The sequence below is a fragment of the Nonomuraea sp. LP-02 genome, from assembly GCF_036289125.1.
GTDB lineage: Bacteria > Actinomycetota > Actinomycetes > Streptosporangiales > Streptosporangiaceae > Nonomuraea > Nonomuraea bangladeshensis.
This window is the reverse complement of the sequence record NZ_JAXCLK010000001.1, coordinates 1,130,308-1,185,761: the sequence shown is the minus strand read 5'-3', so window position 1 is coordinate 1,185,761 and position 55,454 is coordinate 1,130,308. Positions and strand designations below refer to the sequence as shown.

The window sequence follows — 55,454 nt, the reverse complement described above, 5'->3', positions numbered from 1 at the left end:
TGGCTCTCCCGCGAGCACCCGCGCCTGGTGCCGCGCTACCTGGAGCTCTACGGGCGCGGCGCCTACGCGCCCAAGGCCTACCAGGCGCGGATCACGGCCCAGGTGCGCGAGCTGGCCGAGCGCTTCGGCGTGGGCCGCGCCGTCCCGGCAATGGCCCGCCGCCGCCCGCCCCGCCCGGCCGCAGGGCAGAATCCGGGGCACGGCCCGGGGCAGGGCCAGGGCTCGCCGCCCGAGCAACTTCGCCTGTTGTAAGGCGCATATAGGCGGCATGTCGGGTTTCGTGCACAAATGGGTAGCAATGAGCTTGGTGCACGAATCATCGCGTGCGCTCTGTCCGTACAGGGGGGATTCCAATGGCAGACACGAAGAAGAAACCTGCCACGAAGTCGGGCAAGTCGAAGAAGCAGGCCATCAAGACGAGCAGGCAGGCCAAGGAGACGAAGAAAGAAACCAGGAAGGGCTCCGACGAGAGCTGATCTATGGTGACATGATCGGACAGCCGGGAGCCCGGCTCCCGGCTGTCGCATCGACCGTGGAGCTGCCGCGATGTCCGCCTACCTGCGTTTCCCCTCCGTGTTCCAGGACGTCGTGGTGTTCGCCGCCGAGGACGACCTGTGGATGGTCTCCGCCCAGGGCGGCCGGGCCTTCCGCCTCACCGCCGGGCTCGCCGAGGCCGGCTATCCGCGCATCTCCCCCCGTGGCGACCAGCTCGCCTTCGTCGGCCGCGAGGAGGGCCCCGAGGAGGTCTACGTCATGCCGGCGTCCGGCGGCGCGGCCCGCCGGGTGACCTTCCACGGCGCGCGCTGCACGGTGACCGGCTGGGACCCCGAGGGCCGCATCCTCTACGCCAGCGACCAGTCCCAGCCGTTCGAGGGGCGCAAGTGGCTGCACCGGGTGGCGCCGGGCGAGGTGCCGGAGCGGCTGCCGTACGGTCCCGCGAACTCCATCGCGTACGGCCCTGGCGGCATGATCGTGCTCGGCCGCAACACCGCCGACCCGGCCCGCTGGAAGCGCTACCGGGGCGGCACGGTGGGCGACCTGTGGATCGACCCCACCGGCGGGGGCGAGTTCCGGCGGTTGATCCGGCTGCCGGGCAACCTCGCCTCCCCCTGCTGGAGCGGCGGGCGGGTGTGCTTCATCAGCGACCACGAGGGCGTCGGCAACGTCTACTCGTGCCTGCCCGACGGCGGCGACCTGCGCAAGCTCACCCACCACGACGACTACTACGCCCGAAACCTGTCCGGCGACGGGCACCGGCTGGTCTACCACGCGGGCGCGGACCTCTACCTGCTGGAGCCCGGCGAGCGGCCGCGCCGGCTGGAGGTGGCGCTGGCCAGCTCGCGCACCCAGCGCAACCGGCGCTTCGTCGAGGCGGCCGACTATCTGGAGAGCGCCACGCTCAGCCCCGACGGCAGCGCGCTGGCGATCACCGCGCGCGGCAAGGCGTACACGATGGCCGACTGGGAGGGCCCCGTACGCCGGCAGGGCGCCGAGGACGGCGTCCGCTACCGCTTCCTGACCTGGCTCAACGACGGCGTACGGCTGATCGCGGCGGCCAGCGACGACGCCGACGAGGAGCGGCTGGTCGTCCTGGAGAGCCGCGAGGGCGGCCCCGGCACGGAGGTCGCCCGGCTGGGCCGGATCACCGCGCTGGTGCCCGACCCGGCGCACGACCGGGTGGCCGTGGTCAACCACCGCTACGAGCTGCACCTGCTCGACCTCGCCACGGGCCGCTGCGACCTGGTGGAGGCCAACCCGTACGGCTCGCCGGAGGACCCCGCCTGGTCGCCCGACGGCTCCTGGCTCGCCTACGCCGCCCCGCTCAACGCCCAGACCACCGCGATCAAGCTGCACCATCCGGAGAGCGGGCGGACCGTGCAGGCGACCGAGCCGGTGCTGATCGACTCGATGCCGGCCTTCGACCCCGAGGGCCGTTACCTCTACTTCATCGGCCAGCGGACCTTCTCCCCCGTCTACGACCAGCTCCAGTTCGACCTGGGCTTCCCGCTCGGCACCCGCCCGTACGTGGTGGCGCTGCGCGCCGACGTGCCGGACCCGTTCGTGCCGCGCCAGCGTCCCCTGGAGCGGAAGGACGACGACGAGGACGACGACGGGGACGAGGAGGAGGGCGGCGAGGAGCGGCCGGAGGCGTTGCGCGTGGACGTGGACGGCCTGGCCCGCCGGGTGACCGCCTTCCCGCTCCCCGAGGGCCGCTACGAGCGGGTGGCCGGGCTGAAGGGCAAGGCGCTCATCCTCACCAGCCCGGTGGAGGGCGACAACGTCCTGCACCTGTACGACTTCGCCAAGAACGACAACGAGACCTTCGCCGAGGGCGTCACGGACTTCGAGCTGGGCCGCGACCACAGGACGCTGCTGTACCGGACCGGCTCGCGGCTGCGCGTGGTCAAGGCGGGCGAGGTGCCGGGCCACGACGACGACCGGCCGGGGCGCGAGAGCGGCTGGATCGACCTGTCGCGGATCAAGGTGTCGGTGTGCCCGGAGGCCGAGTGGCGGCAGATGTTCCGCGAGGCGTGGCGGCTGCAGCGGGAGAACTTCTGGACCGAGGACATGGCGGGCGTCGACTGGCCGGCCGTGTACGACCGCTACCAGCCGCTGGTGGACCGGGTGACGACCCGGGGCGAGTTCTCCGACCTGCTGTGGGAGCTGCACGGCGAGCTGGCCACCAGCCACGCCTACGAGAGCGGCGGCGAGTACCGTCCCGGCCCCGACTACACGCAGGGCAAGCTGGGCGTGGACTGGGAGCGCCGCGACGGCGTCTACCACATCGCCTCCCTCGTCACCGGCGACCCGTGGGACCCGAAGGCGACCTCGCCGCTCAACCGCCTCGGCCTGGACGTACGCCCCGGCGACGCGGTGCTGGCCATCGACGGCGCGCCCATCGGCGACGGCGTCGCGACCCCGAACGAGCGCCTGGTCAACCAGGCCGGCGAGGAGGTGGAGCTGACCCTGCGGCGCGGCGAGAAGGTGTTCGCGGTCACCGTACGGACCCTGGCCGACGAGCAGCCGGCCCGCTACCGCGACTGGGTCAACCTCAACCGGGCCCGCTGCCACCAGCGCTCCGGTGGCCGCGTCGGCTACCTGCACGTGCCCGACATGGGGCCGGACGGGTTCGGCGAGTTCCACCGGGGGTTCCTCGCCGAGCACGACCGGCACGCGCTCGTCGTGGACGTGCGTTTCAACGGCGGCGGTCACGTCTCGGCGCTGCTGCTGGAGAAGCTGGCCCGGCGCCGGCTCGGCTACGACTACCCGCGGTGGGGGGCGGCGGAGCCGTACCCGCCGGAGTCGCCGCGCGGGCCGCTGGTCGCCATCACCAACGAGTGGGCGGGCTCCGACGGCGACATCTTCAGCCACACCTTCAAGCTGCTGAAGCTGGGGCCGCTGGTGGGCAAACGCACCTGGGGCGGCGTCATCGGCATCTGGCCGCGCCACCAGCTCGCCGACGGCACGGTGACGACGCAGCCGGAGTTCTCCTTCGCCTTCGACGACGTCGGCTGGCAGGTGGAGAACTACGGCACCGATCCCGACATCGAAGTGGACATCACCCCGCAGGACTACGCGCGCGGCGTGGACACCCAGCTCGAACGGGCCATCGACGTGGCGCTGGAGCTGCTGGCCGAGCATCCCCCGCACACGCCCGATCCGCGGCATCGGCCGCGTATGCAACCTTAGTCACCCTCGCGGCGTCTAATGATCATAGGTGAGGAAAGCACACCGGGGATGATCAGTGCTTCCCGCTCACGCTAGACCGCTCAGGTGAACGCCGGCCGGCGCGGGGGCAACCTCGCGCGCGGCCGTGAAGTGTTGTTGATCGCTTTCTCGTTCTCAAGGGGGACCCGTACGGTGCGCGCACTCGCACGCAAGGGCAAATCGGCCGCGCTGCGGCTCTATCGGGGGTACAACCGGCGCAAGGCGCGGAACGCGCCGCCCCCCTCGACCCAGCGGATCCGCATCCTGCTGCTGCACGCCCACGGCATGGGCGGCACGATCAGGACCGTGTTCAACCTGGCCGGCTACCTGGCCGAGGAGCACGACGTGGAGATCGTGAGCATCCTGAAGGAGGCCGAAGAGCCGTTCTTCCCCATCGACCCTCGGGTGCGCTTCCGCTTCCTGGACGACCGGCTGCGGCCGAGCCGCAACCCGCTGCGCGTGCTGCTGTCGAAGCGGCCGAGCCGGTTGATCCCCAAGGAGGAGTCGGCCTACCACCGCTTCAACCTCTGGACCGACCTGCGGCTCGCCCGCTACATCCGCTCACTCGACACGGGCGTGCTCATGGGCACCCGCCCGGGGCTCAACCTCGTGATGGCGCAGTTAGCCCTGCCGGGCGTGATCACGATCGGGCAGGAGCACGTGGCGCTGCGCACGCAGCCCGAGGCGGTGCAGAAGCTCATCAAGTGGCGCTACCGCCGCCTCGACGCCCTCGTCACCCTCACCAGGGCCGATCTGAACGACTACCGCGAGGCGCTGCCGAAGAAGCCGCGCAAGCTCACCCGCATCCCCAACGCCGTGCCGCCGATGTCCGGCGACCCGTCGAAGCTGGACGCCAAGGTCGCCGTCGCGGTCGGCCGCATGACCCGGATCAAGGGCTTCCACCGGCTCATCACCGCCTGGGAGACCGTCGCCGCCGCCCACCCCGACTGGAAGCTGCGCATCTTCGGCGCCGGGCCGCAGGAGGACAACCTGCGGACGCAGATCGCCGAGGCGGGGCTGCAGGACAAGGTCGAGCTGCCGGGTCCGACCACCGACGTCGGGGCCGAGCTGGAGAAGGCGTCGCTGTACGTGATGAGCTCGCGCCACGAGGGCTTCCCCATGACGGTCCTGGAGGCCATGGCCAAGGGGCTGGCGATCGTCAGCTTCAACAGCCCGCACGGCCCCAAGGAGATGATCAAGAACGAGGTGGACGGGCTGCTGATCAAGCCGCGTACGAACGCGAACCTGGCGGCCGGCATCATCCGGGTCATCGAGGACGAGCAGCTCCGCCGCGACCTGGGCACCCGGGCGCTGGAGACGGCGGCGACGTACAGCGTGGAGGAGGTCGGGCGCAAGTGGGACGCGCTGCTGGCCGAGCTGCTGGCCCGCCGCGACGGCACCTACGTCCCGCGTACGGCCCAGCCGCCCGACCAGTCGCCCGCCCAGCCATCCGCCCCGGAGCCCCCTGCTCAGGCCACCGCCGAGCCCGCCGTACGACTCGCGGCGGTGCCGGTCGCTCCCGAGGCCACATCCTGACCTCGTGAGCTGACGGACCCGGTCCGGCCGGCGGGCGATGATCCCGCCGGCCTGTCAACCGGGCTCGTGCGGCGCGTTCACCGCTCGACGGCCAGCCGTACTCCCAGACCGATGAAGATGCCTCCCGTGGCGATGTCGACCCGTCGGCGAGCCGCGCGCCGACGGCGCAGCCAGCCTCCGATCCTGCCCGCGAGCACGCCGACCGTGCCGTCCACCACGAACTCCAGCACGATCAGAACGGCGCCGAGGATCGCGAACTGCAACCAGACCTGGCCGAGCTGCGGGTTGATGAACTGGGGCAGGAAGGCGATGGTGAAGGTGACCATCTTCGGGTTCAGCAGGTTGGTCAGCAGGCCGCTGGTGAACGCCCGGCGTCCGGACATCCCTCCCCCGCCGTCCACGGGCATCTCGTGATCCACACCCTTGCGGTGACGGATCATCTGCACGCCGAGGTAGATCAAGTATCCGGCTCCGACGATCCGTACCACGGTGAAGGCCACCGGCACCATCTCGAAGAGGGCCGCGAGCCCCGCGGCGGCCACGGCGACGTGGACGGCCTCGCTCGTCGCCACCCCGGCCGTGGCGAGCAGGCCGGCGCGCGGGCCGCCGCGCATCCCGCAGCCCAGGACGAACAGCATGTCCGGCCCAGGAGTGATCATCGCGATGATGGTGGTCATGGTGAACAGCAAAAGCACATTCTGCTCGATGGGCATGGGGGAAGGATGTCAACTTCGTGCTGAGTTCACCACTGCTCCTGCCGTGGAGGACGCCTGCCCGGCCGTGAACCGCAAACAATCCTTCGCGAAGAAGTGTTTGCGGTTTAAGGTGGAGCCATGACCGACCCCTTGGAGAGCGGCGTCGTCGTCCTCGACGCCAAAGGGTTGCGGGCGCTCGCCCACCCCGTCCGCGTCCAGCTCGTGGAGCTGCTGCGCAAGCACGGCCCCTCGACCGCCACCCGCCTCGCCGAACGCCTCGGCGTCAACTCCGGCACCGCCAGCTACCACCTGCGCAAGCTGGGCGCGGCCGGGTTCGTGGAGGAGGACGCCGAACGCGGCAACGCGCGGGAGCGCTGGTGGCGTTCGGTCCACCGCGTCACCCGGCTCGACGACGAAGGGCTCACCGACGCCGAGCCGGAGGCCGTGCACGCCTACATGCACTCCATCGCGGCCCTGTACAACCTGCGCACCCAGCAGGCGCTCAACGAGTTGCAGACCATGCCGCGCGGCTGGCGGCGGGTGCTCGACCTCAGCTCCTTCGCGCTGCGCCTCACCGAGGAGGAGGGGTGGCGGCTGCGGGAGGAGCTGGGCGAGGTGATCGCCCGCTACCGGCGCGACGGCGAGGAGGCGCCCCCGGACGCCCGGCGGGTCGTGCTGATCACCGAGATCCTGCCCGAGCTCGACGACGGGACGGGCGACAGGACAGGCGGCAGGACGGGCGACGGGTCCGGGGAGGACTGATGGCCGCGACGGCGCTGCCCAGGCCGCTCGCGGGGGTGCTGGCGGCCGTGGCGGTGTCGCTCACCGGCACGCGGGTGTCGGCCATCGCGGTGCCCTGGTTCGTGCTGGTGACCACGGGGAGCCCGGTCTGGACGGGCGTCATCGCGTTCGCCGAGATGGCGCCGTACGTGGTGGTCAAGCTGATGGCCGGGCCGCTGCTCGACCGGATCGGGCCGCGGCGCGTGTCACTTGCCGGGGACGTGGTGAGCGCGGGCGCGGCCGGGGCGATCGCGCTGCTGCACGCGCTGTCGCTGCTGCCGCTCGGCGTGCTGGCCGGGCTGGTCGCGGTCATCGGGGCGGCACGCGGGCCCGGCGACCTGGCCAAGTCGATCATGGTGCCCGAGGCGGCCGACCGGGGGCGGGTGCCGCTGGAGCGGGCCACCGGGCTGATGGGCGCGGTGGAGCGGCTGGCCCAGCTCGTCGGGCCGGTCGCGGGCGGCGCGATGGTGGCCGCCCTGGGCGCGCCGGCCGGGCTCGCGGTCAGCGCCGGCTGCTTCGCGCTGGGATCGGTGGTGGTGGCCTGGGCGCTGCCGCACGGCATGGGCCGCCGCGCCGCCGCCCCGTCCGCCCAGGAGGACGGCCCGGACGGGTACTGGCGGCGGTTCGGGCAAGGGTGGGCGTTCCTGCGCGGGCAGCCGCTGCTGCTGGTCCTGATCGGCACGGTGGCGGTGACGAACCTGCTGGACGCGGCCTACGCCCAGGTGCTCGGGCCCGTGTGGGCCGAGGAGTCGGGCCACGGGCCCGCGGTCTGGGGTCTCAGCCGGGGGTTCATGGGGCTGACCGCCATCGGGGGCGGGCTGGTGGCGGCGGCGCTGGCGCACCGGCTGCGGCGGCGGCCGGTGTTCTTCGCCGCGTTCCTGGTGGCCGGGCCGCCGCAGTACCTGATCCTGGCCGTGGACGGCGTGCCGGTATGGGCGGTGATGGCGGTGTTCGGGGTGGGCGGGTTCTGCGGCGGGTTCCTCAACCCGATCCTGGGGGCGGTCGCGTACGAGCGGGTGCCCCGTGACCTGCTCGGCCGGGTGGGCGCGTTGCAGACGTCGCTGGCCTTCTCCGGGATCCCCGTCGCCGGGGTGCTGGCCGGGGCGGCGGTCGCGGCGGCCGGGCTGGCGCCGGTGCTGGTCGCCTGCGGCGTGGTCTACGCGCTGACCACCACGCTCGCGGGGCTGCATCCGGCCGCCCGCGACATGGACCGCCTCCGCGGCCAGGGCCCGCCCGCTCCCGACGCCGTGCCGGAGTCGGCCGGGGGCACATGAGGCCGCGGGCCCAGGCGCGGATTCAGGCGCGGTCGGCGGCCACTGGGGCTCGGAGCAGCATCGCGGCCACCTCGGGGCCCAGGATCGGATCGTCGCGGAAGGCCGCCACGATCGCCGAGCGCAACGCCTCCCTGCCGTCGCCGGCGCGGCCGTCCCCGGTCGCCCTCGCCACCCGTTCGATGAGCCCTCGGGAGTGGGCGTCGCCCCGGCCGAACACCCGCTGCAGCACCCGCGTGCCGAGGGCGACCGGGGTGCCGGCGGCCGACTCCCTGGTCCTGGCCAGCACGCTCACCCCGTAGGCGCCGATGGCGAGGGTGGCGAAGGGCATGACGTCGTCGGCGACATCTACCGGCAATTGCCTCGATTTCCGCATAAGACCCTCCCCTGAGGTCTGTAGGCGATGGTAGCCCGCCGACCGCCACGGGCGAGGGCATACCCTGTCGAATGTGCCTGCCCCGTACCTCACCCTCACCGCCCCCGTCGAGCACGAGACCGAGGTGCGGCGCTCGCGCTTCATCTGCGCGGTCGCGCCCGCGCGCAGCGTGGAGGAGGCGGCGGCGTTCATCGCCGGGCGGCGGCGCGAGCACGCCGGCGCCACCCACAACTGCACGGCCTACGTCATCGGGCAGCGCATTCAGAAGGGCGACGACGACGGCGAGCCGGGCGGCACCGCGGGCACGCCCATGGTGCAGGCGCTGGTCGGGCGCGGCTACAGCGACGTGGTGGCGGTGGTGACGCGCTACTTCGGCGGCGTGCTGCTCGGCGCGGGCGGGCTGGTGCGCGCCTACGGCTCGGCGGTGACCGAGACCCTGGACCGGGCCGAGCCGGTGCGGATGGTGCCGGCCAGGCGGGTGCGCGTGGCGGTGGCGCACGACCAGGCCGGCCGGGTGGAGAACGACCTGCGCGCCTCGCGGTACGCGGTCGAGGACGTCGCCTACGCCGCCCAGGTCACCTTCAGCGTGGCGGTGGGCGAGGACGAGGTGGCGGCGTTCGGCGACTGGGTGGCGACGCTGACGGCGGGCCGCGCCCGGGTGAGCGTCGGCGAGGACGTGCACGTCCCCGCCTGAGCGGCCTATCCCTCCAGGGCGTACTGCATGACGCGGAACTTGGCCTGCGCCTCGGCCAGCTCGGCGGCCGGGTCGGAGTCGCCCATGATGCCGCAGCCGGCGAACAGCCGGGCCCGCCGCCCGCGTACGAGCCCCGAGCGCAGCGCGATGCCCCACTCGCCGTCGCCGTTGGCGTCGATCCAGCCGACCGGCCCCGCGTAGCCGGCGCGGTCCATGCCCTCCAGCTCGCGGATGATCTTGGACGCCAGGTCGGTCGGGGTGCCGCCGACGGCCGCCGTCGGGTGCATGGCGGCGACCACGTCGAGCACCGACGCCCCGTCGGCGAGCCGCCCGGTGACGTGGCTGGCGAGGTGCTGGACGTTGGGCAGCACGAGCAGTTCGGGCTCGTCGGGCGTCTCCAGCGACGAGCAGAGCGGCCCCAGCGCGGTGCGGACGGAGGCGATCGCGCACTCGTGCTCGTGCCGGTCCTTGGCGGAGGCGAGCAGCGCGGTCCCGCGGGCGAGGTCGTCGGCCGGGCCGGTGCCGCGCGCGGTCGTGCCGGCCAGCACCAGCGACTCGATCTCCTGGCCGGTGCGCCGGATGAGCAGCTCGGGCGTGGCGCCGACCAGCCCCGCGACGGAGAACGTGTAGCACTCGGGGTAGCGGCGGGCCAGCCGCGACAGCAGCAGCCGCACGTCGATGGCCCGCTCGGCGGTGGCGACCAGGTCGCGGGCGAGCACGACCTTCTCCAGCTCGCCGTCGCGGATGCGGGCGGCGGCGCGGGCCACCACGTGCTCCCACTCGGGCGCGGTGAGGCTGCCGTCGCCGTAGCTGATGCGGCCGGGGTCGAGCACCGGCGTGACGGTCTCCAGCGGCGCGTCGCCGATCGTGGTCAGCCAGGCGCGGCCGTCGCGGCGGGCCAGCACGGCCTGCGGCACGACGAGCACCGAGCCGTGCGCGTCCTCGTCGAAGGTGAAGCTGCCGAAGGCGACCGGGCCGGTGCCGGGCCCTCCCGCGCCGGGGACCCCGGCTCCGCCGAGCACGTCGGCCAGCCACTCGCGGGCCCAGGCGAAGCGGCCCGAGCCCGGGGGCACGGCGACGCGGGCCGCCTCACCCCATCCGACGATCCCTTCGCCGTTCCTGATCCAGGCGTACGGCGACGACCTGGGCAGGGAGGCCAGCAGGTCGCCGGGATCGCCGACCGGTGTGGTGCGAACCGGCAGCGGGCGGGTTGTTCCGAGCGCGACACTCACTCAAGACATGCTATGCGTCACCTGAACATGTTCGACTCTGACCCCCGTGAATGCCACGTTAAGGCAAGCAAATCCGGAAAAAAGCGGAACCGTTAAGGGGCCGGCCCGGCCGTCCGGCCTGCGGGCTGTCAAGCCGCCATATGAAGTCGGTCCCGAAACGGAAGACCTGCCCGGACGCGATGGCCGGGGCCTGCCCGGCTCTCTACCTTGGGGTCCATGATCGGTCGCCTGGCCCCTGTTCTCGCCGCAGCTAGTGTCCTCACCGGTACGGTCACGGCTCCGGCCGCCGCCGCGACCCCTGCCTCCTTCGCGGAGCCGGTCCCCGAGGTCATGGCCGCTCTCGGCGACTCCATCTCCACCGGCTTCAACGCCTGCGGCTGGTACGTCTCCTGCACCTCGCGCTCGTGGTCGGCGGGCGACCACGCCTCCGTGTCCAGCCACTACCAGCGCCTGTCGAAGCTGTCTGGAACGCTCCAGGGCCACAACCTCAACTTCGCCGCCCCCGGCGCGACCAGCGCCGACCTGCTCGGCCAGGTGAACAAGGCGGTCGAGGCCAAGGCCGACTACGTGACCGTGCTCATCGGCGCCACCGACGCCTGCGTACGCACCGAGAAGGCCATGACCCCGGTCGCCACCTACCGGCAGCGCCTGGAGACCGCGCTGGACACGCTGCGCGCCGGGATGCCGCAGGCCCGGGTGCTGTTCGCGAGCATCCCCGACCTGCGGCGGCTGTGGCAGGTCGGCAAGGACGACCCCGTGGCCCGTACGTTCTGGACGCTCGGCCGGGTCTGCCCGACGATGCTGACCAACCCGTCGTCGACGAAGAAGGCCGACGCCGAGCGCCGGGCCCGCGTCCGCGCCCGGGTGATCGCCTACAACCGGGCCGCCGCCCAGGTGTGCGCCGCCTACGGCCCGCAGTGCGGCACCGACGGCGGGGCGGTCTTCTCCTTCCCGTTCACGCTGGAGCACGTCAGCAAGTGGGACTTCTTCCACCCCAGCACGGCGGGGCAGCGGGTGCTGGCCGCGCAGACCTTCGGCCACGGCTTCGACTGGATCGACCCGCGCTGATCATCGGCCCCCCTCATCGGCACTGGGCGAGCATCGCCCTCTTGTCCGCCGGGGTGACCGGGACGCCGTACTTCACGGCGACCTGGGCGAAACGGGTGACGTAAGCGCAGCGCACCCGCCGCTGCGGCGGCAGCCAGCCCGACGGCCCCGCGGCGTCCTTCTCCTCGTTCGCGGCGCCGTCCACGGGCAGCAGGTTGAGCGGGTCGTTGGCGAAGTCGAGCCGCTTCGACATCGGCCAGCGCGGCGCGCCCATGCGCCAGCCGTAGTTGAGCGGCACCACGTGGTCGACCTGCACCTCGCCCGCGCGGTCCTTGCGCCAGCGGATGCGCCGGCCGGTGTAGGGGTCGTCCAGCGTGAGCGACACGACCTCGCAGCGCGAGCCGGCGCGGTACTTCACGTTCCGGCCGTCGCGGGCCAGCAGGTCGTCGCGGGTGCGGCAGCCGTTTCCCGCGTACGGCACGCCGGGCGCGGTGTCGGCCCAGTTCTCGCCGTAGCGGGTGCGGTCGTAGCCGGCGTTGGGGCCGAGCCCACGGGTGCGCAGCCGCCGGATGAGGGCGCGTGCCTCGGCCTTGTCGGCGTCGGAGATGATGGGGGCCAGACCGGGTAAGGTGCCGCCGGTGTTGCCCAGCGGGCTGGCCGCCGTCGCCGGTGGCGTCCTGGCCGTGCCGACGAGGGAAACGACGATGATGGCTCCTGCGAGAAGGGCGAGGGCGTCCTTCGTGCTCAATCGGGCCTCCGAGCGCACTTCCAGATCTCTAGAGAAATTCCCGGCTTGAGTTGTTCCGACACGGGAGGATTGTGTGACCGAACGCCCGATCGATCCTGACGTCGATCTCCACGTCCCGGCGCAGCGCGCCGAGCTGCACTGGCCGGTCCTGGCCGCCATCGCGGCCGGCGGGGCCCTCGGGGCGCTGGCCCGCCACGGCCTGCAGTCCGCGCTGCCCGCTCCGCCGGGCGGGTTCCCGTGGGCGACGTTCTGGGTCAACGTGTCGGGTTGCCTGCTCATCGGGGTGCTCATGGTGGTGATCACCGAGGTGCGGCCGGCGCACCGGCTCGTGCGGCCGTTCCTCGGCGTGGGGGTGCTGGGCGGGTACACGACGTTCTCGACGTACGTGGCGGACGTGCGGCGGGTGGTCGAGGCGGGCGCGCCGGTCGTCGGGCTGGCCTACCTGGCCGCCACGATGGCCGTGGCGCTGGCCGCCGTCGCCGCCGGCATGTGGCTGACCCGGCGGGCCGCCGGGAGGCGGGCGGCGGCGCGATGACGCTGCTGCTCATCGTGGCCGGCGCGGCGGTCGGCGCGCCGCTGCGCTACCTCGCCGACCGGGCGGTGCAGGCCCGGCACGACACGGTCTTCCCCTGGGGGACGCTCTCCGTCAACGTGGCGGGGTCCGCGCTGCTGGGGTTCCTCGCCGCGCTGCCGGTGGACGGCGGGCTGATGGCGCTGGCCGGCACCGGGTTCTGCGGGGCGCTGACGACGTACTCGACGTTCGGCTATGAGACGGTGCGGCTGCTGGAGGAGGGCGCCCGCTTCCATGCCGTGGCCAACGCCGCCGCCAGCGTCGTCGCCGGGCTCGGCGCGGCGTACTGCGGCGCGGCCCTGGCCCAGGCGCTCCTCTGACGCGCTCACGGTTCGACCAGGACCTCGCGCAGCAGGTCGCGGGGCGGGCGGCGGCGCCACTCGCGCGGGTAGCCGAGCGAGACCTCCTCGAAGCGGACCCCGTCGTACCAGTTGACGCGCGGGATGTGCAGGTGCCCGTAGATCATCGCGGCCGTCGGGAAGCGCCGGTGCCAGTCGCGGGTGGCGGTGGTGCCGCACCACTGCGCGAACTCCGGGTACCACAGCACGTCCGTGGGCTCGCGGACGAGCGGGTAGTGGTTGACGAACACCAGCGGCACGCCGTCGCCGGCCGCCGCCAACCGCTCCTCGGTCGCCGCCACCCGCGCCCGGCACCACGCCTCCCTGCTCGGGTAGGGGTCCGGATGCAGGAGGAACTCGTCGGTGCACACCACGCCGGTGCCGTGGGCGTACTCCAGCGCCTCCTCCTTGGAGTCGATGCCCGGCGGCAGGAACGTGTAGTCGTAGAGCAGGAACAGCGGCACGATCCGCACCGGCCCGCCCGGCCCGTCCCACAGCGGGTAGGGGTCCTCCGGCGTCAGGACGCCCAGCTCCCTGCACATGGCGACCAGATGCTCGTAGCGGGCCACGCCCCGCAGCTCGGGCGGGTCGCCACGCGGCGTCCACAGCTCGTGGTTGCCCGGCGTCCACACCACCCGCTCGAAGCGGCCCGCGAGCAGCCGCAGCGCCCAGCGGATGTCCTCCACGTTCTCGGCGACGTCCCCGGCCACCAGGAGCCAGTCGCCGGGCGCGGACGGTTTCAGCTCCTGGACGATCGCGCGGTTCTCGGCGTAGGAGACGTGCAGGTCACTGACCGCGAGCAGGCGGCCATCAGGGCGGGCGGGCAACGGGGGGCCTCCTTCCGGCTGTCACGAGCATGCCACGCGGACGTGCCTCTCCCCCACCCCTGCCGGCGTGAAGATCCGGCCGGGACCCCCTAGGGCCCCGGCCGGGAGCGGCGTAATAACGGGCCGCTCCGCAGCAGCTCCCGGCCGTTCCTCCTGATGCGGAAGGTCACGCGCGCAGCCAGGTCCGCAGCGCGCCGGTGGCCAGGTCCATCGCGGCCCTGGCGGCGTTGGTGTCGCGCAGCGCGTCGAGCATGACGAAGTCGTGGATCATCCCGGCCAGCCGGACCGCCGTCACGTCCACGCCCGCCGCGCGCAGCCGGGCCGCGTACGCCTCGCCCTCGTCCCGCAGCACGTCGGCCTCGCCGTTGAGCACGATCGCGGGCGGCAGGCCGCGCAGTTCCTCGTCCGTGGCCCGCAGCGGCGAGGCGTGGCTCCCGGCCCGCTCCCCGGCGTCGGTCGTGTACTGGTCCCAGAACCACTTCATGCCGTCGCGGTTGAGGTAGTAGCCGGTCGCGAAGTCGTGGTAGGACTCGGTGTCGAAGTTCGCGTCGGTGACCGGGTAGAACAACACCTGGCCGCGCAGCCGCACGTCGCCGCGTTCCTTGGCCATGAGGGCCAGCACGGCGGACATGTTGCCGCCGACCGAGTCGCCGGCGACGGCCATCCGCCCGGCGTCGAGGCCCTTCTCGCCGCCGTGCTCCATCACCCATCGGGCGGCGGCGTAGTTCTGCTCGATCTGGGTGGGATACCGCGCCTCGGGGGCGCGGTCGTACTCGGGGAAGACCACGGCCGCCTCGCAGCGCACGGCCAGCTCGCGCACCAGGCGGTCGTGCGTGCGGGCCGAGCCGAACACCCAGCCCGCGCCGTGGATGTAGAAGATCACCGGCAGGGTGCCCGTGGCGCCCTTGGGCCTGACCAGGCGCACCGGCACCGTCCCGGTCGGGCCGCCCTCGACCTCGATCCACTCCTCGTCGACGTCCGGCTTGGGCACGCCGGTCCCGGACTGGAGCTTCTCCAGCACCTCGCGGCCCTGCTCGGGCGGCAACTCGTAGATGAAAGGCGGCTTGGAGGTCGCCTCGGCGAACTCCCGCGCCGCCCGCTCCAGCACGACTTTCCTGCTCACCGTCGTGGACACGGACGACCTCCAGGCTCTCGCGCTGCACCTTGCCCGGATGGTTGTGCCTCGCCCCGCCTCCAGGCACCCGCCAGGAACCGTCAATTCCCGCCCAAGAGCCTCACTCGCGCCGCAGCTCGTGCGCCAGCTCCTCCAGCTCCGCCCCGCCCGCCATGAGCGCCGTCAGCTCCTGCGGGGTGATGTCGGCCTTGGCGTACTCGCCCATGCCGGCGCCCCGGTTGAGCAGCAGGAACCGGTCGCCCACCGGGTGGGCGTGGTGCGGGTTGTGGGTGATGAAGACCACGGCGAGCCCCCGGTCGCGGGCGCGGGCGATGTAACGCAGCACCACCCCGGCCTGCTTGACGCCGAGCGCCGAGGTGGGCTCGTCGAGGATGAGCACGCGGGCGCCGAAGTGCACGGCCCGCGCGATCGCCACCGACTGCCGCTCCCCGCCGGACAGCGTGCCGACCGGCTGGTCCACGTCGCGGATGTCGATGCCCATGGCCCGCAGCTCCTCGCGGGCCACCCGGCGGGCCCGCGCCACGTCGAAGGCGAGGCCCTTGCGCGGCTCGGAGCCGAGGAAGAAGTTGCGCCACACCGACATCAGCGGGATCATCGCCAGATCCTGGTAGACGGTGGCGATGCCGCGGTCGAGCGCGTCGCGCGGGCTCGACAGCCGCACCTCCTCGCCGTCCACGAGCAGCGCCCCCGTGTCGTGCTGGTGCACGCCGGACAGGATCTTGATGAGCGTCGACTTGCCGGCGCCGTTGTCGCCGAGCACGCACAACACCTCCCCGGCCGCCACGCCCATCGACACCTCGCGCAGCGCCAGCACCGAGCCGAACCTCTTGCCGATGCCGCGAGTCTCCAGGATCAATGCCGCACCTCCTCGGCGTAGCGGCGCACCAGCCGGTTGGCCAGCGTGGCCAGCAGCAGCATCGCGCCCAGGAAGAACTTGAACCAGTCGGCGTCCCAGCCGAGGAAGACGATGCCCTTGTCGGCCATGCCGAAGATGACCGCGCCGATGGCGGCGCCGACGGCGGAGCCGTACCCGCCGGTCAGCAGGCAGCCGCCGATGACCGCCGCGATGATGTAGATGAACTCCTGGCCGATGCCGATGTTGGCCTGGACCGAGGTGTAGCGCAGCGCCAGGATCGAGCCGACCAGCCAGGCGGCGAACGCCGTCGTCATGAACAGCGCGATCTTCGTCCGCGCGGCCGGCACGCCGACCGCCCGCGCGGCCCGCTCGTCGCCGCCCACCGCGAAGATCCAGTTGCCCGCCCGGGAGCGCATGAGCACCCACGTCGCCACGGCCGTCACCAGCAGCCACCACAGGATCGCCACCCGGAAGGAGGTGCCGCCGAGGTCGATGGTGCCGGCCAGCAGGGCGCTGGCGCCGTCGTACCCGTCGGCCCTGCGCAGCCCGCCGACCTGGACGGTCCCGGTGATGGCCTTGGTCACGCCGAGGTTGACGCCCTGGAGCATGAGGAACGTGCCGAGCGTGACGATGAAGCTGGGCAGCCGGGTGCGGGTCACGATCAGCCCGTTGACGAACCCGACGGCCAGCGCCACCGCCAGCCCGGCCAGCATGGCGAGCCACACGTTGAGCCCGAACCGGGTGGCCAGCGTGACCAGGATGAGCCCGCTGGTGCCGGTCAGCACGCCCGCCGACAGGTCGAACTCGCCGCCGATCATGAGCAGCGCGACCGCGACCGCCATGATGCCGAGCGTGGCGGCCGGGTCGAGCCAGTTCGCGACGCCGGCCGGCGAGCGGAACACCGGCGACTGGGCGGCGAAGAACGCGAACACCAGCACCGCGCCGACCACCGCGCCCAGCTCGGGCCGGATGAGCAGGCGGCGGGCCAGGCCGACGCGGGCGATCCGCTCGTCGGCGGCCGGCACCGTCCCTGGCGCCGTCCCTGGCACCGTCCCCGGGCTCATCTGGTGCCCGCCTCCGCCAGCTTGGCGACCTGGTCGGCGTTGTCCTTGGTGACGAAGCCCGGCCCGGTGTTGACCGGCAGGCCGCCGCCCACGGTGTTGAGGTTGGTGGTGTAGAGGTGCAGGAACGTGATGGGCAGGTAGCCCTGGAGGTACTGCTGCTGGTCCACGGCGAACAGGACCTCGCCGGCCTTGATCGCGTCCACCACGTCGGCCGACAGGTCGAAGGTGGCCACCTTGGCGGTCGATGCCGAGTCCCTGACGGCGTCCCTGGCGGCCACGGCGATCGCCGGGTTGAGCGCCAGCACGCCGTTGACCTGCTTGTCCGACTGGAGCTTGGCGGTGACCTTGGACGTCACGTCGGCCAGGTTGCCGATGTCCACCTGGAGCCGTTCGACGGTGCCGCCGAGGGTCTCCTCGGCGCCCTTGCAGCGCTGGTCGAGGCCGACGTTGCCGGCCTCGTGGATGACGCACAGCAGCTTGGTGACGCCGGCCGCCTTGAGCTGCTCGCCCGCGCCGCGCCCGGCCACGTCCTCGGACTGCCCGACGTGGGTGAGCGCGCCGAACGCCTTGGAGGAGTCGGCCCCCGAGTTGATCGTCACCACCGGGATCTTCGCGGAGACGGCCTTGCCGATCGACTCCTTCAGCGCGTCGGGGTTGGCCATGGAGACCACGATGCCGTCCACCTTCTCGGCGACGGCCTGGTCGATGAGCTGGGACTGCTTGGCGGGGTCGCCGTCGCCCTGGTAGGTGACGGTGACGCCGTACTGCTCGCCGGCGGCCTCGGCGCCGTTCTTGACCACGTCCCAGAAGGCGTCGCCGGCGCCGCCGTGGGTGATGACGGCGTACTTGCCGCCGCTCGCGGCCGGGGATCCGGCCGCCGGAGCGCTGCTCTGCGCGCTCTGCCCGTCCGGGGACGAGCAGCCCGTGAGGGCGAGGGCTCCTAACAGTGCCAGCACGATCGGGGTACGTCTCACAGGACACCTCCAAGACCAACAGGCTTGGCCCGGTTCTACCTCAGTGTCAACGTGTTGTATAGACAATAGGACAGACGTACTTGCAGAACGGAAGACTACGTTCCCTATAATGCGAGCATGACCAGCGCACCCATGAGCGGCCGCAAGGCACAGGCCGCGCGGAACGACGAGCTGATCCTCCAGGCGGCGCGGGCGGTCTTCACCGCTGACCCCGGCGCCCCCATCGCGGCCGTCGCCGAGAAGGCGGGCGTCGGCATCAGCGCGCTCTACCGCCGCTATCCCAGCAAGGAGGCCCTGCTGCAGAAACTGTGCGGCGACGGGCTCAAACTCTACATCGAGGTCACCGAGCGGGCGCTGGCCGAGGAGGGCGACCCGTGGGAGGCGTTCGCCGGCTACCTGCGCGGCATCGTCGACGCCGACACCAACTCGCTGACGATCAGGCTGGCCGGGACGTTCCAGCCGACGGAGGAGCTGGGCCGCGACGCGATGCGGGCGGGGGCGCTGGCCACCGAGATCCACCGGCGCACGGTGGAGGCGGGCGTGCTGCGCCCCGACCTCACCACCGCCGACATCGCGCTGCTGCTGGAGCAGATCGCCTCCATCCGGGTGGGCGACGAGCGGCGGATCTCCGAGCTGCGCCACCGCTATCTCACCCTGATGATGGACGCGCTGCGCCTGCCGCCGGCCCGCCGCGAGCTGCCCGGCCCGGCGGCGACGGACGAGGAGCTGTCGTCCCGCTGGTGGACCGGCTCCTGACGTCAGACCTCGGCGGCGAGGTGGCGGGCCAGCGCGACCGTACGCCGGGCGCGGGCCAGCACCGGCGCGTCCACGAACCGGCCGTCCGGCAGCGCCACCGCGCCGAGCCCTTCCCGCCCGGCCCGCTCGGCCGCCTCGACGATCTCCTCGGCCCTCGCGACCTCCTCCTCCCCCGGCCGGAAGGCCCGCCGGATCACCGGGATCTGCCGGGGGTGGATCGCGGTCCGGCCGAACAATCCCATCGCGCGCCCGGCCCGGCAGGAGGCGGCGAGCCCGTCCTCGTCCCTGACGTCGGGATATACCGACATCGGCACCGGCGGCAGCCCGGCCGCCGCCGCGGCGAGCACCGCCTGGAGCCGCAGGTGGTTCATGGCGGCCTCGTCGGTGATCGACAGCTCGGCGGCGAGGTCCTGCTCGCCGAGCGCGATCCCGGCCACGGCCGGATGCGCGGCGACGGCCGCCGCGCGCAGGATCCCGGCCGCCGACTCCAGCAGCGGGTACGCCCGCCCGTCCCCAATCCCGTCGAGCACGGCGGGATCCTCGACCTTCGGCAGCCGTACGCCGTCGGCCAGGTCGCCGACCGCCTCCAGGTCCGCCCGGCCGCGCGCCGTGGTGAGGTCGTTGACCCGGACGTGCACGGCGGCGCCGGCCGCGGGCCGCTCGCGCAGGTAGGCGACGGCGTTGGCGCGGGCCTCGTCCTTGCGGGTGGGCACGACCGCGTCCTCCAGGTCGATGATGACCACGTCGGCCCCGGACGCGGCCGCCTTGGCGAACCGCTCGGGCCGGTCTCCAGGGACGTACAGCCAGGTCACCGGCGGGATCACGCGATCACCCCGGCCTCGCGCAGCTCGGCCAGGCGCTCGCGGGAGTAGTCGAGCTCGCCCAGCACCTCGTCGGTGTCCCTGCCGAGCGGACGCCCCGGCCAGCGGATCTCGCCGGGGGTGTCCGACAGGCGGAACATGACGTTCTGCATCGTGACGGTGCCCAGCTCCTCGTCGGGCAGTTCGACGAACGTGCCGAGCGCCTCGTACTGCGGGTCCCGCGCGATGTCGGTGACGTCGTAGATGGGCGCGACCGCGGCCTGCGCCTCCTCGAAGCGGGCGACGACCTCGGCGGCGTCGCGCTCGGCGATCCAGGAGGCGACGGCCTCGTCCAGCTCGTCCACGTGCTGGACGCGGCCCTGCCCGGTGGCGAACCACGGCTGCTCGACCAGGTCGGGCCGGCCGACGAGGGTGACCACCCGCTCGGCGATCGGCTGGGCGCTGGTGGAGATCGCCAGCCAGCGGCCGTCGCGGGTGCGGTAGGTGTTGCGGGGGGCGTTGCTGCTGGAGCGGTTGCCGGTGCGCCGCGGCACCACGCCGAGCGCCTTGTACGCGGTCATCTGCGGCCCCAGCAGGCCCATGATCGGCTCGATGATGGCCAGGTCGATCACCTGGCCGCGCCCGGTGCGCTCGCGGGCGTGCAGGGCCAGCATGATCGCGTACGACATGGCGAGGCCCGCGATGCCGTCGGCGAGGGCGAGGGGCGGCAGCGTGGGCGGGCCGTCGGGCTGGCCGGTCATGGCCGCGAAGCCGCTCATCGCCTCGGCCAGCGTGCCGAACCCGGGCTGCCGCGCCATCGGCCCCTGCTGCCCGAACCCGGTCATCCTGGCCACGATCAGCCGGGGGTTGAGCTTGAGCAGGTCCTCGGGGTCGAGGTCCCAGCGTTCGAGCGTGCCGGGGCGGAAGTTCTCGATCAGCACGTCGGAGCGCTCGCACAGGCGGCGCAGGATCTCCTGGCCCTCGGCGCGCGACAGGTCGACGGCGGCGGTGCGCTTGTTGCGCGCGAGCGTCTTCCACCACAGGCCGACGCCGCCGGCCGACGCGCCGTGGCCGCGCGACGGGTCGCCGCGCCGGGGGTGCTCGATCTTGATCACGTCGGCGCCGAAGTCGCCGAGCATCATCGCGGCGGAGGGACCGGCGAACAGCGTCGCCGCGTCGATGACCCGCAGGTCGCCGAGGGATGTCATGTTTGTAAGTTATAAGAAATATGTCATAGGTCAATCCGACGCGAACGTACGGGACACTGGACGACATGTCAGCGCTGGAGCCGCGGCCCCCTGTCAGCAAGGCCGAATACGTCTACAACACGCTGCTCGACGACATCCGCAACGCGCGCATCCCCGGCGGGACCGCGCTGCGGGCCGGCGAGGTGGCCAAACGGCTCGGCGTGTCCGTCACGCCGGTGCGCGAGGCGCTGCGCAGGCTGGAGAAGGACCGCCTCATCAGGTATGAGGCGCACCACGGGGCGACCGTGGTGGACCTCGGCGAGGAGGCGCTGGCGGAATACTACGGTCTGCGCGCGGTCGTCGAAGGGCTCGGCGCCCGGCTCGCCGCCGCCCGCGTCACGGCCGAGGAACTGGCCGAGCTGCGCGAGCTGCACGCCGCCATGGTCGAGGACGCCGCGCGCGGCCGGGGCGACCGCCTGGGCGAGCAGAGCCTCCGCTTCCACCTGCGGATCGTGGACATCGGCGGGCCGGCGTTCCTGGGCGCGCACGCGCGGGCGGTGCGCAACAGCGTCCCCGTGCCGGCGGAGGCGTCGCTGTGGCTGGCGCGGGACCAGGTCCAGGCCCAGCTCGACGCGCACGAGGCCATCCTGGCGGCCCTCGCGTCGGGCGACGGCGACGCGGCCGAGCGCGTCATGATCGAGCACGTCCGGCACGCGGGCGCCTTCCGCGCCCGGACCACCTGACCCGCCCGGGAGCGCGGGCCCCGGATCCCCGTCTCACGCGAGGTCGCGGCGGCGCAGGCCGTACCGGCCGAGGAGGAAGAGCAGGGCGGCGAGCACGGTCAGCACGGCCGTGGCGACCGGGGCGAACGCGCCCAAGGGGTGCCAGGGCAGATGGGACAGGACGGAAGTGCCGGTCAGCCAGGCGGGCACGCCCGCGTACGGGCCGAAGACCTGGACGAGAGCGCTGTAGAGGAACACGGCCCAGGCGGCGGCCATGGCGCGCGGGGCGAGCCCGAACAGCGCGGCCGGGACGGCGAGCAGGACCAGCACCTCGGGCAGGCGGAGCAGGCCGGCCCCGACGACCTCGGCCACCAGGCTCGGTTCCCCGGTGGAGACGGCGGCGCCGAGGCCGAGCCCCGCGCCGTACACCGTGAGCAGGGCGACCACGCCGATCCCCGTGACCAGGAGGGACGCGGCGAACCAGGCCGACCGGCCCACCGGCCCCGCCAGCACGGGCCCCACGAGGCCGCGAGCCTCCTCGGCGCGCAGCCGGGAGACCGACAGCAGCGCGAACACGGCGGTGCAGAGGGATCCGGTGAACACCATGAGGCTCAGCCAGCCGCGCACCACGTCCGCTCCGGCGGGGAAGATGTCCAGGTCGATGCCCACCATGCCGCCGGCCATACCCCCCATCGCCAGGCCGGCGGCGAGCAGCGCGGCCGCCCACCAGCCGATGGCCGGCTGTTGCAGCCGCCAGGCCAGGGTGAACGGGGAGCGCAGCCACGACGGGCCGGTGGCCCGGCCGGGACGGGCGGCGAACAGGGCGGCACCGAGGTCGCGGCGGCCGGCCAGGTGGTAGGCGCCGGCGACGAGCAGCGCGGCGAGCAGCACGGACAGGCCGAGCGGCCACCAGCGATCGCCGGCCAGCACCCGGGTCTGCTGCGACCAGCCGATCGGGGACAGCCAGAACAGCGGCCCGCCTTCCTGGTCCTGCAACGCTCCGGCGCCGCGCGTGATCCAGGAGGCGAACAGCGCCGCGCCGGCGATCCCCGCGGCGGTCCTGGGCTGCTCGGTGAGCTGCGCGGTGACGGCGGTGGCCGCGGCGAACGCCAGCCCGGCCGCGGCGAGGGAGGCGCCGAACAGCAGCGCGCCCGCCGCGGGGAACCCGACGCCGATCGCCGCGGCGGCGACCAGGACGGCGAGGGCGGCGTCGGCCGCCACGGCGACGACCAGGGCGGCGGTGAGCTGAGCGTGGCGGCCGACGACGGCGGCCCTGACGAGCTCGGCCCGCCCGGTCCGCTCCTCGGCCCGGGTGTGCCGGGTGACGAGCAGGATGTTCATCAACGCGGCGGCGAGCAGGAACTCCACCCAGTAGGCGGCCAGGAAGTAGCTCTGTGAGGTGACGACCCGCTCGCCGAAGACGGGCCCGGCGAGCACGCGCATGAACGACGCCTTGATCATCTGTGCGGCCTCCGCCCTGGCCTCCGGCGTCGGCGCGACGATGGTGGCGGCGGCGTAGTGGAAGCGCGGGACCATGACCGTGATGGCGATCAGCCAGAGGGGCGACTTGATGCGGTCCCGGCGCAGCGCCAGCCGGACCAGGGTGGCGGTGCCGGTCAGGTGGCCGCCGGTGGGATGGGACCCTGTGGGATGGGACGCGGTGGGATGGTGTGCCGGGGACGTGGTGCTGGTCATGCCGCCCTCCCGGTCTTCCGGGCGCCGTAGTGGCGGAGCATGAGCTCCTCCAGCGTCGGCGGATGGCTGACCAGCGAGCGGATGCCGAACGTGGTCAGATGCCGGACGGCGGCGTCCAGGTGCTCGCTGTCCACGCTGAAGCGCACGCCCTGCCGCTCGGTGGTCGCGTCGTGCACGCCGGGCAGCCGGTCGAGGCCGGTGACGGGGGCGTCGGTCGCGGCCACGATCGTCGTACGGGTCAGGTGCCGCAGCCGCTCCAGCGTTCCGGACTCCACGGCCCTGCCGGAGCGGATGATGGTGACACGGTCGGCGAGGTTCTCCACCTGGGCCAGGATGTGGCTGGACAGCAGGATCGTGTGTCCGGCCGCCTTGGCCTCGGCGACGACCTGTTGGAAGACCACCTCCATCAGCGGGTCCAGCCCGCTGGTCGGCTCGTCCAGGATCAGCAGCTCCGCCTCGGCGGCGAACGCGGAGACCAGGGCGACCTTCTGCCGGTTGCCCTTGGAGTAGGTGCGGGCCTTCTTCTTCGGGTCCAGCTCGAACCGCTCGATCAGCTCGTTCCTGCGCTTGACGTCGAGCCCGCCGCGCAGCCGGCCGAGCACGTCGATGCTCTCGCCTCCGGTCAGGTTCGGCCACAGCTCGACGTCGCCCGGCACGTACGCCAGCCGCCGGTGCAGCGGCACGGCGTCGGCCCACGGGTCGCCGCCCAGCAGCCGGGCGGTGCCGGAGGTGGCCCTGACCAGGCCGAGCAGGATCCGGAGGGTGGTGCTCTTGCCTGCTCCGTTCGGGCCGAGGAAGCCGTGCACCTCTCCGGGGTGCACCGTCAGGTCGAGACCGTCCAGGGCGCGGGCCGGGCCATATGCCTTGACCAGCCCGGACACGACGACGGCAGGGGTCATGAGGGCCTCCTGAGGAGGTGGTGGGTGAGCGAGGGGACGCGGCCGGCGCGGGTCACGGGCGCGAACCCGTCACAGCGGCGTCGAACTCGCGGTCCGACAGCGACCTGTTGAGGTTCAGCAGGGCTTCGGCCTGCCAGCCGACCACGTAGCGGGTCTGCGGCCGGTCCGACTCGACGGCCCGCAGGATCGTGGTCGCGACGACGCGCGGGTCAGAGGCGGGACTGTTCCGGTCGCTCATGGCCGTCTCCGCGGCCTGGGCCATGGTCTCGGCCATCTCGCCATAGGCCCCATTTCCAGAAATTTCCCGTAATTGGCGGGCGGAGCCGGCTTCGAAGTCCGTCCTGATGATGCCCGGCTGGATGACGACGACCTCGATGCCGAACTGCGCGGTCTCCATGCGCAGCGTGTCGGAGAACGCCTCCTGGGCGTGCTTGGAGGCGTAGTACCAGGCGCCGAGCGGCAGCGCGATCTCGCCGCCGATCGACGAGACGTTCACGATCGTGCCCGACCGCTGCTGCCGCAGGTGTGGCAGGACGAGCTGGATCAGGCGGGCCGGCCCGAACACGTTCACCTCGAACAGCTCCCGCGCCATCGTGAGCGGCGTGTCCTCGACCGCGCCGTGCACGACCGCTCCGGCGTTGTTCACCAGCACGTCGATGCGGCCGTGCGCGTCCAGGATCGTACGCACGACGCGCCGCAGGTCGTCCTCCTCGGTCACGTCCATGGCCAGGGCGTGGCCTCCCGCCTCGCGCAGCGCGCCCATGAGATGCACCCGCCGCGCGGCGCCGTAGACGATGTGGCCGGCGTGCAGGAGCTCCAGCGCGGTCGCGTGACCGATGCCGGACGAGGCACCCGTCACCAGGCAGATCTTGACTGACATAGCTCTCCTCGTTCGCGTCTTCCTTCGTTCGCGCACGGCGAGAAGTTAGGGACGGCATCGAGGATCCGGCAAGGCGTGAACAGCGTCGCCCCAGCTCAGAGCGGTGCAGGTGGTGTAATGACGATGTCGGCAAATGCAACACCCGCACACGGCTGACGCGACCAGGTGGTCCTCGCGGCATACTGGGGCCATCCGCGACGACGGACGTGCCAGGAGACCGCATGCCGAAAGGCCACTTGTCGTACGAGGACCGCCGCACGATCGCCGAAGGGCTGCTGAACGGGCTGTCGTACGCGGAGATCGCGCGCCGCCTGGGCCGGCCGCGCTCGACGGTCGGCCGCGAGATCGCGCGCAACGGCGGCCCGCACGGCTACCGCGCGGCTCACGCTCAGCGAGCGGCCGAATGGCGCGCCCGCCGCCGGCTGCCCCCGCCTCCCAGAACGCCGGCCGACAGGCCCGACCCGGAGTCGGTACGCGAGTTCGAGGAGCTGCTCACCGCGCGGCTCAGCGGCATGCCGACGATGGCGGCCAGGGTGCTGGCCTGCCTGTTCACGAGCGACACCGGCGACCTGACCGCCGCCGACCTCACGGAGCGGCTCCGCGTCAGCCCGGCGTCGATCTCCAAGGGCGTCGGCTATCTGGAGCTGATCGGGCTCGTCAAACGCGAGCGCGACCACCGGCGCGAGCGGTACGTCATCGACGACGAGGTCTGGTACCACGCCTGGCAGGTCGGCACCCAGTCGATGATGATGTGGGCCGAGACCGTCCGCGTGGGCATCGGCCTGCTCGGCGACGACACCCCGGCAGGCATCCGCCTCCAGACCGCGAGCCGCTTCTTCGAGCTCCTCAGCGCCGACATGGCCCTGGCCGCGGAGCACTACCGGCAGACCTTCTCCGGCAACCGCGACACCGCGGCCGGGCGGCCTCTGGACACCGCCGCCGAGCGGCCTTCGGACACCGCCGCCGGGCGGCCTTCGGACACCGCCGCCGAGCGGCCTCTGGGCACTGCGCCGGGCGCGTCGCCGCCTCCCCCGCGCCCGGTATCGTCGGGGCCATGATCAAGGGGGTTCTGTTCGACCTGGACGGCACGTTGCTGGACCACCGGGCGGCCGCCGACGCCGCGATCGCGGAGTGGCTCGCGGCGCGTTTCCCCGGCCATCCGCGCCCGGCCGAGGCGGCCGCGTTGTGGGCCGCGCTGGAGGGCCCGTACCTCGCGCGCTGGCAGGCGGGCGAGTGCACGGTGCAGGAGCAGCGCCACCTGCGCCTGCGCGCCCTGTGCCGGGAGCTCGACGTGCCCGAGCCCGGGCCGGACGGCATCGACGCGGCCTACGCCGACTTCGCCGCCCGCTACCGGCGGAGCTGGACCGCCTTCCCTGACGCGGCGGCGGCGGTGGCCGCGCTGGCCGGGCCCTCGGGGCCGGCGCTCGGCGTGCTGACCAACGGCACGCAGCCGATGCAGGAGGCGAAGGTCCGCGCGATCGGCCTGGCCGGCCCGCTGCGTACGGTGCTGACCGGCGAGGTGCTGGACGGGCACTTCAAACCGTCGCCGGCCGCCTACACCGGCGCCGCCGCGGCCCTCGGGCTGGCGCCGGAGGAGGTGCTGCTGGTGGGCGACGACGTCGTGAGGGACGTGACGGCCCCGGCGGTCACCGGCATGCGCTCGGCCTGGCTCGACCGGCTCGGCGTGGAGCAGGCGCCGGCCGGCTTCCCGCGCATCACCACGCTGGCCGCCCTGCCGGCCCTCGTCGCGTCGCTCCGCTGAAAGTCAGGAGGTGGCGCGGCGCAGGCGGCCGCTCACCTCGGCCAGGGCGGAGCCGGCCAGGTCGAAGCCGCCGACATGCGCCAGGTAGTCGCCCTTGACCAGGGGGTCGCCCAGATAGACGCCGCCCGCCTGCCGCACCAGCAGCGCCCCGGCGGCGACGTCCCAGGGACTGGACCAGGTGCCGTAGGTGGCGTCGGACCAGCCGGCCGCGACGTGCGCCAGGTTGAGCGCCGCGCTGCCCGGCCGCCGGATGGTGGCGAACGAGCGCAGGAGCCGCCCGTAGCGCAGCAGCGCCTCCTCCCCCTCGGCGTCGAGGTCGCTCGGCTGCGGGTAGGAGCACAGCAGCACGGCCTCGCGGTCGCCGGTCGCGCCGCGGCTGCGGATCGGGGCGCCGTTGCACCAGGCGCCCTCGGTGCTCGCGGTGAACGCGTCGTCGCGTACCGGGTCGTAGACCACGCCCGCCACCAGCTCGCCGTGCACGGCGGCGGCGATGGAGACGCAGAAGAAGGGCAGGCCGGCGGCGAAGTTGGCGGTGCCGTCGATCGGGTCGACGTACCAGACGAGGTCGCCGGAGCCGGTGGCCCCGCCCTCCTCGCCGACGACGGCGCTGCCGGGGGCGCGCGCCTCGATGACCGCGCGGATCGCCTCCTCGGCGGCGCGGTCGTGCTCGGTGACGGGGTCGTGGAAGTCGCGTTTGGTGTCCACCTCGGGCCGGGACCGGAACGCCTCGCGCAGCCGGGGGCCGACGGACCTGGCCGCCTCGGCGGCGGTGTCGAGCAACTCTGTCGCATCCATCGTCCCCACCCTAACGCGCCGATCGTTTGTCATGACATTCTGACCTCGGTTAAGCTGATCAGCATGACCGCGAATCTGGCGATCGACCTGGATCGATCCAGCCCCGTGCCGCTCTATTTCCAGGTGGCCGAGCAGATCGCCGAGGCCATCCGGCGAGGCGACCTGCCTCCTGGCTCGCGGCTGGACAACGAGATCCTGCTGGCCGACCGGCTCGGCCTGTCGCGCCCCACGATCCGCCAGGCGATCCAATACCTCGTGGACAAGGGCCTGCTGGTCCGCAAGCGGGGCGTCGGCACGCAGGTGGTGCACGGCCAGGTCAAGCGCTCGGTCGAGCTGACCAGCCTCTACGACGACCTGCGCCGCGCCGGCCAGGAGCCGGCCACGCAGGTGCTGGCGCTGGAGCCGCGCACGGCCGAGGAGGACGTCGCCGCCGTGCTCGGCGTCGAGCCCGGCACGGACATCCTCTACCTGGAGCGGCTGCGCTTCGCGGCGAACGAGCCGCTGGCCGTGCTGCACAACTGGCTGCCGCTGGGCCTCGCCCCGCTCACCCGCGCCGACCTGCAGACCCGCGGCCTGTACGAGCTGCTGCGCGGCGCGGGCGTACGCATGCGGGTGGCCAACCAGCGCATCGGCGCCCGCGCCGCCTCCCAGGCCGAGGCGCGGCTGCTGGCCGAGCGCCGCGGCGCCCCGCTGCTCACCATGGTCCGCACCACCTACGACGACCAGGGCAGGGCGGTCGAGCACGGCTCGCACGTCTACCGCGCCTCGCACTACTCCCTGGAGGTCACGCTCATCGAGCGGTGAATCGAGCGGTGAGCCGTGCCCCGCGTCATCCCCCGGCCGGCAGGTGGCGGCGGACGATCACCAGGGCGACGTCGTCCTCCCGCGCGCCGAAGGTGTCGATGAGCCGGCCGGCCGCCTCGTCCATGTCGTCGCCGATCTCCTCGGCGGCCCGCCGGGCGATCTCCAGGCTGTCGTCGAGATACTTGTCGCGGTCCTCCACGAGCCCGTCGGTGAACATCAGCACCGCCCCGCCCGGCGGCACCACGACCCGGTCGATCCGGTAGACCTCCTCGGCGACGCCGAGAAGCAGGTTGCCGAAGCGCTCGTGGTAGCGGGCCCCGCCGTCGCCGTCGAGCAGCAGTGGCGGGATGTGGCCGGCGTTGGCGATCTGCGCCTCGCCGGTCGCCGGATCGAGCAGCATGAGGCACACGGTCGCGGTCATCCGCGGGTGGTAACGGCGCAGCACGTCGTTGAGCAGCGACAGCGACTGGTCGAGCTCCACCTTGCCGATGAGCGAGGCGCGCAGCGCGTGGCGCAGCTCCGCCATCACGGTGGCGGCCAGCAGCGAGTGCCCCTGGACGTCGCCGACCGCGACCAGGACCTGCCCGCCGAGCTCCAGCACCTCGTAGAAGTCGCCGCCCACCTCGACGTTGTCCACGGCCGGCTGGTAGCGCCAGACGATGTCGAGCCCCTGCACCTGGGGGACGCGCGAGGGCAGCAGGCTGCGCTGCAGGGTCAGGGCGATCGCGTGCTCCTCGGCGTAGGCGCGCAGCGCCTCCACCGCCAGCGCCACGGCCTGGCCGAGCTGGCGCAGCATGCTCAGCTCGTCCTGGTCCAGCTCGGGGTCCGGCTCCACGCCGAGCAGGACGGGCGGCCGGTCGCGTTTGGTGCGCGACAGCACGGCCGTGATGTCGAGCCGGGACGGGGTGTCGGGCGCGATCCCCGACCAGTAGTCGTGCGGGATGATGAGGAACTCGGTGCCGGCCCGCTGACCGAGGGCCCGCTCGCCGAGGAACTGCAGCACGGGCGGCTGGACCGTCCTGAACGTGGGGGTCCCCTCCGGCGGCAGCGCGGTCAGCCTGCGAGTACGCCCGTCGGGCGCGAGAGCCACCACCCCGGCCCTGCGCCCCAGGATGCGGCTGGTGCCGGAGACGGCGGTCGACAGCAGCTCGTCGAAGGTCTGGGCGGCGTTCATGGCCAGCGTGAGGTCGGTGAGCGCGCCGAGGCGGGCGGCCAGGCGCTCGGCCCGCTGCCGCGCCCGGTGATAGCGCAGGGCCGCCTCCACGGTGGCGACGAACTCGTCCGGCTCGACCGGCTCGGCCAGGTAGCCGTCGGCGCCCCGGTGCAGGCCGAGCGCCCGGTCGGCGGCGGTGATGGCCGCGCCGGAGATCTGGATCACGGGGATCGAGGAGGTCGCGGGGTCGCTCTTGATACGCTCGCACACCTCGTAGCCGGAGATGTCCGGCAGCCGGACGTCGAGCACGACCAGGTCGGGATGGAGCTCGGCGATGCGCTGCAGCGCCTCCAGGCCGCCGGTGGCCTCGACCACGGCGTACCCGGCCCGGCGCAGCCAGCTCGACAGGATGTAGAGCTTGGTCGGGGTGTCGTCGACGACGAGGATCGTCGCCTCCGGCGGCGTCGCGTCACTCATCACGGCTCCCCAATGCCTGGCGGATGGCGTTCAGCAGCACGTCCCTGCGCAGCCCCTGCTTGCCGAGCACGGCCTCGGCCCGCTCGGGGCGCCGGTGCGCCTGCGCCAGCGTGACGATGATCACGGGGACGTTCCTCAGCCGTTCGTCGTCGGCCATGCGCTGCAGGACGGCCGTGCCGTCGAGGCCGGGCATGAGCAGGTCCAGCAGGGCCAGGTCGGGCGGCGCCGCGACCATCGCGGCGAGCGCGGCGGCGCCGTCGGGCGCCTCGTCGATGTGCGCGGCGAACCCGGTGAGCATGCGCCGCACCCCGGCGCGGAAGTTCTCGTCGTCGTCGGCGACGAGGATCCGCTGGGCGACGGGCACGTCGTGCGACTCGTACGGCAGCCGCAGCACCGCCGTGGTGCCCTCCCCCGGCGTGCTGGCCAGGGTCAACGTGCCGCCCATCGCCTCGGCCAGCCGCCGCGCGTACGCCAGGCCCAGTCCGGTGCCCTTGGCCCGGGTCTGCGCCGGCCCCGGCACCTGGTAGAACTCCTCGAAGACCCGTTCCAGGTGCTCGGCGGGGATGCCGATGCCCGTGTCGGCGACGGTGAAGACCGTCTCGCCGGCGGCCGGGTCGTGGGCCACCTCCAGCACGACCTCACCCTCCTGGGTGAACTTGAGGCTGTTGGCCAGCAGGTTGCGCAGGATCCTGGTGAGCATCGCCTCGTCGGCCGGCATGGTGAACGGTGGCGGCGGGACGACGACGCGCAGCGTGACCCGGTCGGTGCTCTGCGCCGGGCCCACCGTCATGCGCAGCCGTTCGGCCAGGGCGACGAGGTCGACGGTGGTGACCTGCGGGTCGAGCCGCCCCGATTCGGCCTTGCCGATGTCGAGCAGCTCGCTGACCAGGGCCAGCAGGGTCTCGGCCGAGGAGCCGATCAGCTCGACCTGCCGCACCTGCTCCTCGCCCAGCGGATCCCCGCCGGGGCCGGTCAGCAGCCGGACCAGGCCGATGATCGAGTTGAGCGGCGTGCGCAGCTCGTGGCTGACCGTGGCCCAGAACCGGTTCTTGGCGTCGCTGGCCTCACGCAGCTGCATCGACTTCTCGTCCAGCTCGGCGTAGAGGGCGACGACGCCGCGGTTGGTCTCCTCCAGCTCGGCGGAGAGCTGGTTGTACAGCGCCATGACCCCCTGGTTGGTCTCCTCCAGCTCGGCGTTGAGCTGGCGGACCGCCTCCAGGGTCGAGGCGAGCTCGTGGTTCTGCTGGCGCAGCTCGTCCAGCGCGCTGGCCGGCGCCATGGCGTTGACCTTGGCCCGGATCTGCGCGACCGGCAGCGCGGACGCGCTCGCCGGCAGCCGCTTGCGCAGGACCACCCGGCCGCGCTCGCCGGCGTCGACCACGTCCATGAGCCGCCCGGCCATGGTCACGCCGTCGGCCACGTGGCGGGCGGCGGCGTCGGGGAAGCTCACCTCCATCACGAGGTCGTCGAGGTCGAGGGCGAAGGCGACGACCATGCCGGCCGCGCCCTCGATGACGATCTCCCTGCCCAGCTCGCTGAGCGCGGTCGCCACCCGGATCTGGTCCTGCTGGGACATGCCGAGCGCGGCGGCGACCTCGCGGCCCACCTGGCGCATGGCGAAGACGTCCTGCTCGCCGGCGACGGTGACCGTGGTCAGCGGGGCCGCCCTCACGGCGCCCTCCTCATGGAGCCGTCCCCACGGCGAGCACGGCGGCGTCGTCCCTGCGCGTGCCGGCGTCCCGCAGCAGGGTGGCGGCCACGACGACCGGGGAACGGGAGGCCAGGCCGGGGAAGGAGACCGGGTCCCACCGGTCGGAGAGCCCGTCCGAGTGCATGACGAGCACGCTGTGCGGCGGGACGGCGTACTCGTACTCGCGCAGGCGGCTGCGCTGGTGCCCGGCGATGCCCGGCACGGAGATCATGCCCTGCCGGCCCTCGGCGTGCACGATCCAGCCCGAGACGTTGCCGAGCCCGGCGTAGCGGACCACCCTCCGCTCGCGGTCCAGCCGGGCGACGGCCACGGCGCCTCCCCTGGTGCCCGTGAGCGCCCTGTGGATGCGCTCCAGCAGCTCCAGCAGCGGGAGCTGGTGCTGCTGCTCGAAGACCCGCACCGCCTCGCGGGAGGCGGCGGCCGCGGCGGGGCCGTGGCCGAGGCCGTCGCACATCAGGCCGATCGCCGTGCCGCCGCCCTCCACGTACGCGAAGGCGTCGCCCGAGACGACCTCCTCCCCGATGGGGCGGGTCAGCCCGCTCACCCGGGAGTCGGGGACCGGCGCGTCGGCGGCGGTGAAGCACATGGTCACCACCGTGCCACGTCCGGGCAGGGAATAGACCTCGTGGGCCGAAGCCATCCTGGCGATCCCGCCGAGGCCGACGCCGAGCGTGCCCGCGGTGGAGTAGCCGTCCCGCACGGCGCTGCCCACGTCGCGCATGCCCGGCCCCTTGTCCAGCGCGATCACCTCGACGGCGGCCGCCGCCTCGGGATGGGCCCGGATCAGCATCGTGCCCTCGACCGCGTGCTTGACCAGGTTGGAGGCCGCCTCGCTGACGGCGACGGCCACTCGCCCGCGGTCCTGCTCGTCGAAGCCGCACGCCTCGGCCAGCGTCGTCGCGGCCCGGCGGGCCGCCCCGATGGCGCTGGCGTCCTCGATGCGCACCCAGGACTCGTCCCCGGAGCGGATCATCTCGCCCACTTGATCACTGTGACCCGCGTCCCTTCGCCGGTTTTGGACTCCAGGTCGAACTCGTCCACCAACCGGCGTGACCCGCTCAGCCCCAGGCCGAGGCCGCCGCCCGTGGACCAGCCGTCGGTCAGGGCCAGGTCCAGGTCGGGGATGCCGGGGCCCTCGTCGGTGAAATCCAGGCGCAGGCCGTCGCGTACGCCGTTGTTGACGACCTCGATCCGCACCCGGCCGCCGCCGGCGTACATCAGGGCGTTGCGGGCGAGCTCGCTGGCCGCGGTGACCACCTTGGTCTGGTCGACCAGCGACAGGCCGACCTGCTGGGCGCTGTTGCGCACCTGCTGGCGCACGATGACCACGTCGCTGTTGCCCGCGATGGGGAGCTCTAGAACGGACGTCACTCCGGCACCGCTGCCGAATCGGCTCCGTCGCGGTCCTTGAGCATCGCGACACCCTTCTCCAGGTTGAGCGCGGTGCGGACGCCGCCGAGCGACAGGCCGAGCTCGACCAGCGTGATCGCCACCGCGGGCCGCATGCCCACGACGATGGTCTCCGCGTCCAGCATCCGCGAGATCGACGCGATGGTCGAGAGCATGCGCCCGATGAAGGAGTCGACGATCTCCACGGCGGTGATGTCGATGATCACGCCGCGGGCCCGGCTCTCGACGATCGCGTCCGCCAGGTCCTCCTGCAGCATGAGCACGCTCTGGTCCTGCAGGTCGATCTGGATCGAGACGATGAGGAGGTCGCCGAGCTTGAGAACGGGAACACGTTCCATCAGGCCCGCTCCAGCCCGACGACGACGTGCTTGTCGGCCCGCTGCGTCACCTGCACCCCGCTCTTGCGCAGCGCGTAGGCGAGGGCGTCGGCCAGCGAGGACTTGGTGACGATGTCGCCGAACTCGATGCCGAGGGTGACGATGGTGTGCGCGATCTGGGGGCGGATGCCGGAGATGACGCACTCGGCGCCCATGAGCCGGGCCGCCACCACGGCCTTGAGCAGGTGCTGCGCCACCTGGGTGTCGACGGCCGGCACGCCGGTGATGTCGATCACGGCGTGCTCGGAGCCGGTCTCCACCAGGCCCTGGAGCAGCTTCTCCATGACCACCTGCGTACGGGCCGAGTCGAGCGTGCCGACCAGCGGCACCGCGAGGATGCCGTCCCACAGCTTGACCACCGGCGTGGACAGCTCCAGGAGCTGCTCGGCCTGGTCGGTGATGATCTTCTCCCGGGCGCTGACGAAGGTCTCGAACGTGAACAGGCCCAGGTCGTCGATGTGCCGGGACAGCCAGATGTAGCCGCGCAGGGCCGTGACGTCGTCCTCCGCCTCGATCAGCCCGTACACCGCCTCCTTGAGGCTGAACACCACGGCGGCGGTCTCCGCCGGCGTGAAGCCCTCCCTGGCCTGCTTCCGTGACAGGTCGGCGAGCAGGCCGCGCAGGTCGGAGGAGTCCCCTCGCTCGCCGATGAACTGCATCAGGGCCTGGTAGAGCTCGCGCAGCCGCCCGGCCAGCACGCTGCGGTCGGCCCTGCCACCGACGGTGGCGCCCGCGAGGTCGATCCAGCGCTTGAGGACGGTCTCCTCCTGCGCCCGCAGGAGTTCCTCCATGCGGAGCTGGCCGGCGTCGCCGTGTGCTGTCAAGTTGTGCTCCCGAAGATGGGGTGTTTTGTCGTGAATCGACACGAAGGCTACCCGGCTTTTCGCTCTGCCTCTATGCGTTCCCGTCGGCGGCCCGCCTGGAAGCCGGTGTTTCGCAAGCAGTGATCAAGTGGCATGCAAACCACTTTGCCTAGAAAACACGAGGAAGGTCGGAGAACAGGAAGAACGGGGAAAGACAGTGAGCTCCATAACGTGGCTGCCGCTGACGATCGCAGGTGTGACGATGCTCATCACGGCCGGGGTCTGGGTGCCCATCGCCGTCGCCGCGCGGGGCGGGCGGCGGCTGCTCGCCACCGGCGTCCCCGCGCAGGCCGTCGTCGAGTCCGTGACCGACACCGGCATGTCGGTCAACGAACGGCCGGTGGCGCGCTTCGTGCTCACCGTACGCGGCGCGGACGGCGAGGTCTACCGGGTCACGCACCGGCAGTCGCTGCCGCGCATCCCCATGGGGATCCTCGCGCCCGGCGCGGTGCTGCCGGTCAGGGTGGACCGGCAGCGGCGCGAGCGCGTACGGATCGACTGGGCGGCCTGGCAGCCCGCACCCGGCGCGTTCCCGGCCCCCTACCCCTACAACGTGCCCCGGTAGCCCCCGTCAGACCCGTTCCAGCTCGATGACCACCACCGAGGCGGGCTGGAGCGCCGGCGCGGGCAGCCCCAGCTCGGCCAGCGCCGCCCCCGGCAGGCGTACCGGCTCGTTCGCCCAGAACGGCATGAGCGCGGAGCCGGGCACCGGCCCGGCCACGCGCACCTCGTAGCGGGCGGCCGGGTCCAGGCCCGGCAGCCGCAGCGGCGCGGGGGCCGACTCCGGCCGTGAGCTCAACTGCGCGTAGCCGAACACCGCCCGCTCCGGCAGCACCACCCCGTGCAGCAGCGCCGACGGGTCCGGATGGTCGGCGCGGACCACCCGCCCGGCGTGCAGCACCGGCCGCAGCCGCTTGTGCAGCGCGATCCAGACGGCCAGCTCCTCCAGCTCCGCCTCACTCGCCGAGGTGAGGTCCCACTCCACGCCCATGTGCCCGAACAGCGCGGTGCCCGCGCGGAAGGCCAGCGGCAGCGACCGGCCGGTGATGTGGTCGCGCGGCGCGCCGACGTGCGCGCCCATGCGGTCCGGCGGCACCAGCAGCCCGGTCCAGCGCTGGATGGCCTGCCGGTCGAGCGCGTCGTTGCTGTCGGAGGTCCACACCCGGTCGGTACGGGCCAGCACCCCGTAGTCGACGCGGGCGCCGCCCGACGAGCACGACTCGATCTCCAGCCCCGGATGGCGGGCACGCAGCTCGTCCAGCAGGCGGTAGGCCGCGAGGGTCTGCGCGTGCACGCCGGGCACCCCGTCGTGGACGGGCTCGGCGATGTCGCGGTTGTGGTCCCACTTGATGTAGTCGAGGGCGTACTCGGTGATCAGCGCGTCGAACCGCTCCAGCAGGTACGCGTACGCCTCGGGCCGGGCCAGGTCGAGCGTCTGCTGGTTGCGGTGCGGCGGCGGCAGGCGCTCAGCCTGGCCGAGCACCCAGTCGGGATGGGCGCGGGCCAGGTCGGAGTCGGGGTTGACCATCTCCGGCTCGAACCACAGGCCGAACTGCATGCCGAGCCCGCGCACCCGCTCGGCCAGCGGGTGCAGGCCGCGGGGCCAGACGCCCTCGTCGACGTACCAGTCGCCGAGGCCGGCCCGGTCGTGGCGGCGGTGGCGGAACCAGCCGTCGTCGAGCACGAACCGCTCGATCCCGGCCGCCGCGGCCCGGTCGGCCAGCTCCAGCAGCCGGTCCAGGCCGTGGTCGAAGTAGGTCGCCTCCCAGTTGTTGAGCGTGACCGGCCGGACCGGCAGCGGCCGGGCGGCGCGCAGGTGGTCGTGCAGCCGGGCGCTCGCGGCGTCCAGGCCCTCCCTCGACCAGGTGAAGTAGACGAGCGGCGTGCTGTAGCTCTCGCCCGGCCGCAGGACGATCTCGCCGGGCTCGGGCAGCTCGCCCGCGCCCAGCAGCGCCGCCCCCTCCTGCAGGCGCTCGGCGTAGTGGACGTGGTCGCCGCTCCAGCCGGCGTGCACCGCCCACACCTCGCCGGAGCGGAAGCCGAAGCCCGCGGTGCCCGCCACGAGCAGGCCGGTCGCGTCGTGCCCGGTCCGGCCGCGCCGGTTCTCCCTGCTCCACACGCCGTGCGCGAACGCCCGCCGCTGCGGCACCTTCTCCAGCGCCCAGCGCCCGGTGAAGTCCAGCAGCTCGCCGGCCCGCGCCGGGATCGGCAGCGCGCACACCAGCCCCGCCAGCCGGTACGGCGAGGCCGCCGTGTTCGTCACCGTGTGCCGCAGCGTCACCACGCCGTGGGCGTCCATGCCCAGCTCGCTCACCAGCGCCAGGCCCGCCCGCTCGTCGGCGGCGGTGATCGTCACCGTGCCGCCCCTGCCCGGCTCCGCCGAGACGTCCGTGCCGCCCAGGGTCCAGCGCACCGGCCAGTGCTCGCCGTCGCGCGAGCCGGCCAGGCCGGGGCGGCCGTACCAGCCGTCGCCCTGGGCGGGCAGCAGCGGCGGCGCCGTCACCAGGGACGCCAGCAGGGGAAGCAGTTCGGCCCCGTCGTCCGTGCCGGGCGCGGCGCCGAAGTGGCGGACGCGGGGCAGGCCGGGGCCGGAGGCGTCGAGCAGGAGGGCGACATCCGCGGCGGACAGCATCAGGAAGGACAAGCCGGGCTCCTTACGCAACAGGCACAGGGGGTGTGACGCGCGGAAAGACGCTATCGAACCCGGCCCCGCCGGGGCGAGGGAAGGCCCCTCCGGCGGGCGGTCGCCGGAGGGGCCTCGATCAGGGCAGGGACGGCGTTCAGACGGAGATCCGCCCGGCGCCCGCGCCCGCGGTCACGATGGACTTGACGTTGCAGGGGGTGTCCAGCGTGTAGGAGTAGGGGATGGAGGCGACGCTGCCGCCGGCCTGGCCGCTGCCGGAGTTGACGAAGCAGTTGTTGCGCGCCACCAGGTTGCCCGGGTCGGAGTCGCCCTCGCCCCGGTGGTACGGGTCGTCGGTGTTCTCGAAGTAGTTGCCCTCGACCAGCACGCCCGCCTCCTGTGTGGAGGCCACGCCGTAGCTGCCGATGTTGCCGTAGAAGTTGTTGTAGACGTGCACCGGGTTGCCGAAGCGCACCCGCGGGTGGCGCTGGTTGGTGCCGTCGAACCAGTTGTGGTGGTAGGTCACCCGCAGGTGGCCGCGGTCCTCCGAGCCGTTGCCGTCGTCGTGGCCGAGCAGCATCGTCTTGTCGTGGGAGCTGACCCTGTTCCAGGAGACGGTGACGTAGTCGCTGGCCCGCTTGACGTCGACCGCGCCGTCGTAGCCGTTGCTGAAGCTGTTGTGGTCGATCCACACCCGGGTCGAGTACTGGACGTTGATGGCGTCGTCGTTCCAGTTCCTGAAGGTGAGGTTACGGACGATCACGTTGGACGCCTGGGAGATGTTGAGCCCGCAGCCCGAGATGACGGCGCCGGAGTTGCCGATGATCGTCTTGTTGGAGCCGACCTTCAGCATGCCCGAGCAGGAGATCGTGCCGGAGACCCGGATCACCCCCGAGCCGCTCGCGGACAGGGCGCTGGTCAGGGCCGAGGCGGAGGTGACGGTGGTCGGGCTCGTGCCGCCGCCGCCCGTGGTGCCGCCGCCCTGCGTGGCCCAGCCGACCAGGCCGTTCGGGGTGCCGCCGCCGGGGGGCGGCGTGGTGGGCGTGGCCGTCGGGGTCGGGCCGGTGGTGCCGCCGCTCGTGGGCGCCAGCCTCCACTGCTTGGTGGCCACCGCGTCGCAGGAGTTCACCTGCACCAGCGCCCCGGAGGAGGTGGAGTTGTCCTTGGTGTTGAGGCACTTGCCGCCGTTGGCGTTGGCGATCCTGACGGTGCCGCCGGACTCTGTCACCGTCCAGGTCTGGGACGAGCCGCCGGTGCAGCTCTCCTGCTGCACGGCCTTGCCCGCGGAGGTGCTCGCGCCCTCGACGCCCGCGCACTTGCCGCTGTGCACGGCCTTGACCGTGTAGCCGGAACCACTGGCGGCCAGGTTCCAGACCTGGCCGGAGCCGCCGCAGCCGCTCTGGCTGAGCTGCACGCCGTCGGACGAGCCGGCGCCCGGCACGGTGAGGCAGAGGCCGCTCGCGTCGTTCACGAGCGTGTACGCTCCGGGCGCCGGAGCGGCGGCCGCCGCCGAGGCCATGACGACGCCGGTCACCGCGGAGGCGGTGAGGGTGACGACGCCCGCGAGGACCGCGCCCGTCCTGCCGATGGATGTGTGTCGCACGATTCTGCTCCTTGCTGGCCCTAGCAGACCCGTCAGGTCCGCGAATGGTGCCCCCCCAGCGAGCATCCGTTCACATACGTGATCTACGTACGCGAGAGCGAACACGCCACAACATAGGTAAGCGCTTTCCGACTGTCAATCGTCACTGAAACTTTCATCACAACGGCTTGTCGAGATCAGTGATCCTCATCGTGACCTGCTGTGACTCCGTTCCGCACGCCGGCCGTGACCCTTCGTGCGGTGGCCAGCCCCTCCGGCGATCGTTTAGGTTAGGCTCGCCTAATTTTGTTGGAGGAGTCGGGGATGAGCTCGCCGTTTCACATGTTCCACGTCCAGGTAGACCGGCTTGAGCGGCTGAGCCCGTCGTTCCTGCGGGTCACGTTCACCGGGGACGACCTCGGCCATTTCGCCGACAACGGCTACGACCAGCGGATCAAGCTCGTGCTGCCGCTGCCCGGCTGCGGGCTGTCGTACCTGCCGTCCGGGCCGGACTGGTACCAGCAGTGGCGGCAGCTCGACGACACCAGGCGCAACCCGATCCGCACCTACACCGCGCGCCAGGTGCGGGCGGACGTCCGGGAGCTGGACGTGGACGTCGTCATGCACCCCGACGGCGGGCCGGTCGCCCAGTGGGCGGAGCGGGTCCAGCCCGGCGACGAGGTCGCGATCCTCGGGCCCGACGCCCGCTTCGACGGGGTGCACGGCGGGCTGGAGTTCCGGCTGCCCGCCGGCAGCACCACCGTGCTGCTCGCCGGCGACGAGACCGCCGTGCCCGCCATCTGCTCCGTCCTGGAGCGCCTGCCCGCCGGGGTCACCGGCGAGGCCCTGATGGAGGTGCCCTTCGACGACGACGCCCTGCCCGTCGAGACCTCCTGCTCGGTGCGCGTCGGCTGGCTCGCCAGGAACGGCGGCGAGCGCGGCGCGCAGCTCATCCCCGCCGTCCAGGCGGCCGCCGGGCGGCTGCTGACGTCCCCCGGAGGCGGCTCGAACGGCTTCAGCGACGTGGACATCGACGCCGAGGAGCTGTGGGAGGTGCCGCAGGAGGACGCCGCCGACCCGATGTACGCGTGGCTGGCGGGCGAGGCGGGCGTGATCAAGACGCTGCGGCGTCACCTGGTGGGCGAGCGGGGGATGGACCGGCGGGCGGTCGCGTTCATGGGGTACTGGCGCGAGGGCCGCGCCGAGGGCGGCGGCTGACACCACCGACCGGCTCGCGGGTCAGTCCGAGGGCGGGGCGCAGGCCGTCGTCACGGTGTCGCGCTCCTGCTCGGTCGGGGGGCGTACCCAGGTGAGGCCCGGACCGCCGGCGGCGAGCAGGCCAGGCACGACCTCGCGCAGCACCTCCTCCGGCGTCGCGTCGGGCCGCTTCTCGCGCGTCTCCGCGTACAGGTCGAGCACCCGCCCCAGGTCCAGCATCAGCGTGTTGCGCCCGGACGCCTCGGCGTCGGTGACGGTGACGGTGACGAGCAGGGACGCGCCGTCCGCGAACCCCTCGACGCCGGCCGCGTCCGGCGGGCAGACGACCGCCTGTACGGCCTCGGCGAAGGCCGTACGGTCCATGCCGTCCACCTCGTCCGCCGGCCACTCGGCCCGCAGGTGCAGCACCCCGGGGCGCTCGGCGGCGGCGTACTCGGCCATCAGGCCCGCGACCGCGCCCTGCGGGTCGTGCAGGGCGGCCTCCTCCAGGGCGGCGAACCCCTCGGCGAGCAGCCGCAGCGAGATCAGCCGTGGCGGCGTGCCGTCCACCGCGAGCACGTCCCGCTCCCAGTCCGGCCGCAGCGCCTCGCCCGTGGCGTCGTACGCGCCCAGCCCCTCCACGAACGCGGCGTCCGCCTCCGGCTCCCGCTCCGGCCCTGCCTCCGGGCCGGTGGGGCGGTCACGGCGCAGCCACCAGACCAGGATCCCGATGACGATGGCGGCCGGCACCGCGACTGCGATCCACACGTTGTGCTCCCCCTCGTACCTACCGGGGCAGCAGCGTAATGTGAGCGATCACGTCAAAGGCGTGAATTTCACAAAAAGCCCCGACTGACCCGGCTGGAGGCGCACCGGTAGGTTGTGCCCGTGTCGATGATTCAGGTTCCAGAAGAGATCCCTCTGAAGCTGGAAGACGGGTTCGACCGCATCGGGCGCGAGCTGGCGCTGCCCGGCGGCTTCCCGCCCGCCGTGCTGGACGAGGCAGCGTGGGTGGCACAGGTGCCACGGCTCAGCGGCAAGGACCTCACCGACCTGCCGTTCGTCACCATCGACCCGCCCGGCTCCATGGACCTCGACCAGGCGCTCCACCTGGAACGGCTGCGCGCCGGCTACCGGGTCTGGTACGCCGTCGCCGACGTGGGCGCGTTCGTCCGCCCGGGCGGGATCATCGACGCCGAGGCCCGGGCCAGGGGCGAGACGGTGTACATGCCGCAGGGCAAGATCCCGCTGCACCCCAAGGTCCTGTCCGAGGACGCGGCCAGCCTGCTGCCCGGACTGCCGCGCCCGGCCGCGGTCTGGCGGATCGACCTCGACGCCGACGGCCGGACGATCGGCGCCGACGTGCAGCGCGCCCTGGTGCGCAGCCGCGAACGCCTTGACTACGCGTACGTGCAGGCCGCCGTCGACACCGGCACCGCCGACGGCGTGCTCGGGCTGCTGGCCGAGATCGGGCGGCTGCGGCTGGCGCTGGAACGCGAGCGCGGCGGCGTCACCCTGCCGACGCCCGAGCAGGAGGTCGTGCCCGCCGGCGACGGTTACCGGCTGGAGTACCGGGTGCCGCTGCCGGCCGAGGCGTGGAACGCGCAGATCTCGCTGATGACCGGCATGGCCGCGGCCGCGATGATGCTCGACGCCGAGATCGGCATCCTGCGCGTGCTGCCCGCCTCCCGGCCGGACGACCTGGCCAAGGTCCGCCTGGTGGCGGGGGCGCTGGGCGTGCCGTGGCCGGACGGCGCCGGCTACGGCGAGGTGGTGCACGGACTGAATCCGAAGAACCCGCGGCAGGCGGCGTTCCTGCACGAGTCCCGGGTGCTGCTGCGGGGCTCCGGCTACGAGGCGTTCGACGGGGCGCCGCCGAAGGAGGCGGGGCACGCGGCGGTCGCGGCGCCGTACGCGCACGTCACGGCCCCGCTGCGGCGGCTGGTCGACAGGTACGCGACCGAGGTGTGCCTGGCGGTCGCGGCCGGTGAGCCGGTGCCCGCCGACGTGCGGGCGGGGCTCGCCGGACTGCCGGAGCTGATGGCCGTGTCCGGGCGGCGGGCCTCGGCGGTGGACCGGGCGTGCGTGGACCTGGTGGAGGCGTTCCTGCTGCGGGGGCGGGTCGGGGAGACGTTCGAGGCGGTGGTGATCGACGTGGACGAGCGGCGCGGCGGCGGGCAGGTCCAGCTCGTCGAGCCCGCGGTGATCGCCCGCTGCGACGGCCCGCTGCCGCTCGGCGCGCAGGTCACGGTCCGCCTGACCAAGGCCGATCCGGCCACCCGCGAGGTCCGCTTCACCCTCGACGGCTCCCCGTGAGACGCGGCGGCTCAGCGCGGGTGTGAGCGCATGCCGTCGCAGACCACCTCGGCCATCGAGACCTTCCCGCCCCTGGCCCGCGCCCGCCGCTCGGCGGTGAGGCAGCCGCGCAGCAGGTCCTGCACGTCCTCCGTGCGGAGGTCGCCGCGCACCGCCCCGGCCCGCTGGGCGCGTTGCAGCAGCCGGCTCAGCGCGGCGGCGAAGTCGGTCTCCAGCGTCGTCCCGCGCCGGAACGCCGGGCCCGTGCCGCCCTCCAGCATCTCGCACAGCGCCTGGTTGGCCGACGCCTGCTCGACCACCGTGCGGAACCAGCCGAAGAACGCCCGGCCAGGGTCCTCCGCCGTGGCGAGCGCCCGCGCGTCGGCGACGAAACGTTCCATCCGGCCGAGCAGCACCGCCTCGAACAACGCCTCCCTGGTCGGGAAGTGCCGGTAGACGGTGCCGACGCCGAACCCGGCCCGCCGGGCGATCTCGTCGAAGGAGATGGCGAGGCCGTCGCTGGCCAGCGCCTCCTGGGCGATCTGCAGCACCCGTTCCCGGTTGCGGCGGGCGTCCGCGCGGAGCGGTCTGGCCGTGCTGTGATCGTCGCCCATGCGCTCCACCCGCCTTCACCGGCAACCGGAGGGATCTCTCCGATTCTATCTGCGGACTTCCCGGACATACAGCCCCGATGACACGAGAACACCCGCCCTCGGGGAGGGCGGGTGTCCCGTACGCGGCGCCACCGGATCACGGCCCGGCGTCGGCGCCGCCGGGTCCGGGCACGAGCGGTTCGCGCGGCCACGGCACCGGCCCGGACGACCGCACGGCGCGGGCGGCTTCCGAGTGGCCGGCGCGCGAGGCCCCGTGCCCCGCACCGGCCCGATCCCTGGCCCGGTCCCTGGCCAGGCGCGGGACGCCGGCCCGCCTGACCCGGATGCGCTCCTGCCGGGGCACCGGCCGCAGCCCGATCACCCGTGCGCCCGACGGCACCTGCCGCAGGTCGTGCGTGATGAGGATCGTCGTCCGCCCCGCCATGAGCCGCCCCAGCGGCGCCATGACCTGCGCGGCCGTCTCCTCGTCCAGCCCGGTCATGGGCTCGTCGAGCACCAGCACCGGCGCGTCCCGCAGGACCGCCCTGGCGATCGCGACGCGCTGCCGCTGCCCCCCGGACAGCAGCCGCCCGCGCTGCCCCACCGGCGTGTCGTACCCCCGGGGCAGATCCTTGACGAACTCGTGCACGCCGGCCGTCTCCGCGGCCCGGATGATCTCCTCCATCGAGGCGGCGGGCCGCCCGTAGGCGATGTTGTCCCGTACCGACCCGGAGAACAGCATCGTCTCCTGGTGCAGCACGGTGACGTTCTCGCGCAGCGACTCGCGCGTCAGGCCGCGGAGGTCGACGCCGTCCAGCAGGATGCGGCCCTCGTCCGGGTCGTAGAAGCGCAGCAGCAGCTTGGCCAGCGTGGACTTGCCCGCCCCGCTGGGCCCAGTGATCACCAGCACCTCCCCCGGTTCGGCGACGAAGGACACCTCGCGCAGCGCGGGCCGCGAGGCGCGTCCCGGATAGGCGAAGCCGACCCGGTCGAACTCCACGCGGCCCCGTCCCTGGCCGGCGGCGACGGCCGCGGGCGCGTCGGTGACGGCGGGCCTGGCCCGCAGGACCTCGATGATGCGGTCGGAGCCCGCGGCCGCCTCCGACACGGTGAGCGCCAGCTCGCCGAGCCCCTGGACGGCCGGGTAGAGCAGGGCCAGGTACGCGGCGAAGGCCAGCAGGCCGCCGATGGTCAGCCGGCCGGCGGCGATCTCCCACGCGCCGACGCCGAGGACGATGATCAGGCAGACGGTCTCGATCACCTGCACGACCGGGCCGTACAGACCGGACAGCCACGCCTGCGACAGGTTGGCGCGCAGCCAGGTCCGTCCCTCGCGGTGCAGCCGGCGCGCCTCGTCGCGCTGCCGGTTGTACGCCTGCACCAGCGGCTGGTTGGCCAGCCCCTCCTCCAGGACGCTGTTCATCGCGCCGTTGCTGTGCCGCTCGCGCGCGGCCGCGACACGGAACCTGGCCGCGAACAGCTTCGACACCAGCAGGAACGCCGGGATCAGGGCGAGCGTGACGAGCGCCAGGTCCCAGCGGACGAGGAACGCGGCCCCGGCGAAGAACACCACGCTGGCGGCGGTGGTGATCGCCTTGACCAGTCCCGAACCGACCAGTTCCTCGATGGCCTCGACGTCGTCGGTGAGCCGGGCCATGAGGTCGCCGAGCCGCCGCTTCTCGGCGTAGTCGGGCGCGAGCGTCTGCAGGTGGCCGAAGATGCGGTCGCGCAGCCTCAGCAGGAATCGTTCGGCGGCGAGTGCGGTGACGTACGCCCCGGCGAACGACGCCGCCCCCGCGACGATGGCGAGCCCCAGCCAGCTGAACGCGGGGATCCAGAAGCCCTCCAGGTCCCGGGTGGTGAGCACCTCGTCCGTGATGTGGCCGAACAGGCGGATCGCGGCGACCTCGCACAGTGCGGCCAGGACGGCGAACACCACTCCGGCCGCGAACAACGGCCGCAGCCCGCGCGTGTCCGGCCAGAACTCGCGAAAAGTCCGGCGAAGGGTGACCGCCGGGGCGAGTTCCCGGCCGGAGGCGGAAAAGGAGAGCCGGCGGCTCAGCCGCCGGCTCTCACGGGTCACTTTCAGCACCCCCAGCCCCACCACCGACGCCGGGCGCATGCCCAGCGGCGGCGCCAGTAGCGACGCCGGCAGCCCCATCCCTGCTGATACCCGACGTGAGTGAGCTGCGTGTTTGCCATGATTCCTCCCCCGTTGAAGGGCTGAACACTTGACAATTTGGACGTTACCCGCCCAAGTCGCATAAATCACGACATTTCGGCTGAAACCGTGAAAGCTTGACCGGTAAAACGCGACGAGAACGGCGTTTCATCGTTCTTGTTAAATCCGCCGCAAATGAGTAAAAGAACCAAAGAATCGTCACGCCGCAGCCAACGATGCTTCCCGAGCATGGCCACAAGTCGGCCCCGCCCGCTACTTTCGGCCGATGGCCGGCCCCTCACCGCTCGCCACGATGGGACGCATGACGATCCTCGGCGTGCTCCTCATGATCCAGGGCTTCGGCGCTCTCGTCGCCGTCCATTTCTTCGACCGCGACTTCGGCCTGCTCCACCTGGTGTTCGACGGCGGCGCGCTGACGGCTGCCGGGATCGTCACCGGCGTGCTCGGGCTCGCGCTCACCGTCGCCGGCATCGTGCACGGCGACGAGTGAGGGCCGAGGGACCGGCCCTCACTCAGCGGGTCAGGTCAGCGACGAGTACGCCACCACACCGCGCCGCATCGCGTCGACCGCCTTGCCCGCCGTCTGCCGGATCCTGCTGCCCGGCGCCGCCGCGTTCTGGAGCTGCCCCAGCAGGTCCATCAGCTGCTTGATCCACCGGACGAAGTCGCCGGCCGCCAGCTCGTTGCCGTTGACGCCGTCCATCAGCACCGCGTCCAGCGTGTGCCCCTTCGTCCACCGGAACGCCGCCCACGCGAACCCCAGATCCGGCTCACGCAGCGTCGACAGCTTGTGGTCGGACTCGATGCCCTCCAGCTCCCCCCACAGCCGCAGCATCGCCGTCAGCGCGTCCTGGGCCCGTCCGGCGGGGATCTTCGGCCGCCGCGCGTCGTCGGCCGCCCGCGACTCGAACACCAGCGCCGACACGCACGCCGCCAGCTCGGCCGGGTCCAGCTCCTCCCACAGGCCCTGGCGCAGGCTCTCGGCCGTCAGCAGGTCGAGCTCGGTGTAGAGGCGGCCGAGACGGCGGCCCTCGTCGGTGACGGTCTCGCCGTCGAGGTAGCCGAGCTGCTCCAGCACCGAGCAGATGCGGTCGAACGTCCGCGAGATGACGTGCGAGCGGCCCTCCACCCGGCGGCGCAGCCCCTCGGTCTCGCGCAGCAGCTTGTAGTAGCGCTCGGCCCAGCGGGCGTGGTCCTCGCGCTCGTCGCAGCCGTGGCACGGATGCTGCCGGATGCGCCGGCGCAGCTCGTTGATCTCGTCGTCCTCCATCGCGTGGTCACGCACGCGCGGCGGCTTGCCGAGGTCACGGTCGCCGATCTTGGCCAGCAGCGTGGAGACCAGGTTGGCGCGTTCCTTCGGCGAGCGGCCGTTGAAGTTCTTCGGGATGCGCAGCTTCTCCAGCGGCTCGACCGGCACCGGGAAGTCGGCCGGATCGAGCTTCTTGACCTGCTTGCCGATCGTCAGCACCAGCGGGCTCGGGCCGTGCCCGCGCGGGTTGCGGCCCGGGTCCAGGACGATCGCCAGCCCCGCCCGCCGCCCGCCCGGCACCCGGATCACGTCGCCCGGCTGCAGCGCCTCCAGCGACCGCACCGCCGCCGCCCGCCGCGCCGCGCCGCGCTGCTTGGACAGCTCGGCCTCCCGGTCCGACAGCCGCCGCCGCAGCGCGGCGTACTCGGGGAAGTCGCCCAGGTGGCACGTCATGGCCTCCTGGTAGCCCTCCAGCGCCTCCTCGTGCTTGCGGAGCTGCTTGGCCAGCCCCACCACCGCCCGGTCGGCCTGGAACTGCGCGAACGACTCCTCCAGCAGCGTGCGCGCCCGCTCACGGCCGAACTGCCCCACCAGGTTGACCGCCATGTTGTAAGACGGCTGGAAGCTGGAGCGCAGCGGATAGGTACGCGTGCCGGCCAGCCCCGCCACCGACAGCGGGTCCATGCCCGGCTGCCACAGCACCACGGCGTGGCCCTCGACGTCGATGCCGCGCCGCCCCGCGCGGCCGGTGAGCTGGGTGTACTCGCCCGGCGTCAGGTCGGCGTGCGTCTCGCCGTTCCACTTGTCCAGCTTCTCGATCACCACGCTGCGGGCCGGCATGTTGATGCCCAGCGCCAGCGTCTCCGTCGCGAAGACCGCCTTGACCAGCCCGCGCGTGAACAGCTCCTCCACGACCTCCTTGAAGGCCGGCAGCATGCCCGCGTGGTGCGCGGCGAGCCCGCGCTCCAGGCACTCGCGCCACTCCAGGTAGCCCAGCACCGCGAGATCCTCGTCGGGCAGGTGGGCGGTGCGCTCGTCGACGAGCTGGCGGATCTCGTGCCGCTCGCGGTCGGTGGTGAGCCGGATGCCGGCGTAGAGGCACTGCTGCACCGCCGCCTGGCAGCCCGCCCGCGAGAAGATGAACGTGATCGCCGGCAGCAGCCCCTCGGAGTCCAGCTTCTCGATCACCTGCACCCGGTCCGGCGGCCGGGCCCGCTGCGGCCGGCCGTAGCCCCGCCCCCTGCCCCGGCCCGCCATCAGCCGCTCGGCGTCCCTGGTCACCCGCATGAGCGTCGGGTTGATGCGTGGCGTCAGATCGTCGTTGACGAACATGTCGTAGACGCGGTTGCCGATCATCATGTGCTGCCACAGCGGCACCGGACGGTGCTCGTCGACGATGACCGTGGTGTCGCCGCGCACGTCGCCCAGCCACTCGCCGAACTCCTCGGCGTTGCTCACCGTCGCCGACAGCGCCACCAGCCGGACCGACTCCGGCAGGTGGATGATGACCTCCTCCCACACCGCGCCACGGAACCGGTCGGCGAGGTAGTGGACCTCGTCCATCACCGCGAAGCCGAGCCCGGCCAGCGTGGCCGACCCGGCGTACAGCATGTTGCGCAGCACCTCGGTGGTCATGACCACGATCGGGGCCTCGCCGTTGACGCTGTTGTCGCCGGTCAGCAGGCCCACCTTGGCGGTGCCGTAGCGCTTGACCAGGTCGTTGTACTTCTGGTTGGACAGCGCCTTGATGGGGGTGGTGTAGAAGCACTTCATGCCCTGCTGCAGGGCCAGGTGGACGGCGAACTCGCCGACGACCGTCTTGCCCGACCCCGTCGGCGCCGCCACCAGGACGCCGTCACCGGCCTCCAGGGCGCGGCAGGCGTCGAGCTGGAAGTCGTCCAGCTCGAAGTCGTAGAGACCTCGGAACGATGTGAGCGCGGCCCCGTCGTCGGCATGCTTCTGACGGAAGGCCGCATAGCGTTCCGCTGGCGTTGTCATACCCGTCAGCCTACCGAAACCGCCATTCCGGTCCGTCCTTCCGTACGCGGCCGGGTGCGGGCGATCCGGACCCGGCGCCTTTACAAAGTAGATCTCAAAGTAGATCTCAAACGAGGACGCGCAGCGCGCCCGGCCGGACCTCGCACTCCACGGGCACCGGCCCGACGCGCTCGCCGTCGGCGTAGGCCACCAGGCCGGCCTCGTCCGCGGCCTCCAGGCGCACCGTCCGCGCCCTGCGCGCCGTCACCGCCGGATGCCCGGCGTGCGTGCCCCGGTAGACGCTCGGGAAGACGCGCAGGAACTCCCCCTTCGGCAGGGCCCCGACCATCACCACGTCGAGCAGCCCGTCGTCGGGCAGCGCGTCGGGGCACACCCGCATGCCGCCGCCGTACGAAGGGGTGTTGGCCACCGCCACCAGCATCGCCTCCCGCTCGATCACCTCGTCGTCGTCGAGGACGAGCCGGAACGGCACGGGCCGGAACGAGCGCAGCTCCTCCACCATGGCCACCACGTAGCGGGCCGGCCCGGCCGGCCAGGTGAGCCGGTTGGCCCGCTCGTTGACCCGCGAGTCGAAGCCGCAGCACAGCACCCCGGCGAACAGCTCCTCGGTCCGCCCGGCGCGTACGCGGGCGGCGTCGACCAGCCGCGACTTCATCCGCAGCACGACGCGGGCGGCCGCCAGCGGGTCCTTGCACGGCACGCCGAGCGCGGCCGCGATGTCGTTGCCGGTGCCGGCCGGGATGATGCCGAGCGGCACGTCGGTGCCGGCCACGGCCTGCACGGCCAGGTGCACCAGGCCGTCGCCGCCGAAGGCGACGAGCGCGTCGGGGCGTTCGGCGACGGCGGTGCAGGCGCGTTCGAGCGCGTCGGCGGCGTCGGAGCCGACGATGACCGACAGCTCGGCCCCGCCGGCGCGCAGCCGGCGCGCCACGGGTTCGAGCTGGCGCAGGGCCCGGCCGCCGCGGGCGGCCGGGTTGACGAGCACGGCGAGTTGGGGGGACACGCCCGGAACCTATCGCCTATCGCGCGGAACCGGAATCCTCTGCCGGCTATCGCCCGGCGGGATCCCCGTCCGGCTTGTCGCTGGCCGGCTTGTCGCTGGCCGGCCTGTCACCGACCGGGCCGTCACCGAGCGAACCGTCACCGACCGGGGCGTCGTCGAGGGGCCGGTCGTCGTCGGACAGCGGCGAGGCCTCGTCGTCGGACAGCCCGGCGAACTCGTCCGCCGGCCGCCTGCGCTCGCGGAGGTACATGAACAGCTCGGCGGCCAGGAACAGCACGATCATCGGGGTCGCCAGCGCCATCATGGTGATGGGGTCGCCGCCCGGCGTGATCACCGCGCCGAAGACGAACATCAGGAAGATGACCAGCCGCCGGTGCTTGGCGATCGCAGCGTGCGAGACCACGCCGATGATGTTGAGGAACACCAGCAGCAGCGGCAGCTCGAACGACACCCCGAAGATCAGCAACATGATCAGCACGTAGTCGAGGTAGTCGTCGATGGCGATCGTCGCCACCGTGCCGTCCAGCGAGAAGCCCAGCAGGAAGGACAGCGAGGTGTCCATGATGAAGTAGCACAGCCAGGCGCCGAGGACGAACAGCGGGATCGCCAGCCCCAGGAACGCCAGCGTGTAACGCTTCTCGGTGCGGTAGAGCGCCGGGGTGACGAACGCCCAGATCTGGTAGAGCCACGCGGGCGAGGACACCACGAGACCGACCATGAGCGAGATCTTCAGCGTGATGAAGAACGACGAGAAGATGCCGTTGTAAGTCAGGCTGCACTCACCGGTGAGCTGCCGCGCCTGATCCGTGTGGCAGTAGGGCTCCTTGAGGATCTCCCACACCGGACCGGAGACGATCCAGCCCACGATCAGGCCGACGGCCACGGCGGCGATCGCGATGAGCAGCCGGTTGCGGAGCTCCCGGAGGTGCTCCATCAGCGGCATCCGGCCTTCCGGATCCCGCGACGGCTTCGGGCCCGACTTCTTCAGCAGCGCCATCTAGTGAGTCCTCGGGGACGAGGGACGGATGAAGGGGAAGGCTCAGGCGCGCTTGTCGGCCTGCGCCGAGGCACGCAGCCGGGCGGCCTGCTCCTCGAGCTGGCGGGCCTGCTCCTCGACGGACACCGCGGGCGCGGGGGCCGGGATCTGCTGCGGGGGCGCGGGCTGGGCCGGAGGCTGGGCCTGAGCCTGGACGACGGTCGGACGCTCGTCATCGTCGTCGTTCATCTTGCTGGTCTCGGCCTTGAAGATGCGCAGGGACCGCCCGACGCCACGGGCCAGGTCCGGCAGCTTCTTGGCCCCGAAGAGCAGGACCAATGCCACCAGGATCAGGATGATCTCCGGAGCTCCCAGGTTCATGTGACGTCCTTACAGGTGAGCCGAGTGCTTGCCAAACCCGATCGTACGCTGCTGACGGCCCTGCCTCATCCCCTGGAGTCCGCTTTCAGCCTGAATTGCTGGTTAATTCGAGCAACCTCCCTGTTCAGGGCACGGGTGGCGACGACCACCCGGGCCGTCAGGACCCCCAGAACGGCCAGCCCGACCGGCACGACGACGGCCGCCGGCACGATCGCCGGCATGATCCCTGTCATGACCCGTGAGCGTACAGGGCGAGGGCCCGCTCGGCCTCCGCGCGCACGGTCTCGGCCATCCGGGGCGGCGCGACGACCCGGCCGGTGTCGCCGAGCCGCAGCGCGAGCTTGACGATCCAGTCCTCGTCGCGGGCCCGCAGCGCCACCCGCAGCCGGCCCTCGCCGAGCTCGGCGACCTCCTCGCACGGGTAGTACTCGGCCACCCACCGCCCGGCCGCGCTCAGCTCCAGCTCGACCAGCTCGTCCGTGGGCGAGGGACGGAAGACGCCACGGGTGACGTCGATCGGCTCGGCCTCGGCGGGCGGGTCGGCGGGCACGTCGAGCACGTCCACGCCGAGCATGCGGTCGAGGCGGAACAGCCGCATCGCCTCCGCCCGGTAGCACCAGCCCTCCAGGTAGGCGCGGCCGTCCACGACCAGCACGCGGGTGGGATCGACCTCGCGCGGCGTGACCTCGTCGCGGCCCGGCACGTAGTAGCGCAGCGACAGCCGCCGCCCGCCGGTCAGCGCCTCGCGGACGCGGGGCAGCGCGTCGGGGGCGGCGTCGACGTCCACGGCGACCTGGCTGCTGACGGTGGCGGCGCCCTCGCCCGCGGCCCGCTCCAGCTTGGCCGTCACCCGCGCGAGCGCGTCACCGGTCACCCCATTGGCGTGATCCCTGCCCGCGGGCAGGGCCAGCTCCGGCGTGGCGGCCAGCATGCGCAGCGCGACCAGCAGGGCGCTGGCCTCGTCGATGCCGAGCCGCAGCGGCCGGGCGATCGTGTCGGCGTTGTCGATGATGATCTCGCCGCCGTCCCAGGAGACGTCGATGAGGTCGCCGGGGGTGTGGCCGGGCAGCCCGCACATCCACACGAGCTGCAGGTCGTCGATGAGCTGCTTCTCGCTCAGGCCGAACACCGCCGCCACCTCGCCGACCTGCGCCCCCGGATGGGACATCAGGTAGGGCACCAGCGCCAGCAGCCGCGGCAGCCGGTCCGCGCTCCCGCTCATACGTCTTCCCCCTGTTTCGTGGCCGGCTCGCTCACGCCATGGCCCCCTTCAGTCTGCGGATGACCGCCTCGCGCGCGTCCGGCGGCTCGACCACCTCGACGTCGCCGCCGAGGCTGGCCATCCAGCCGGCCAGCCGCTCGGGGTCGGAGAAGGTCAGCTCCGCCTCGTCCCAGCCGTCGACGCCGGGGTGGACGGCCCTGGCGAGCTGGCGCACCCCCTCGCACGCCCCCTGGCGCACCCGTACGACGGCGACCCGCTCGTCCGTCGTCTCGTCGGGGAAGCCGACCATGGCCCGCAGGTCGACGCCCTCGGGCACGCGTACCGCCCCCGGCTTGCCGACCTGCGCGACCTGGCCGGTGATGCGGCTGAGCCGGAAGGCGCGCGGCGCCTGCCGGTCGCGGTCGAACCCGGCGAGGTACCAGCGGCCGCGCCGGCTCACCACGCCCCACGGCTCGACCGTGCGGGCGCGCACGCTCTCGCTGCCGGCGCCGCGGTAGTCGAAGCGCACCGCGCGCCGGTCGCGTACGGCCTCCCACAGGGCGGGGAAGGCCGGGTCGCGGGTGTCGACGCGCAGCTCCAGCGCACCCGTGCCGACCGGCTGGTCGGTGGCGACGCCGCCGGCGCGCAGCTTGAGCAGCGCCCCCGAGGCGGCCTCGGCCAGGCTGGCGCGCTGCCACACCTGGGCGGCCAGGCCGAGCACGGCGGCCTCGTCGGGCTCCAGGGTGATCTCCGGCAGCTCGTACGACTCCCGCTGGATGCGGTAGCCCGGCTCGTCCTCCCACGGGTCGCGGACGACGTCGATGGGGATGCCGATCTCGCGCAGTTCGTTCTTGTCCCGCTCGAACATGCGCTGGAACGCCTCGTCGCCGTCGCGGTCGTAGCCGGGAACCGCCTGGCGGATCTGCTCGGCCGACAGCGGGCGCCGGGTGGCGAGCAGACAGATGACGAGATTGAGCAGCCGTTCCGTCTTCCGGCGCGACATCTGCCTCACTCCTCCTTCATCGACGCTACCCTGCCCCCGTGATCAGATGGCGCAAGGGCGAGGTCGTACGGATCCGACGCGAGTGGCCGGGAGCGGTGGAACTGGACGTCGCCGTCCCCGAGGGGGAGTGCCGGGCGCTTGCGTACCCCCCGCTGGTGGGGCGCCCGGAACCCGGCGACGAGGTGCTGCTCAACACGACCGCACTCGCGATGGGTCTCGGTACGGGAGGTTACGCCATGGTGGTGGCCGTCCCGAACCGTTTGCCGCAAGATCCTCAGGGGCCGGGGCACCTGGTGAAGGCCCGGTACACCCCGTTGCAGGCCACGGTGGCGGGCGCGGACGAGCAGGACTCGCCGTACCACGAGGTCCTGCGCGAGGCCGACTCCCTGGACGACATGCCCGTCGTGGTGGCCGACCTGCACTCGGCGCTCGCGCCGATCCTCGCTGGCCTGTACGAGGCCGCGCCGGGCACGCGGGTGGCGTACGTGATGCAGGACGGCGGGGCGCTGCCCGCGTGGTTCTCGATGACGGCGGCGCGGCTGCGCGAGAGCGGCTGGCTGGCGGGCGTGGTGACGGCGGGCCAGGCGTTCGGCGGCGACCTGGAGGCGGTGACCGTGCACACGGCGCTGCTGGCGGCCAGGCACGTGCTGGAGGCCGACGTGGCGATCGTCGCGCAGGGCCCGGGCAACCTGGGCTCGGGCACCCGCTGGGGCTTCTCCGGCGTGCAGGCGGGCGAGGCGGTCAACGCGGCCGGGGTGCTGCGGGGGCGGCCGGTGGCGGCGCTGCGGGTCAGCGAGGGCGACCTGCGCGAGCGGCATCACGGGGTGTCGCATCACTCGCTGACCGCGTTCGGGCGGGTGGCGCTCTGCCCGGCCGACGTGCCGGTGCCCGACCTGCCGGGTGAGTTCGGGGCCCGGGTGCGCGACCAGGCCGAGCTGCTGGCGGTGCGGCACCGCCTGGTGCCGGTGCCGGTGGACGGCCTGCACGAGGCGCTGCGGGCGGCCCCGGTCCGGCTCTCGACGATGGGCCGGGGCCTGGAGGAGGACCTGGCCTACTTCCTCGCCTCGGCGGCGGCGGGCAGGTTCGCGGCCTCGCTGCTGTCGTAGGCGTCCTTGTAGGTGAACGCCTCGGGGCTCGGGCCCTCGGTCCTGAGGCGTTCGAGCCGCTCCATGCCCTCGGCCAGCGTCGGGATGGTGCCCTCGGGGACCCACCACATCACCATGCTCGGCTCCGCCATGCGCAGGAACCACTCCCTGCGGCGGCGCAGCACGTCCAGGTGCGGGGAGCGGTAGACGTAGTTCCACAGCGACTCCAGCGACTCCCACACGGAGAAGTTGACGAGCAGGTGGTCGCCGTAGTCGTGGCGGACGGTCGCGGTGGGGTCGATCTCGCTCTCCTTCAGCCGCCAGACGAACCCGGGGGCGGCGTCGGCGAGGGCGTTGATCGGTTCGAGCAGGGCGACGAACTCGGCGAGCTCGGCGGAGTCGATGGGCGCGCGCATGTGGGCGAGGTTGAGCTGGGCGAGGTGCATGACGCTCAGCACATCACCCCATCCCCTTCTATGTCAATCTCCATTTGTTTTAGAAAGGGCGACACAGCACTCCCCCGGCCGCGCGTCCATCCGCGCCCGCGCCGGGTCCTCGCCGAGCCCGCGCAGCAGCCCCTGGCACAGCGCCAGGTTCATCGAGCACACGAGCAGCGGCTGCTCCGTGGCCGGCACGTGGAACGGACAGTTGCGCAGCCGCAGCAGCCCGTCCTCCTCGTACGGCTCATAGCCCCGCTCCCCCAGCACCCGCTCCACCGGCTCGCCCGCGTGCCGCGCGCCGATGCGCTCGCCCGCGCCGCGCGCCGCCTTCTCCGCCTGCTCCTCGGCGCCCAGCAGGTCGACCACGTCGGCGAGCACCGAGGCGAGGGTGACGTAGTCGCGGGGCGGCAGGCTCACCGAGCGCTCGCCCCTGGCCCTGCGGTAGACCTTGGCCGGCCGCCCGCTGCCCGGCCCCTTCTTCGCGGGTGCGCGGAACCCGCTCTCCAGCAGCCCGGCCTCCACCAGCTTGTCGAGGTGGTGGCCGGCCAGCGTCCGCGACACCCCGGCCGCCTCGGCGGCCTCACCCCGGCCCACGTCGCCGCCGCCGGCCGCGACCGCCTCGTAGAGGCTGCGGCGTACCGGGTCGTTCAGCAGGGCCAGCGCGTCGAGGTCGTCGATGCTCACAGGCGGGAGTCTACGTGCGCGGCCCCTGCTCAGTAGACGGCCAGCACGTCCACGACGAAGACGAGGGTGTCGGAGCCCTTGATCCCGTACGCGGGGAAGCCGGGAGCGCCGTAGCCGTACGCGGGCGGGACGACCATCAGCACGCGGCTGCCGGCGGGGACACCAGTCAGCGCCCGCTCCCACGCCCTGATGAGGCCGCCGTCGCCCAGCTTGAACGCCTTCGGCAGGCCGCTCGTCCACGTCGTGTCGAAGACGCGGCGGCTGTCCCAGACCGCGCCCGCGTACTGGGTGACGACGAGACGGCCGGGCCGGGCCTTGGGACCGGAGCCCCGTTCCAGCACCGTGGACGCGAACCGGGCCGGCGGAGCTCCGGCGGGCACCTGGAGCGCCGGGCGCGCGCCGGCGCTCACGCGCACGCCCGCCAGCGTGCCCGCGCGGCCCTCGACCGAGGCGCCCTTGTGGTGGGCGCCGAGGATGTCCACGACGTAGAACAGCTCGTCGGAGGGGCCCACGCCACGCGGTGGGTTGGGGCCGAAGCCGTCGCCGGGCGGGACGGCGGCGATGACCCGGCTGCCGACCGTACGGCCCTCCAGGGCGCGGTCCAGGCCGGGCAGCAGGCCGCCCACGGGGAACGCGGCGGGCGCGCCACGGGTGAAGCTGGAGTCGACCAGGCGGTTGCGTCCGCCGTCCCAGACATGGGCGGTGTACTGCACGATCGCCACGTCGTCCGGCTCCAGGCGGGCGCCCTTGCCGGCGGTCAGCTCATCCACTTGGAGGCCGGGCGCGGGCTTGCCCTCGGGGAAGTCGATCGTGGGCCGC

General features: G+C 73.0%; 56 protein-coding genes (2 of these 56 only partly in view). 20 read left to right on the top strand and 36 right to left on the bottom strand.

Annotation, left to right across the window (positions count from 1 at the left end):
• The 4 genes from SMD20_RS05455 to SMD20_RS05440 all read left to right on the top strand — a co-directional run.
• Positions 1-252, top strand: the 3' portion of a protein-coding gene (locus tag SMD20_RS05455) for an Rv2578c family radical SAM protein (protein WP_329575657.1). Its footprint begins 813 nt before the window's first position; only the last 252 of its 1,065 coding nucleotides appear in the window; its start codon lies beyond the left edge, outside the window; it ends in the stop codon at positions 250-252.
• 101 nt (positions 253-353) lie between these two features.
• The gene (locus tag SMD20_RS05450) at positions 354-476 is read left to right on the top strand and encodes a hypothetical protein (protein ID WP_281249613.1); all 123 of its coding nucleotides are present in this window, start codon (positions 354-356) and stop codon (positions 474-476) included.
• Positions 477-546: 70 nt separating this feature from the next.
• Positions 547-3,690 (top strand): S41 family peptidase, encoded by a 3,144-nt coding sequence (locus SMD20_RS05445; RefSeq protein ID WP_329575649.1) that lies wholly within the window; start codon positions 547-549, stop codon positions 3,688-3,690.
• A 171-nt stretch (positions 3,691-3,861) separates the two neighbouring features.
• Positions 3,862-5,244 carry a glycosyltransferase family 4 protein gene (locus SMD20_RS05440; protein ID WP_329575646.1) on the top strand — a complete coding sequence of 461 codons (1,383 nt, stop codon included), beginning with the start codon at positions 3,862-3,864 and terminating at the stop codon, positions 5,242-5,244.
• Positions 5,245-5,321: 77 nt separating this feature from the next.
• On the opposite strand, the gene SMD20_RS05435 is transcribed toward SMD20_RS05440, so the two are convergent.
• Entirely contained in the window at positions 5,322-5,921 is a 600-nt protein-coding gene (locus SMD20_RS05435) for a LysE family translocator (RefSeq protein WP_329575644.1), read from the bottom strand.
• A gap of 156 nt (positions 5,922-6,077) precedes the next feature.
• Here SMD20_RS05435 and SMD20_RS05430 point away from each other — a divergent pair, with 156 nt between their 5' ends.
• Positions 6,078-6,701 carry an ArsR/SmtB family transcription factor gene (locus tag SMD20_RS05430; protein WP_329575641.1) on the top strand — a complete coding sequence of 208 codons (624 nt, stop codon included), beginning with the start codon at positions 6,078-6,080 and terminating at the stop codon, positions 6,699-6,701.
• Complete coding sequence (locus tag SMD20_RS05425) at positions 6,701-7,993, top strand: MFS transporter (protein ID WP_329575639.1); 1,293 nt, start codon at positions 6,701-6,703, stop codon at positions 7,991-7,993. The genes SMD20_RS05430 and SMD20_RS05425 overlap by 1 nt, the downstream gene beginning before the upstream one ends.
• A gap of 22 nt (positions 7,994-8,015) precedes the next feature.
• Here the strand turns inward: SMD20_RS05425 and SMD20_RS05420 are convergent, their stop codons facing one another.
• Positions 8,016-8,366 carry a hypothetical protein gene (locus SMD20_RS05420; protein ID WP_329575637.1) on the bottom strand — a complete coding sequence of 117 codons (351 nt, stop codon included), beginning with the start codon at positions 8,364-8,366 and terminating at the stop codon, positions 8,016-8,018.
• A gap of 73 nt (positions 8,367-8,439) precedes the next feature.
• Between SMD20_RS05420 and SMD20_RS05415 the strand changes: the two genes are divergently transcribed.
• A complete protein-coding gene (locus SMD20_RS05415; RefSeq protein WP_329575634.1) occupies positions 8,440-9,060 on the top strand; it encodes a YigZ family protein in 621 nt (206 codons plus the stop codon).
• A 5-nt stretch (positions 9,061-9,065) separates the two neighbouring features.
• Here the strand turns inward: SMD20_RS05415 and SMD20_RS05410 are convergent, their stop codons facing one another.
• Positions 9,066-10,292: an isochorismate synthase gene (locus SMD20_RS05410; RefSeq protein WP_329575631.1), complete on the bottom strand. Its 1,227-nt coding sequence runs from the start codon at positions 10,290-10,292 to the stop codon at positions 9,066-9,068.
• Between the two features lie 216 nt (positions 10,293-10,508).
• Between SMD20_RS05410 and SMD20_RS05405 the strand changes: the two genes are divergently transcribed.
• The gene (locus SMD20_RS05405) at positions 10,509-11,360 is read left to right on the top strand and encodes an SGNH/GDSL hydrolase family protein (protein ID WP_329575628.1); all 852 of its coding nucleotides are present in this window, start codon (positions 10,509-10,511) and stop codon (positions 11,358-11,360) included.
• Between the two features lie 13 nt (positions 11,361-11,373).
• Here SMD20_RS05405 and SMD20_RS05400 read toward each other — a convergent pair whose 3' ends face one another.
• The gene (locus tag SMD20_RS05400) at positions 11,374-12,087 is read right to left on the bottom strand and encodes an HNH endonuclease family protein (RefSeq protein ID WP_329575625.1); all 714 of its coding nucleotides are present in this window, start codon (positions 12,085-12,087) and stop codon (positions 11,374-11,376) included.
• 73 nt (positions 12,088-12,160) lie between these two features.
• Between SMD20_RS05400 and SMD20_RS05395 the strand changes: the two genes are divergently transcribed.
• Entirely contained in the window at positions 12,161-12,622 is a 462-nt protein-coding gene (locus SMD20_RS05395; RefSeq protein WP_329575623.1) for a FluC/FEX family fluoride channel, read from the top strand.
• A complete protein-coding gene (gene crcB, locus SMD20_RS05390) occupies positions 12,619-12,978 on the top strand; it encodes a fluoride efflux transporter CrcB (RefSeq protein WP_329575621.1) in 360 nt (119 codons plus the stop codon). Before SMD20_RS05395 ends, crcB begins: the two co-directional genes overlap by 4 nt.
• A 5-nt stretch (positions 12,979-12,983) precedes the next feature.
• Here crcB and SMD20_RS05385 read toward each other — a convergent pair whose 3' ends face one another.
• The 5 genes from SMD20_RS05385 to SMD20_RS05365 form a co-directional block, all read right to left on the bottom strand.
• Positions 12,984-13,823 carry a metallophosphoesterase family protein gene (locus SMD20_RS05385; protein ID WP_329575618.1) on the bottom strand — a complete coding sequence of 280 codons (840 nt, stop codon included), beginning with the start codon at positions 13,821-13,823 and terminating at the stop codon, positions 12,984-12,986.
• Positions 13,824-13,989: 166 nt separating this feature from the next.
• Positions 13,990-14,958, bottom strand: coding sequence for an alpha/beta hydrolase (locus SMD20_RS05380; RefSeq protein WP_329575615.1), 969 nt, complete (start codon positions 14,956-14,958; stop codon positions 13,990-13,992).
• 100 nt (positions 14,959-15,058) lie between these two features.
• A complete protein-coding gene (locus SMD20_RS05375; protein WP_329575612.1) occupies positions 15,059-15,814 on the bottom strand; it encodes an ATP-binding cassette domain-containing protein in 756 nt (251 codons plus the stop codon).
• The gene (locus SMD20_RS05370) at positions 15,811-16,878 is read right to left on the bottom strand and encodes an ABC transporter permease (RefSeq protein ID WP_329575610.1); all 1,068 of its coding nucleotides are present in this window, start codon (positions 16,876-16,878) and stop codon (positions 15,811-15,813) included. The genes SMD20_RS05375 and SMD20_RS05370 overlap by 4 nt, the downstream gene beginning before the upstream one ends.
• Positions 16,875-17,852, bottom strand: coding sequence for a sugar ABC transporter substrate-binding protein (locus SMD20_RS05365; protein ID WP_329575607.1), 978 nt, complete (start codon positions 17,850-17,852; stop codon positions 16,875-16,877). Before SMD20_RS05365 ends, SMD20_RS05370 begins: the two co-directional genes overlap by 4 nt.
• Positions 17,853-17,969: 117 nt before the next feature.
• On the opposite strand from SMD20_RS05365, the gene SMD20_RS05360 reads away from it, so the two are divergent.
• Entirely contained in the window at positions 17,970-18,608 is a 639-nt protein-coding gene (locus SMD20_RS05360) for a TetR/AcrR family transcriptional regulator (protein WP_329575605.1), read from the top strand.
• Positions 18,609-18,610: 2 nt separating this feature from the next.
• Here the strand turns inward: SMD20_RS05360 and SMD20_RS05355 are convergent, their stop codons facing one another.
• Together SMD20_RS05355 and SMD20_RS05350 are read right to left on the bottom strand one after the other, a co-directional pair.
• Entirely contained in the window at positions 18,611-19,432 is an 822-nt protein-coding gene (locus SMD20_RS05355; protein WP_329575603.1) for an HpcH/HpaI aldolase/citrate lyase family protein, read from the bottom strand.
• The gene (locus SMD20_RS05350; RefSeq protein ID WP_329575600.1) at positions 19,429-20,616 is read right to left on the bottom strand and encodes a CaiB/BaiF CoA transferase family protein; all 1,188 of its coding nucleotides are present in this window, start codon (positions 20,614-20,616) and stop codon (positions 19,429-19,431) included. The genes SMD20_RS05355 and SMD20_RS05350 overlap by 4 nt, the downstream gene beginning before the upstream one ends.
• A 65-nt stretch (positions 20,617-20,681) precedes the next feature.
• On the opposite strand from SMD20_RS05350, the gene SMD20_RS05345 reads away from it, so the two are divergent.
• Positions 20,682-21,338, top strand: coding sequence for a GntR family transcriptional regulator (locus tag SMD20_RS05345; RefSeq protein WP_329575597.1), 657 nt, complete (start codon positions 20,682-20,684; stop codon positions 21,336-21,338).
• A gap of 33 nt (positions 21,339-21,371) precedes the next feature.
• Here SMD20_RS05345 and SMD20_RS05340 read toward each other — a convergent pair whose 3' ends face one another.
• Genes SMD20_RS05340 through SMD20_RS05330 form a run of 3 tightly spaced genes read right to left on the bottom strand, consistent with a single transcriptional unit; the run spans position 21,372 to position 24,791 of the window.
• Positions 21,372-23,012 (bottom strand): ABC transporter permease, encoded by a 1,641-nt coding sequence (locus SMD20_RS05340; RefSeq protein ID WP_329575594.1) that lies wholly within the window; start codon positions 23,010-23,012, stop codon positions 21,372-21,374.
• On the bottom strand, positions 23,009-23,911 hold the full coding sequence (locus SMD20_RS05335; protein WP_329575591.1) for an ABC transporter ATP-binding protein: 903 nt from the start codon (positions 23,909-23,911) through the stop codon (positions 23,009-23,011). The genes SMD20_RS05340 and SMD20_RS05335 overlap by 4 nt, the downstream gene beginning before the upstream one ends.
• A 52-nt stretch (positions 23,912-23,963) precedes the next feature.
• A complete protein-coding gene (locus SMD20_RS05330; protein WP_329575589.1) occupies positions 23,964-24,791 on the bottom strand; it encodes an oxidoreductase in 828 nt (275 codons plus the stop codon).
• A 221-nt stretch (positions 24,792-25,012) separates the two neighbouring features.
• Here SMD20_RS05330 and SMD20_RS05325 point away from each other — a divergent pair, with 221 nt between their 5' ends.
• The gene (locus tag SMD20_RS05325) at positions 25,013-25,849 is read left to right on the top strand and encodes a GbsR/MarR family transcriptional regulator (protein WP_329575586.1); all 837 of its coding nucleotides are present in this window, start codon (positions 25,013-25,015) and stop codon (positions 25,847-25,849) included.
• Complete coding sequence (locus SMD20_RS05320) at positions 25,846-26,553, top strand: HAD family hydrolase (protein ID WP_329575583.1); 708 nt, start codon at positions 25,846-25,848, stop codon at positions 26,551-26,553. The genes SMD20_RS05325 and SMD20_RS05320 overlap by 4 nt, the downstream gene beginning before the upstream one ends.
• A 3-nt stretch (positions 26,554-26,556) precedes the next feature.
• On the opposite strand, the gene SMD20_RS05315 is transcribed toward SMD20_RS05320, so the two are convergent.
• Positions 26,557-27,348, bottom strand: coding sequence for an inositol monophosphatase family protein (locus SMD20_RS05315; protein ID WP_329575580.1), 792 nt, complete (start codon positions 27,346-27,348; stop codon positions 26,557-26,559).
• 63 nt (positions 27,349-27,411) lie between these two features.
• On the opposite strand from SMD20_RS05315, the gene SMD20_RS05310 reads away from it, so the two are divergent.
• Positions 27,412-28,152 carry a GntR family transcriptional regulator gene (locus tag SMD20_RS05310; protein ID WP_329575577.1) on the top strand — a complete coding sequence of 247 codons (741 nt, stop codon included), beginning with the start codon at positions 27,412-27,414 and terminating at the stop codon, positions 28,150-28,152.
• Positions 28,153-28,177: 25 nt separating this feature from the next.
• On the opposite strand, the gene SMD20_RS05305 is transcribed toward SMD20_RS05310, so the two are convergent.
• Genes SMD20_RS05305 through SMD20_RS05280 form a run of 6 tightly spaced genes read right to left on the bottom strand, consistent with a single transcriptional unit; the run spans position 28,178 to position 34,104 of the window.
• Positions 28,178-29,782: a fused response regulator/phosphatase gene (locus tag SMD20_RS05305; RefSeq protein WP_329575574.1), complete on the bottom strand. Its 1,605-nt coding sequence runs from the start codon at positions 29,780-29,782 to the stop codon at positions 28,178-28,180.
• The gene (locus tag SMD20_RS05300) at positions 29,775-31,454 is read right to left on the bottom strand and encodes an ATP-binding response regulator (RefSeq protein WP_329575571.1); all 1,680 of its coding nucleotides are present in this window, start codon (positions 31,452-31,454) and stop codon (positions 29,775-29,777) included. The genes SMD20_RS05305 and SMD20_RS05300 overlap by 8 nt, the downstream gene beginning before the upstream one ends.
• A 10-nt stretch (positions 31,455-31,464) precedes the next feature.
• Positions 31,465-32,466, bottom strand: a complete 1,002-nt coding sequence (locus SMD20_RS05295; protein WP_329592438.1) for an ATP-binding protein — start codon at positions 32,464-32,466, stop codon at positions 31,465-31,467.
• Positions 32,463-32,864, bottom strand: coding sequence for an anti-sigma regulatory factor (locus SMD20_RS05290; RefSeq protein ID WP_329575568.1), 402 nt, complete (start codon positions 32,862-32,864; stop codon positions 32,463-32,465). The genes SMD20_RS05295 and SMD20_RS05290 overlap by 4 nt, the downstream gene beginning before the upstream one ends.
• Entirely contained in the window at positions 32,861-33,241 is a 381-nt protein-coding gene (locus SMD20_RS05285) for an STAS domain-containing protein (protein WP_329575564.1), read from the bottom strand. The genes SMD20_RS05290 and SMD20_RS05285 overlap by 4 nt, the downstream gene beginning before the upstream one ends.
• Positions 33,241-34,104, bottom strand: a complete 864-nt coding sequence (locus tag SMD20_RS05280) for an STAS domain-containing protein (RefSeq protein WP_329575562.1) — start codon at positions 34,102-34,104, stop codon at positions 33,241-33,243. The genes SMD20_RS05285 and SMD20_RS05280 overlap by 1 nt, the downstream gene beginning before the upstream one ends.
• A gap of 196 nt (positions 34,105-34,300) precedes the next feature.
• On the opposite strand from SMD20_RS05280, the gene SMD20_RS05275 reads away from it, so the two are divergent.
• Entirely contained in the window at positions 34,301-34,708 is a 408-nt protein-coding gene (locus SMD20_RS05275) for a DUF3592 domain-containing protein (protein WP_329575560.1), read from the top strand.
• Positions 34,709-34,714: 6 nt separating this feature from the next.
• On the opposite strand, the gene SMD20_RS05270 is transcribed toward SMD20_RS05275, so the two are convergent.
• Together SMD20_RS05270 and SMD20_RS05265 are read right to left on the bottom strand one after the other, a co-directional pair.
• Entirely contained in the window at positions 34,715-36,775 is a 2,061-nt protein-coding gene (locus tag SMD20_RS05270; protein WP_442942586.1) for an alpha-galactosidase, read from the bottom strand.
• A 148-nt stretch (positions 36,776-36,923) separates the two neighbouring features.
• The gene (locus SMD20_RS05265; RefSeq protein WP_329575556.1) at positions 36,924-38,369 is read right to left on the bottom strand and encodes a pectate lyase family protein; all 1,446 of its coding nucleotides are present in this window, start codon (positions 38,367-38,369) and stop codon (positions 36,924-36,926) included.
• Between the two features lie 303 nt (positions 38,370-38,672).
• Between SMD20_RS05265 and SMD20_RS05260 the strand changes: the two genes are divergently transcribed.
• Positions 38,673-39,566, top strand: a complete 894-nt coding sequence (locus SMD20_RS05260; RefSeq protein ID WP_329575553.1) for a siderophore-interacting protein — start codon at positions 38,673-38,675, stop codon at positions 39,564-39,566.
• Positions 39,567-39,587: 21 nt separating this feature from the next.
• On the opposite strand, the gene SMD20_RS05255 is transcribed toward SMD20_RS05260, so the two are convergent.
• Entirely contained in the window at positions 39,588-40,313 is a 726-nt protein-coding gene (locus SMD20_RS05255) for a hypothetical protein (RefSeq protein ID WP_329575551.1), read from the bottom strand.
• A 126-nt stretch (positions 40,314-40,439) separates the two neighbouring features.
• On the opposite strand from SMD20_RS05255, the gene SMD20_RS05250 reads away from it, so the two are divergent.
• Positions 40,440-41,861 (top strand): RNB domain-containing ribonuclease, encoded by a 1,422-nt coding sequence (locus tag SMD20_RS05250; RefSeq protein WP_329592436.1) that lies wholly within the window; start codon positions 40,440-40,442, stop codon positions 41,859-41,861.
• Positions 41,862-41,872: 11 nt separating this feature from the next.
• Here SMD20_RS05250 and SMD20_RS05245 read toward each other — a convergent pair whose 3' ends face one another.
• On the bottom strand, positions 41,873-42,454 hold the full coding sequence (locus SMD20_RS05245) for a TetR/AcrR family transcriptional regulator (RefSeq protein ID WP_329575548.1): 582 nt from the start codon (positions 42,452-42,454) through the stop codon (positions 41,873-41,875).
• Between the two features lie 136 nt (positions 42,455-42,590).
• Complete coding sequence (locus SMD20_RS05240; protein ID WP_329575545.1) at positions 42,591-44,594, bottom strand: ABC transporter ATP-binding protein; 2,004 nt, start codon at positions 44,592-44,594, stop codon at positions 42,591-42,593.
• A 286-nt stretch (positions 44,595-44,880) separates the two neighbouring features.
• Between SMD20_RS05240 and SMD20_RS05235 the strand changes: the two genes are divergently transcribed.
• On the top strand, positions 44,881-45,105 hold the full coding sequence (locus tag SMD20_RS05235) for a hypothetical protein (RefSeq protein WP_329575542.1): 225 nt from the start codon (positions 44,881-44,883) through the stop codon (positions 45,103-45,105).
• A 30-nt stretch (positions 45,106-45,135) separates the two neighbouring features.
• Here SMD20_RS05235 and SMD20_RS05230 read toward each other — a convergent pair whose 3' ends face one another.
• The 7 genes from SMD20_RS05230 to SMD20_RS05200 all read right to left on the bottom strand — a co-directional run bounded on the left by SMD20_RS05230 (position 45,136) and on the right by SMD20_RS05200 (position 52,426).
• Complete coding sequence (locus SMD20_RS05230) at positions 45,136-47,862, bottom strand: DEAD/DEAH box helicase (protein ID WP_329575539.1); 2,727 nt, start codon at positions 47,860-47,862, stop codon at positions 45,136-45,138.
• A 106-nt stretch (positions 47,863-47,968) separates the two neighbouring features.
• Positions 47,969-48,865: a diacylglycerol kinase gene (locus SMD20_RS05225; protein WP_329575536.1), complete on the bottom strand. Its 897-nt coding sequence runs from the start codon at positions 48,863-48,865 to the stop codon at positions 47,969-47,971.
• A 46-nt stretch (positions 48,866-48,911) separates the two neighbouring features.
• Complete coding sequence (gene tatC, locus SMD20_RS05220) at positions 48,912-49,862, bottom strand: twin-arginine translocase subunit TatC (RefSeq protein ID WP_329575533.1); 951 nt, start codon at positions 49,860-49,862, stop codon at positions 48,912-48,914.
• Between the two features lie 42 nt (positions 49,863-49,904).
• Positions 49,905-50,222, bottom strand: coding sequence for a Sec-independent protein translocase subunit TatA (gene tatA / locus SMD20_RS05215; RefSeq protein ID WP_329575530.1), 318 nt, complete (start codon positions 50,220-50,222; stop codon positions 49,905-49,907).
• A gap of 65 nt (positions 50,223-50,287) precedes the next feature.
• Positions 50,288-50,455 (bottom strand): hypothetical protein, encoded by a 168-nt coding sequence (locus SMD20_RS05210; RefSeq protein ID WP_329575527.1) that lies wholly within the window; start codon positions 50,453-50,455, stop codon positions 50,288-50,290.
• Positions 50,452-51,444: a helix-turn-helix transcriptional regulator gene (locus tag SMD20_RS05205; RefSeq protein WP_329575524.1), complete on the bottom strand. Its 993-nt coding sequence runs from the start codon at positions 51,442-51,444 to the stop codon at positions 50,452-50,454. The genes SMD20_RS05210 and SMD20_RS05205 overlap by 4 nt, the downstream gene beginning before the upstream one ends.
• A 31-nt stretch (positions 51,445-51,475) precedes the next feature.
• Complete coding sequence (locus tag SMD20_RS05200; protein ID WP_329575520.1) at positions 51,476-52,426, bottom strand: helix-turn-helix transcriptional regulator; 951 nt, start codon at positions 52,424-52,426, stop codon at positions 51,476-51,478.
• A 38-nt stretch (positions 52,427-52,464) separates the two neighbouring features.
• Here SMD20_RS05200 and SMD20_RS05195 point away from each other — a divergent pair, with 38 nt between their 5' ends.
• Positions 52,465-53,532, top strand: coding sequence for a DUF3866 family protein (locus tag SMD20_RS05195; RefSeq protein WP_329575518.1), 1,068 nt, complete (start codon positions 52,465-52,467; stop codon positions 53,530-53,532).
• On the opposite strand, the gene SMD20_RS05190 is transcribed toward SMD20_RS05195, so the two are convergent.
• The 3 genes in view from SMD20_RS05190 to SMD20_RS05180 are tightly spaced (at most 29 nt apart) and all read right to left on the bottom strand, a layout consistent with a single transcriptional unit that may run on beyond the window.
• Complete coding sequence (locus tag SMD20_RS05190; RefSeq protein WP_442942444.1) at positions 53,478-53,969, bottom strand: DUF3291 domain-containing protein; 492 nt, start codon at positions 53,967-53,969, stop codon at positions 53,478-53,480. The two genes, SMD20_RS05195 and SMD20_RS05190, sit on opposite strands and share 55 nt — an antisense overlap.
• A 21-nt stretch (positions 53,970-53,990) precedes the next feature.
• A complete protein-coding gene (locus tag SMD20_RS05185) occupies positions 53,991-54,635 on the bottom strand; it encodes a helix-turn-helix transcriptional regulator (protein WP_329575514.1) in 645 nt (214 codons plus the stop codon).
• A 29-nt stretch (positions 54,636-54,664) separates the two neighbouring features.
• Positions 54,665-55,454, bottom strand: partial view of an FKBP-type peptidyl-prolyl cis-trans isomerase gene (locus tag SMD20_RS05180; RefSeq protein ID WP_329575512.1) — the 3' portion only. 176 nt of this gene lie beyond the right edge of the window; only the last 790 of its 966 coding nucleotides appear in the window; its start codon lies off the right edge, out of view — the gene reads right to left on this strand; its stop codon occupies positions 54,665-54,667.

Coding starts and splice junctions, on each gene's coding strand:
- SMD20_RS05450 (WP_281249613.1), top strand. CDS start 354: ATGGCAGACACGAAGAAGAAACCTGCCACGAAGTCGGGCAAGTCGAAG.
- SMD20_RS05445 (WP_329575649.1), top strand. CDS start 547: ATGTCCGCCTACCTGCGTTTCCCCTCCGTGTTCCAGGACGTCGTGGTG.
- SMD20_RS05435 (WP_329575644.1), bottom strand. CDS start 5,921: ATGACCACCATCATCGCGATGATCACTCCTGGGCCGGACATGCTGTTC.
- SMD20_RS05430 (WP_329575641.1), top strand. CDS start 6,078: ATGACCGACCCCTTGGAGAGCGGCGTCGTCGTCCTCGACGCCAAAGGG.
- SMD20_RS05425 (WP_329575639.1), top strand. CDS start 6,701: ATGGCCGCGACGGCGCTGCCCAGGCCGCTCGCGGGGGTGCTGGCGGCC.
- SMD20_RS05420 (WP_329575637.1), bottom strand. CDS start 8,366: ATGCGGAAATCGAGGCAATTGCCGGTAGATGTCGCCGACGACGTCATG.
- SMD20_RS05405 (WP_329575628.1), top strand. CDS start 10,509: ATGATCGGTCGCCTGGCCCCTGTTCTCGCCGCAGCTAGTGTCCTCACC.
- crcB (WP_329575621.1), top strand. CDS start 12,619: ATGACGCTGCTGCTCATCGTGGCCGGCGCGGCGGTCGGCGCGCCGCTG.
- SMD20_RS05370 (WP_329575610.1), bottom strand. CDS start 16,878: ATGAGCCCGGGGACGGTGCCAGGGACGGCGCCAGGGACGGTGCCGGCC.
- SMD20_RS05360 (WP_329575605.1), top strand. CDS start 17,970: ATGACCAGCGCACCCATGAGCGGCCGCAAGGCACAGGCCGCGCGGAAC.
- SMD20_RS05350 (WP_329575600.1), bottom strand. CDS start 20,616: ATGACATCCCTCGGCGACCTGCGGGTCATCGACGCGGCGACGCTGTTC.
- SMD20_RS05345 (WP_329575597.1), top strand. CDS start 20,682: ATGTCAGCGCTGGAGCCGCGGCCCCCTGTCAGCAAGGCCGAATACGTC.
- SMD20_RS05340 (WP_329575594.1), bottom strand. CDS start 23,012: ATGACCAGCACCACGTCCCCGGCACACCATCCCACCGCGTCCCATCCC.
- SMD20_RS05335 (WP_329575591.1), bottom strand. CDS start 23,911: ATGACCCCTGCCGTCGTCGTGTCCGGGCTGGTCAAGGCATATGGCCCG.
- SMD20_RS05330 (WP_329575589.1), bottom strand. CDS start 24,791: ATGTCAGTCAAGATCTGCCTGGTGACGGGTGCCTCGTCCGGCATCGGT.
- SMD20_RS05325 (WP_329575586.1), top strand. CDS start 25,013: ATGCCGAAAGGCCACTTGTCGTACGAGGACCGCCGCACGATCGCCGAA.
- SMD20_RS05320 (WP_329575583.1), top strand. CDS start 25,846: ATGATCAAGGGGGTTCTGTTCGACCTGGACGGCACGTTGCTGGACCAC.
- SMD20_RS05315 (WP_329575580.1), bottom strand. CDS start 27,348: ATGGATGCGACAGAGTTGCTCGACACCGCCGCCGAGGCGGCCAGGTCC.
- SMD20_RS05310 (WP_329575577.1), top strand. CDS start 27,412: ATGACCGCGAATCTGGCGATCGACCTGGATCGATCCAGCCCCGTGCCG.
- SMD20_RS05305 (WP_329575574.1), bottom strand. CDS start 29,782: ATGAGTGACGCGACGCCGCCGGAGGCGACGATCCTCGTCGTCGACGAC.
- SMD20_RS05295 (WP_329592438.1), bottom strand. CDS start 32,466: ATGATCCGCTCCGGGGACGAGTCCTGGGTGCGCATCGAGGACGCCAGC.
- SMD20_RS05285 (WP_329575564.1), bottom strand. CDS start 33,241: ATGGAACGTGTTCCCGTTCTCAAGCTCGGCGACCTCCTCATCGTCTCG.
- SMD20_RS05270 (WP_442942586.1), bottom strand. CDS start 36,775: ATGCTGTCCGCCGCGGATGTCGCCCTCCTGCTCGACGCCTCCGGCCCC.
- SMD20_RS05260 (WP_329575553.1), top strand. CDS start 38,673: ATGAGCTCGCCGTTTCACATGTTCCACGTCCAGGTAGACCGGCTTGAG.
- SMD20_RS05250 (WP_329592436.1), top strand. CDS start 40,440: ATGATTCAGGTTCCAGAAGAGATCCCTCTGAAGCTGGAAGACGGGTTC.
- SMD20_RS05245 (WP_329575548.1), bottom strand. CDS start 42,454: ATGGGCGACGATCACAGCACGGCCAGACCGCTCCGCGCGGACGCCCGC.
- SMD20_RS05240 (WP_329575545.1), bottom strand. CDS start 44,594: ATGGGGCTGCCGGCGTCGCTACTGGCGCCGCCGCTGGGCATGCGCCCG.
- SMD20_RS05235 (WP_329575542.1), top strand. CDS start 44,881: ATGGCCGGCCCCTCACCGCTCGCCACGATGGGACGCATGACGATCCTC.
- SMD20_RS05230 (WP_329575539.1), bottom strand. CDS start 47,862: ATGACAACGCCAGCGGAACGCTATGCGGCCTTCCGTCAGAAGCATGCC.
- tatC (WP_329575533.1), bottom strand. CDS start 49,862: ATGGCGCTGCTGAAGAAGTCGGGCCCGAAGCCGTCGCGGGATCCGGAA.
- tatA (WP_329575530.1), bottom strand. CDS start 50,222: ATGAACCTGGGAGCTCCGGAGATCATCCTGATCCTGGTGGCATTGGTC.
- SMD20_RS05210 (WP_329575527.1), bottom strand. CDS start 50,455: ATGACAGGGATCATGCCGGCGATCGTGCCGGCGGCCGTCGTCGTGCCG.
- SMD20_RS05205 (WP_329575524.1), bottom strand. CDS start 51,444: ATGAGCGGGAGCGCGGACCGGCTGCCGCGGCTGCTGGCGCTGGTGCCC.
- SMD20_RS05200 (WP_329575520.1), bottom strand. CDS start 52,426: ATGTCGCGCCGGAAGACGGAACGGCTGCTCAATCTCGTCATCTGTCTG.